51 protein-coding genes and 1 pseudogene (1 of these 52 only partly in view) are annotated in these 56,913 nt (G+C 72.1%); 26 read left to right on the top strand and 26 right to left on the bottom strand.

Features of this window, described 5'->3' with window-relative positions:
- From IO24_RS0111040 to IO24_RS0111025, 4 genes are all read right to left on the bottom strand, one after another.
- On the bottom strand, positions 1–484 hold the beginning of the coding sequence (locus tag IO24_RS0111040; protein WP_031134494.1) for a 3-hydroxyacyl-CoA dehydrogenase NAD-binding domain-containing protein. It extends 1,646 nt beyond the left edge of the window; the window shows 484 of its 2,130 coding nt (coding positions 1–484); the start codon lies at positions 482–484; its stop codon lies beyond the left edge, outside the window.
- Entirely contained in the window at positions 481–1,698 is a 1,218-nt protein-coding gene (locus IO24_RS0111035) for a thiolase family protein (RefSeq protein WP_031134492.1), read from the bottom strand. The genes IO24_RS0111040 and IO24_RS0111035 overlap by 4 nt, the downstream gene beginning before the upstream one ends.
- Before the next feature lie 209 nt (positions 1,699–1,907).
- Positions 1,908–2,942: a LacI family DNA-binding transcriptional regulator gene (locus IO24_RS0111030; RefSeq protein ID WP_031134490.1), complete on the bottom strand. Its 1,035-nt coding sequence runs from the start codon at positions 2,940–2,942 to the stop codon at positions 1,908–1,910.
- Entirely contained in the window at positions 2,939–5,308 is a 2,370-nt protein-coding gene (locus tag IO24_RS0111025) for a glycoside hydrolase family 2 protein (RefSeq protein ID WP_031134488.1), read from the bottom strand. The genes IO24_RS0111030 and IO24_RS0111025 overlap by 4 nt, the downstream gene beginning before the upstream one ends.
- A 164-nt stretch (positions 5,309–5,472) precedes the next feature.
- Here IO24_RS0111025 and IO24_RS0111020 point away from each other — a divergent pair, with 164 nt between their 5' ends.
- The 3 genes from IO24_RS0111020 to IO24_RS0111010 are packed head-to-tail and all read left to right on the top strand — an operon-like array spanning position 5,473 to position 8,560.
- Complete coding sequence (locus IO24_RS0111020) at positions 5,473–6,786, top strand: ABC transporter substrate-binding protein (RefSeq protein ID WP_031134486.1); 1,314 nt, start codon at positions 5,473–5,475, stop codon at positions 6,784–6,786.
- On the top strand, positions 6,786–7,733 hold the full coding sequence (locus IO24_RS0111015; protein ID WP_031134484.1) for a carbohydrate ABC transporter permease: 948 nt from the start codon (positions 6,786–6,788) through the stop codon (positions 7,731–7,733). The genes IO24_RS0111020 and IO24_RS0111015 overlap by 1 nt, the downstream gene beginning before the upstream one ends.
- A complete protein-coding gene (locus tag IO24_RS0111010) occupies positions 7,730–8,560 on the top strand; it encodes a carbohydrate ABC transporter permease (protein ID WP_031134483.1) in 831 nt (276 codons plus the stop codon). The genes IO24_RS0111015 and IO24_RS0111010 overlap by 4 nt, the downstream gene beginning before the upstream one ends.
- Before the next feature lie 77 nt (positions 8,561–8,637).
- Here the strand turns inward: IO24_RS0111010 and IO24_RS0111005 are convergent, their stop codons facing one another.
- The 3 genes from IO24_RS0111005 to IO24_RS0110995 all read right to left on the bottom strand — a co-directional run bounded on the left by IO24_RS0111005 (position 8,638) and on the right by IO24_RS0110995 (position 11,797).
- Positions 8,638–9,927 carry a ribonuclease D gene (locus IO24_RS0111005; RefSeq protein ID WP_031134481.1) on the bottom strand — a complete coding sequence of 430 codons (1,290 nt, stop codon included), beginning with the start codon at positions 9,925–9,927 and terminating at the stop codon, positions 8,638–8,640.
- Between the two features lie 187 nt (positions 9,928–10,114).
- Positions 10,115–10,777, bottom strand: a complete 663-nt coding sequence (locus IO24_RS0111000; RefSeq protein ID WP_031134479.1) for a response regulator transcription factor — start codon at positions 10,775–10,777, stop codon at positions 10,115–10,117.
- A 345-nt stretch (positions 10,778–11,122) separates the two neighbouring features.
- Positions 11,123–11,797: a DUF3000 domain-containing protein gene (locus IO24_RS0110995; protein WP_078899169.1), complete on the bottom strand. Its 675-nt coding sequence runs from the start codon at positions 11,795–11,797 to the stop codon at positions 11,123–11,125.
- A 102-nt stretch (positions 11,798–11,899) separates the two neighbouring features.
- Between IO24_RS0110995 and hemE the strand changes: the two genes are divergently transcribed.
- Positions 11,900–12,967, top strand: a complete 1,068-nt coding sequence (gene hemE, locus IO24_RS0110990; RefSeq protein WP_031134475.1) for a uroporphyrinogen decarboxylase — start codon at positions 11,900–11,902, stop codon at positions 12,965–12,967.
- Positions 12,968–13,082: 115 nt separating this feature from the next.
- The gene (locus tag IO24_RS0110985; RefSeq protein WP_031134473.1) at positions 13,083–13,412 is read left to right on the top strand and encodes a hypothetical protein; all 330 of its coding nucleotides are present in this window, start codon (positions 13,083–13,085) and stop codon (positions 13,410–13,412) included.
- Between the two features lie 124 nt (positions 13,413–13,536).
- Here IO24_RS0110985 and IO24_RS0110980 read toward each other — a convergent pair whose 3' ends face one another.
- Both IO24_RS0110980 and IO24_RS0110975 read right to left on the bottom strand, forming a co-directional pair.
- Positions 13,537–14,925: an FAD-dependent oxidoreductase gene (locus tag IO24_RS0110980; RefSeq protein WP_031134472.1), complete on the bottom strand. Its 1,389-nt coding sequence runs from the start codon at positions 14,923–14,925 to the stop codon at positions 13,537–13,539.
- 27 nt (positions 14,926–14,952) lie between these two features.
- Entirely contained in the window at positions 14,953–15,945 is a 993-nt protein-coding gene (locus IO24_RS0110975; protein WP_031134471.1) for a DUF4349 domain-containing protein, read from the bottom strand.
- Between the two features lie 158 nt (positions 15,946–16,103).
- Between IO24_RS0110975 and hemG the strand changes: the two genes are divergently transcribed.
- Entirely contained in the window at positions 16,104–17,549 is a 1,446-nt protein-coding gene (gene hemG / locus IO24_RS0110970; RefSeq protein ID WP_031134470.1) for a protoporphyrinogen oxidase, read from the top strand.
- Positions 17,550–17,553: 4 nt separating this feature from the next.
- Positions 17,554–18,285: a hydrogen peroxide-dependent heme synthase gene (gene hemQ, locus IO24_RS0110965; protein ID WP_031134468.1), complete on the top strand. Its 732-nt coding sequence runs from the start codon at positions 17,554–17,556 to the stop codon at positions 18,283–18,285.
- Here the strand turns inward: hemQ and IO24_RS0110960 are convergent, their stop codons facing one another.
- Positions 18,286–19,890, bottom strand: a complete 1,605-nt coding sequence (locus IO24_RS0110960; RefSeq protein WP_031134466.1) for an alpha/beta hydrolase — start codon at positions 19,888–19,890, stop codon at positions 18,286–18,288.
- Between the two features lie 114 nt (positions 19,891–20,004).
- Entirely contained in the window at positions 20,005–20,775 is a 771-nt protein-coding gene (locus IO24_RS0110955) for a TIGR04222 domain-containing membrane protein (RefSeq protein ID WP_031134464.1), read from the bottom strand.
- 278 nt (positions 20,776–21,053) lie between these two features.
- Here IO24_RS0110955 and IO24_RS0110950 point away from each other — a divergent pair, with 278 nt between their 5' ends.
- The 3 genes from IO24_RS0110950 to IO24_RS0110940 are packed head-to-tail and all read left to right on the top strand — an operon-like array spanning position 21,054 to position 25,629.
- Positions 21,054–22,520 (top strand): aldehyde dehydrogenase family protein, encoded by a 1,467-nt coding sequence (locus IO24_RS0110950; RefSeq protein ID WP_031134462.1) that lies wholly within the window; start codon positions 21,054–21,056, stop codon positions 22,518–22,520.
- 38 nt (positions 22,521–22,558) lie between these two features.
- The gene (locus IO24_RS0110945; RefSeq protein WP_031134461.1) at positions 22,559–24,130 is read left to right on the top strand and encodes a GMC family oxidoreductase; all 1,572 of its coding nucleotides are present in this window, start codon (positions 22,559–22,561) and stop codon (positions 24,128–24,130) included.
- Positions 24,127–25,629, top strand: a complete 1,503-nt coding sequence (locus tag IO24_RS0110940) for an APC family permease (RefSeq protein ID WP_045296077.1) — start codon at positions 24,127–24,129, stop codon at positions 25,627–25,629. The genes IO24_RS0110945 and IO24_RS0110940 overlap by 4 nt, the downstream gene beginning before the upstream one ends.
- 14 nt (positions 25,630–25,643) lie before the next feature.
- Here IO24_RS0110940 and IO24_RS0110935 read toward each other — a convergent pair whose 3' ends face one another.
- Positions 25,644–27,206 (bottom strand): MbnB/TglH/ChrH family RiPP precursor modification enzyme, encoded by a 1,563-nt coding sequence (locus IO24_RS0110935; protein WP_031134457.1) that lies wholly within the window; start codon positions 27,204–27,206, stop codon positions 25,644–25,646.
- A 181-nt stretch (positions 27,207–27,387) separates the two neighbouring features.
- Between IO24_RS0110935 and IO24_RS0110930 the strand changes: the two genes are divergently transcribed.
- Positions 27,388–27,960: a potassium channel family protein gene (locus IO24_RS0110930; protein ID WP_031134455.1), complete on the top strand. Its 573-nt coding sequence runs from the start codon at positions 27,388–27,390 to the stop codon at positions 27,958–27,960.
- Between the two features lie 11 nt (positions 27,961–27,971).
- Here the strand turns inward: IO24_RS0110930 and IO24_RS0110925 are convergent, their stop codons facing one another.
- A complete protein-coding gene (locus IO24_RS0110925; protein ID WP_031134453.1) occupies positions 27,972–28,433 on the bottom strand; it encodes a DUF7144 family membrane protein in 462 nt (153 codons plus the stop codon).
- A gap of 69 nt (positions 28,434–28,502) precedes the next feature.
- On the bottom strand, positions 28,503–29,264 hold the full coding sequence (locus tag IO24_RS0110920; RefSeq protein WP_045296075.1) for a peptidyl-tRNA hydrolase: 762 nt from the start codon (positions 29,262–29,264) through the stop codon (positions 28,503–28,505).
- 42 nt (positions 29,265–29,306) lie between these two features.
- On the opposite strand from IO24_RS0110920, the gene IO24_RS0110915 reads away from it, so the two are divergent.
- Positions 29,307–30,173: an ABC transporter ATP-binding protein gene (locus IO24_RS0110915; RefSeq protein ID WP_031134450.1), complete on the top strand. Its 867-nt coding sequence runs from the start codon at positions 29,307–29,309 to the stop codon at positions 30,171–30,173.
- On the top strand, positions 30,170–30,841 hold the full coding sequence (locus IO24_RS0110910) for a hypothetical protein (RefSeq protein ID WP_031134449.1): 672 nt from the start codon (positions 30,170–30,172) through the stop codon (positions 30,839–30,841). The genes IO24_RS0110915 and IO24_RS0110910 overlap by 4 nt, the downstream gene beginning before the upstream one ends.
- On the opposite strand, the gene IO24_RS0110905 is transcribed toward IO24_RS0110910, so the two are convergent.
- Positions 30,833–31,012 (bottom strand): hypothetical protein, encoded by a 180-nt coding sequence (locus IO24_RS0110905; RefSeq protein ID WP_010034064.1) that lies wholly within the window; start codon positions 31,010–31,012, stop codon positions 30,833–30,835. The genes IO24_RS0110910 and IO24_RS0110905 overlap by 9 nt on opposite strands.
- A gap of 28 nt (positions 31,013–31,040) precedes the next feature.
- Positions 31,041–32,558, bottom strand: a complete 1,518-nt coding sequence (locus IO24_RS0110900; RefSeq protein ID WP_031134445.1) for an FAD-dependent oxidoreductase — start codon at positions 32,556–32,558, stop codon at positions 31,041–31,043.
- An 85-nt stretch (positions 32,559–32,643) separates the two neighbouring features.
- Between IO24_RS0110900 and IO24_RS0110895 the strand changes: the two genes are divergently transcribed.
- Positions 32,644–33,018, top strand: a complete 375-nt coding sequence (locus IO24_RS0110895) for an ArsR/SmtB family transcription factor (protein ID WP_031134443.1) — start codon at positions 32,644–32,646, stop codon at positions 33,016–33,018.
- Complete coding sequence (locus IO24_RS0110890; RefSeq protein ID WP_031134441.1) at positions 33,015–33,500, top strand: SRPBCC family protein; 486 nt, start codon at positions 33,015–33,017, stop codon at positions 33,498–33,500. Before IO24_RS0110895 ends, IO24_RS0110890 begins: the two co-directional genes overlap by 4 nt.
- Positions 33,501–33,509: 9 nt before the next feature.
- On the opposite strand, the gene IO24_RS0110885 is transcribed toward IO24_RS0110890, so the two are convergent.
- The 6 genes from IO24_RS0110885 to zapE form a co-directional block, all read right to left on the bottom strand.
- Entirely contained in the window at positions 33,510–34,367 is an 858-nt protein-coding gene (locus IO24_RS0110885) for a PPK2 family polyphosphate kinase (RefSeq protein ID WP_031134439.1), read from the bottom strand.
- An 85-nt stretch (positions 34,368–34,452) separates the two neighbouring features.
- Positions 34,453–35,835 carry a PhoX family protein gene (locus tag IO24_RS0110880; RefSeq protein WP_031134437.1) on the bottom strand — a complete coding sequence of 461 codons (1,383 nt, stop codon included), beginning with the start codon at positions 35,833–35,835 and terminating at the stop codon, positions 34,453–34,455.
- Between the two features lie 90 nt (positions 35,836–35,925).
- Entirely contained in the window at positions 35,926–36,888 is a 963-nt protein-coding gene (locus IO24_RS0110875) for a slipin family protein (protein WP_031134435.1), read from the bottom strand.
- Positions 36,889–37,059: 171 nt separating this feature from the next.
- On the bottom strand, positions 37,060–38,544 hold the full coding sequence (locus tag IO24_RS0110870) for a SulP family inorganic anion transporter (RefSeq protein WP_031134434.1): 1,485 nt from the start codon (positions 38,542–38,544) through the stop codon (positions 37,060–37,062).
- An 8-nt stretch (positions 38,545–38,552) separates the two neighbouring features.
- Positions 38,553–39,134: a carbonic anhydrase gene (locus IO24_RS0110865; RefSeq protein ID WP_031134432.1), complete on the bottom strand. Its 582-nt coding sequence runs from the start codon at positions 39,132–39,134 to the stop codon at positions 38,553–38,555.
- A gap of 708 nt (positions 39,135–39,842) precedes the next feature.
- Positions 39,843–40,910 carry a cell division protein ZapE gene (gene zapE, locus IO24_RS0110860; RefSeq protein WP_199808829.1) on the bottom strand — a complete coding sequence of 356 codons (1,068 nt, stop codon included), beginning with the start codon at positions 40,908–40,910 and terminating at the stop codon, positions 39,843–39,845.
- Between the two features lie 73 nt (positions 40,911–40,983).
- Here zapE and IO24_RS0110855 point away from each other — a divergent pair, with 73 nt between their 5' ends.
- From IO24_RS0110855 to msrB, 4 genes are all read left to right on the top strand, one after another.
- Positions 40,984–41,799 carry a pyrimidine reductase family protein gene (locus tag IO24_RS0110855; protein WP_031134427.1) on the top strand — a complete coding sequence of 272 codons (816 nt, stop codon included), beginning with the start codon at positions 40,984–40,986 and terminating at the stop codon, positions 41,797–41,799.
- Between the two features lie 243 nt (positions 41,800–42,042).
- Entirely contained in the window at positions 42,043–42,516 is a 474-nt protein-coding gene (locus IO24_RS0110850; protein WP_031134424.1) for a beta/alpha barrel domain-containing protein, read from the top strand.
- 143 nt (positions 42,517–42,659) lie between these two features.
- A complete protein-coding gene (murC, locus tag IO24_RS0110845) occupies positions 42,660–44,051 on the top strand; it encodes a UDP-N-acetylmuramate--L-alanine ligase (protein ID WP_031134422.1) in 1,392 nt (463 codons plus the stop codon).
- Positions 44,052–44,065: 14 nt separating this feature from the next.
- On the top strand, positions 44,066–44,473 hold the full coding sequence (msrB, locus tag IO24_RS0110840) for a peptide-methionine (R)-S-oxide reductase MsrB (protein WP_031134420.1): 408 nt from the start codon (positions 44,066–44,068) through the stop codon (positions 44,471–44,473).
- 8 nt (positions 44,474–44,481) lie between these two features.
- Here the strand turns inward: msrB and IO24_RS0110835 are convergent, their stop codons facing one another.
- A complete protein-coding gene (locus IO24_RS0110835) occupies positions 44,482–47,391 on the bottom strand; it encodes an ABC transporter substrate-binding protein (RefSeq protein WP_031134418.1) in 2,910 nt (969 codons plus the stop codon).
- 456 nt (positions 47,392–47,847) lie between these two features.
- Between IO24_RS0110835 and IO24_RS0110830 the strand changes: the two are divergent.
- A pseudogene (locus IO24_RS0110830) lies at positions 47,848–48,375 on the top strand (Dyp-type peroxidase); the annotation flags it as partial.
- Here the strand turns inward: IO24_RS0110830 and IO24_RS0110825 are convergent.
- Genes IO24_RS0110825 through IO24_RS0110815 form a run of 3 tightly spaced genes read right to left on the bottom strand, consistent with a single transcriptional unit; the run spans position 48,300 to position 50,866 of the window.
- On the bottom strand, positions 48,300–49,091 hold the full coding sequence (locus tag IO24_RS0110825; protein ID WP_045296067.1) for an FAD:protein FMN transferase: 792 nt from the start codon (positions 49,089–49,091) through the stop codon (positions 48,300–48,302). The pseudogene IO24_RS0110830 and the gene IO24_RS0110825 sit on opposite strands and share 76 nt — an antisense overlap.
- Before the next feature lie 4 nt (positions 49,092–49,095).
- Positions 49,096–49,512, bottom strand: coding sequence for an FMN-binding protein (locus IO24_RS0110820; RefSeq protein WP_031134413.1), 417 nt, complete (start codon positions 49,510–49,512; stop codon positions 49,096–49,098).
- 13 nt (positions 49,513–49,525) lie between these two features.
- Positions 49,526–50,866 carry a ferredoxin reductase family protein gene (locus IO24_RS0110815; protein WP_031134412.1) on the bottom strand — a complete coding sequence of 447 codons (1,341 nt, stop codon included), beginning with the start codon at positions 50,864–50,866 and terminating at the stop codon, positions 49,526–49,528.
- Positions 50,867–51,018: 152 nt separating this feature from the next.
- Here IO24_RS0110815 and IO24_RS0110810 point away from each other — a divergent pair, with 152 nt between their 5' ends.
- From IO24_RS0110810 to IO24_RS0110785, 6 genes are all read left to right on the top strand, one after another.
- Positions 51,019–51,717 (top strand): response regulator transcription factor, encoded by a 699-nt coding sequence (locus IO24_RS0110810; RefSeq protein WP_031134410.1) that lies wholly within the window; start codon positions 51,019–51,021, stop codon positions 51,715–51,717.
- Positions 51,714–53,171 (top strand): sensor histidine kinase, encoded by a 1,458-nt coding sequence (locus tag IO24_RS0110805; RefSeq protein ID WP_037667744.1) that lies wholly within the window; start codon positions 51,714–51,716, stop codon positions 53,169–53,171. The genes IO24_RS0110810 and IO24_RS0110805 overlap by 4 nt, the downstream gene beginning before the upstream one ends.
- Before the next feature lie 80 nt (positions 53,172–53,251).
- Positions 53,252–54,376 (top strand): ABC transporter ATP-binding protein, encoded by a 1,125-nt coding sequence (locus IO24_RS0110800; protein ID WP_031134405.1) that lies wholly within the window; start codon positions 53,252–53,254, stop codon positions 54,374–54,376.
- Positions 54,373–55,077: an ABC transporter permease gene (locus IO24_RS0110795; protein ID WP_031134403.1), complete on the top strand. Its 705-nt coding sequence runs from the start codon at positions 54,373–54,375 to the stop codon at positions 55,075–55,077. Before IO24_RS0110800 ends, IO24_RS0110795 begins: the two co-directional genes overlap by 4 nt.
- Positions 55,074–55,739 carry an ABC transporter permease gene (locus tag IO24_RS0110790; RefSeq protein WP_031134401.1) on the top strand — a complete coding sequence of 222 codons (666 nt, stop codon included), beginning with the start codon at positions 55,074–55,076 and terminating at the stop codon, positions 55,737–55,739. The genes IO24_RS0110795 and IO24_RS0110790 overlap by 4 nt, the downstream gene beginning before the upstream one ends.
- Before the next feature lie 77 nt (positions 55,740–55,816).
- Positions 55,817–56,773, top strand: coding sequence for an ABC transporter substrate-binding protein (locus IO24_RS0110785; protein ID WP_031134398.1), 957 nt, complete (start codon positions 55,817–55,819; stop codon positions 56,771–56,773).
- Positions 56,774–56,913 lie beyond the last annotated feature (140 nt).

Raw genomic sequence — 56,913 nt, 5'->3', positions numbered from 1 at the left:
GCGAGAACGCCGGCACGGCTGCGGAGACGGTCCGGTAGGTGCAGTGCAGACCGACCTCGACACCGCCGCCCATCGCGGCGCCGTTGTAGTACGCGAAGGTCGGCACGGCCAGCTTGGACAGCCGCTTGAAGACCTCGTGGCCGCCCTTGCCGATGGCGAGTGCGTGCTCGTACTCCTTGAGGATCTCCACGCCCTTGAGGTCGGCGCCGACCGCGAAGATGAACGGCTTGCCGGTGATGCCGACGCCGATGATCTCGCCGTCCGCCGCCTCCTTCTCGACCTGGTCGATCGCGGCGTTCAGGTTCGCCAGCGAGGCCGGGCCGAAGGTGGTCGGCTTGGTGTGGTCGTGGCCGTTGTCCAGGGTGATCAGGGCGAAGCGCCCGGCACCCAGGGGGAGGTCGAAGTGGCGTACGTGCGCACTCGTGACGACCTCGTCCGGGAACAGCTCGGAAGCCTGCTTCAGAAGCTCGGCGGTGGTGCTCACTTGTCCCCCTCGAAGTGCGGGTTCTCCCAGATGACCGTCGCGCCCATGCCGAAGCCGACGCACATGGTCGTCAGGCCGTAGCGGACGTGCGGCTGCTCCTCGAACTGGCGGGCCAGCTGCGTCATCAGACGGACGCCCGAGGAGGCCAGCGGGTGACCGAAGGCGATGGCGCCGCCGTACTGGTTGACGCGCTCGTCGTCGTCGGCGATGCCGTAGTGGTCGAGGAAGGCCAGGACCTGCACGGCGAAGGCCTCGTTGATCTCGAACAGGCCGATGTCGGAGATGGACAGGCCGGCCTGGGCCAGCGCCTTTTCCGTGGCCGGGATCGGGCCGTAGCCCATGACCTCCGGCTCGACGCCCACGAAGGAGTAGGAGACCAGGCGCATCTTGACGGGAAGGTCGTGCTCCCGCGCGAAGTCCTCGGAGGCGATGAGCGAGGCGGTGGCGCCGTCGTTCAGACCGGCCGCGTTACCGGCGGTGACCCGGCCGTGCACACGGAACGGGGTCTTCAGGCCGGAGAGGTTCTCCAGGGTCGTGCCCGGGCGCATCGGCTCGTCGGCGGTGACCAGGCCCCAGCCCGTCTCACCGGCCTCGGGGGAGGTGCGGCGTACCGAGACCGGCACCAGGTCGGCCTGGATCTTGCCGTTGGCGTACGCCTTGGCGGCCTTCTCCTGGGAGCGCACGGCGTACTCGTCGGCGCGCAGCTTGGTGATCTGCGGGTAACGGTCGTGCAGGTTCTCCGCGGTCATGCCCATGAACAGGGCCGACTCGTCGACCAGCTTCTCGGAGACGAACCGCGGGTTCGGGTCCACGCCCTCGCCCATCGGGTGGCGGCCCATGTGCTCGACACCGCCCGCGATGGCGACGTCGTAGGCGCCGAAGGCGACGGAACCGGCGACCGAGGTGACGGCCGTCAGGGCGCCGGCGCACATGCGGTCGATGGAGTAGCCCGGCACGGACTGCGGCAGACCGGCGAGGATCCCCGCGGTGCGGCCGATGGTCAGGCCCTGGTCGCCGATCTGCGTGGTCGCGGCGATGGCGACCTCGTCGATCTTCTTGGGGTCGAGTCCGGGGTTGCGGCGCAGCAGCTCCCGGATCGCCTTCACGACGAGGTCGTCGGCACGGGTCTCGTGGTAGATGCCCTTCGGGCCCGCCTTGCCGAACGGGGTGCGGACGCCGTCGACGAAGACGACGTCCCTGACGGTACGAGGCACGATGGCTCTCCTCCAGGGTCAGGAACTGCATTGCTGCTGCGATGCGCTGAGCGCGCGCTCAGGCCCATGCTACTTATGAGTAACGTGGCTGCACACCCCTGACAGGCGGAGCGGTGAAGGTCACATCCGATGAGGGCGGCGCCCTGCCTTTCAGGGGCGCGGGGAACCGCGCGAGCAACCCATGACTGCCCGCACTCCGGGTACGGCGCTCACCGAGGCGGCGCAGTGGACCCCCTGGGCGTCAGCACAGGGGTCGGCACGGGGTGCGACCCACCCTCACCCCCGGTGATCACCGAGAACAACGTCCGGGCCACGTCCGCCCCGAACCCGTGCACGTCATGACTCATCGCCGACAGGGTCGGGTGCGTCAGCCGGCACAGCTGCGAGTCGTCCCAGGCCAGCAGCGACACGTCCGCCGGCACCCGCAGCCCCATCTCCGCCGCCACCGACAGCCCCGCCACCGCCATGATGTCGTTGTCGTACACGATCGCGGTCGGCCGGTCGACCGGCGACGCGGTCAGCAGCGAGCGCGTCGCCCGCGCCCCCGCGTCTCCCGAGAAGTCCGTCGCGACCTGCCAGGCCCCGGCCAGCGCCAGCGCCCCGGCCGCCTCGTCGAACGCCGCCGTCCGGATCGCCGTGTGACCGAGGTCCGCCGCCCCGCCCACCCGGGCGATCCGCCGGTGTCCCAGCGCGGCCAGATACCGCACCGCCTCCGCCACGGCCGTGGCGTCGTCCGTCCACACCGACGTCAGCCCCCCGGTCAGCGAGGGATGCCCGACGGCGACCACCGGCATCCCGAGCCGCTCCGTCATGGCCACGCGCGGATCGTCCGCGCGGAAGTCGACCAGGATCGACCCGCCGATCTGCCGCCCCCGCCACCATGTCTCCTGGACGCCCACCTCCTCGTCCATGTTCCGTACGAGCCGCAGCAGCAGCGAGCTGGACTGCTCGGCCAGCACGCTCTGCACGCCGGAGACGAACTCCATGTACCAGGGCTCGAGCCCCAGCGCCCGCGCCGGCCGGCACACGGCCAGCCCCACCACGTCCACCCGCGACCCGGCCAGCGTCCGCGCCGTGAGGCTCGGCGACCAGCCCAGCTCCCGCGCCGCGAGGAAGATCCGGTCCCGGGTGGCCTCCGACAGCCCCGGCTTGTGGTTGAACGCGAGGGACACGGCACCCTTGGACACACCGGCGCGCGCGGCGACGTCCTTGATGGTGACGCGAGGGGTCGGCGTTGCCGTCATCGGGTGGGCTCCACGCAGTACAGGGCCGAACGGGCGGTCTTCGCGTCCGGAGTCTTCCAGCCGCGCACCCCGATGGTCACCTCTTCGCCCGGCAGCAGGGTGACCAGCCCCTTGTCGGCCCGCGCCCCCGGCTCGAGCCGGTCGGCCTGGAGCAGCAGATCCCGGACCAGGGTGCGGGCGGTCACCGTGATGCCGCCCGGGGCGAGCGCGACCTCGAACCGCGGCCGGGGGTAGGGGACTTCGCGGTCCGGCACCGGGAAGTGCACCGCCCGCAACCCGTCCACGTCGGCGACCAGGAACTCCTTCGGCCCGACGGGCGTCAGCGCGCGCGGCACGTCCACCCGGGCCACGGCCCGCGCCCCGGCCGCCAGCCCGACCCGGCTCTCCCCGATCGCCTCACCCTCGACGGACATCCGCCGCAGGGTCAGGACCCCCGTCCAGTCGCCGGCCGCCTGGTTGACGGCGGCCAGCACCAGCCGGCCGTCCTGTTCCCGCAGCGTCAGCAGCCGGTCCGCGTACAGCCGCTTCAGCTCGTGGTACAGCGGCTTCTCCCGGCCGCCCCCGTCGATCGCCGCCCAGGAGGTCACCGGCCAGCAGTCGTTGAGCTGCCAGACGATCGTGCCCGCGCACACCGGCCAGTGCGCCCGCCAGTGCTCGATCCCGGCCGCGACCGCCCGTGCCTGGTTGAGCTGCGTGAGGTAGTGCCACCGGTCGAAGTCCCCGTCCGGCACGGCGAAATGCCGCTCGAGCCCCCGCTCCAGCTTGCCGTTGCCGTCGTCGGCCTTCTGGTGGTGCAGCATGCCGGGGGAGTCCGGCGCGAGCTCCTCCCCGGGCAGGGCCCGGCGCAGCGTGGTGTACGCGGGCGGTGCCTGCCAGCCGAACTCGGCGACGAACCGCGGCACACTCAGCCGGTAGTCCGCGTAGTCCTCCCGGTTCCACACCTCCCACGAGTGGTGGGTGCCGTGCGCCGGGTCGTTCGGGTGGTGCCGCCACGACCCGGACCAGGGACTCCCCGCCGTGTACGGCCGGGTCGGGTCCAACTCGGCCACCACACGCGGCAGGACGCCCAGGTAGTAGCCCTCACCCCAGGAGTCCCCGGCCAGCCGCGGCTCCCACTCCCAGTCCCGGAAGCCCCACAGGTTCTCGTTGTTGCCGTTCCACAGCGCGAGCGACGGATGCGGCATCAGCCGTACGACGTTCTCCCGCGCCTCGGCCTCCACCTCACCGCGCAGCGGCTGCTCCTCCGGGTAGGCCGCGCAGGCGAACGGGAAGTCCTGCCAGACCAGCAGGCCGAGTTCGTCGCAGGCGTCGTAGAAGTCCTCGCTCTCGTAGATCCCGCCGCCCCAGATCCGTACGAGGTCCACGCCCGCGCCGGCCGCCTGCTCCAGCCGCTCCCGGTAGCGCTCGCGGGTGATCCGGGACGGGAAGACGTCGTCGGGGATCCAGTTGACGCCCCGGGCGAAGAGCCGCTCGCCGTTGACGACGAGGGTGAAGCCGGTGCCGTGCGCGTCGGGCCGCCGGTCCAGCTCCACGGTCCGGAAGCCGATCCGCCGCCGCCACACGTCCAGGGCGTCGTCGCCGTGCAGCAGCTTCAACTCGACCTCGTACAACGGCTGTTCCCCGTACCCGCGCGGCCACCACAGCCGCGCGTCCGGCACCCGCAGCCGTACGACCCCGTCGGCCCCGTCGATCTCGGCCCGCGCCCGCACCCCCGCGACGGTCGCCTCCACGGCGAGCGGTGCCTCGACCCGGGTCCGCTCGACCTCGACGGCCAGCTCGACGACGCCCGTGCCCTCCTCGACCGTGACCAGCGGGCGCACCCGGGCGATCCGGGCCGTCGACCAGTGCTCCAGGCGCACCGGCCGCCAGATCCCGGCCGTCACCAGGGTCGGCCCCCAGTCCCAGCCGAAGGAGCAGGCCATCTTGCGCAGGTACTGGTACGGCTCGGCGTAGGCGGCGGGCCGCTCGCCCACCCGGCCCCGCACGGCCTCCGCCTCGGCGTAGGCGGAGACGAACCGCACGGACAGCCGCCCGGACAGGCCCGTCACGTCGAACCGGTACGAGCGGTGCATGTTGCGCACCTTCCCCAGCGGCCGGCCGTCCAGGGAGATCTCGGCGACGGTGTCGAGCCCGTCGAAGACCAGGTCGGTCTGCTCCTGCCCCCACGAGCCGCCGATCTCCCGCTCGTACGTCCAGTCCCGGCGCCCCACCCACGCCACCTCGGTCTCGTTCCGGCCGAGGAACGGGTCCGGGATGACCCCGGCCGCCATCAGGTCGGTGTGCACGCACCCGGGCACGGCGGCCGGCAGCGTGTCCGAGTCGTGCCGCAGGATCCATCCCTCGCCGAGCGGTGTCGCCTCCAGCATGCGCACTCCCTTAACCGGTTCAGTGAAGAGTCGTGTGACGGTTTCGCATCGTTGGCGGGATTGGGACTTTACCGGTTGAGCGCGCCCCTGTCAGAGTTCCGAACCAGCCATACCGCACGTGCTCGTCCGTCCCGAGTTCCCCTCCGCGAACGGAGCTGATGCACATGAACCGCCGTACCCTCCTCGCCCTCGCCGTGGGCGCCGCCCTGCTGGCCTCCGGCTGCACCGGCACCGGAGGCTCGTCGAAGGGCGCCGACGCCGAGGCGCCCGACGATCCCGCCAAGGTCGACGGGACCATCACCGTCCTCACCCACCGGACCGACCTCGTGCAGGACGGGACGATGAAGAAGTACGCCGCCGAGTTCAACAAGACGTACCCGAAGGTGAAGGTCGAGTTCGACGGCATCACCGACTACGAGGGCGAAGTCAAGATCCGTATGAACACGGAGAACTACGGCGACGTCCTCATGATCCCCGCGGTGATCGAGAAGAAGGACTACCCCCGGTTCTTCGCCTCGCTGGGCAGCCAGGAGGAGCGGAGCAAGAAGTACCGCTTCACCGACTTCACCGCCGTCGGCGGCAAGGCCTACGGCCAGAGCCCGCTCGGCGCGCTCCCCGGATTCATCTACAACAAGAAGGTGTGGAGCGAGGCCGGGATCACCGAGTGGCCCACGACACCGGCCGAGTTCCTCGCCGGCCTCAAGGCGATCAAGTCGAAGACCGACGCGATCCCCTACTACACCAACTTCAAGGACAAGTGGCCGCTCAGCCAGTGGACGGGGGTCAACGGCTCGGTCAGCTGCGACGAGCAGGCCACCACCAGACTGGCCGAAGGCAACCCGTGGGCCGAGGGCGCCGATCTGCGGGTGGCGGACAGGCTGCTGTACGACATCGTGCACGAGGGGCTCATCGAGAAGGACCCGACGACCACCAACTGGGAGGCGTCCAAGCCCAGGCTGGCCAAGGGCGAGATCGCCACCATGTGGCTCGGCTCCTGGGCGGTCATCCAGATGCGGGGCGCGGCGAAGCAGGCCGGGACCGACCCCGGCGACATCGGGTTCATGCCCTTCCCCGCCCAGAAGGACGGCAGCTTCTGCGCGGTCACGTCGCCCGACTACAACCAGGCCGTCAACATCCACTCCGACCACAAGGAAGCCGCCCGGGCCTGGATCGACTGGTTCACCGAGAAGTCCGGCTACGCCCAGGACAACCTGGCGCTGTCCCCGCTCAAGGACGCCCCGCTGCCCGACCTTCTGAAGCCGTACGAGGAGGCGGGCGTCAAGCTCCTCGAACTCGACGACCGCAAGGGCGCCGAGGTGAAGACCATCGAGAACCAGTCCGAGGTAGGTATCAACAAGCCCGACTACCGCCAGGAACTCGTCGACATGGCCCGCGGCGCCAGAAAGGGCGACCCGGACGACTACCTGGACGGCCTCGGTGAGAAGTGGACCGAGACCCAGAAGTCGCTGGGGTCCTGATGACGGGCACGACCGACACGGCGGCCGTCAAGGCCGCCGCCGGGGCGGCCGCCCCCGCCCCGGCCCCCGCCCCGCGCCCGGCACGACTGTGGCGCGGGGCCACCCCCTGGCTCTTCCTGCTCGCCCCGCTCGCCCTCCTGATCGTGTTCACCTACGCGCCGATTGCCAACATGGTCGCGTACAGCTTCACCGACTGGGACGGAGTGAGCCCCGACCTGCGCTACACGGGTGCCGAGAACTACGCCGAACTCTTCACCCGCTCCGAGCTGTTCGAGGTCTTCTGGGTCAGCGGCTACTACCTGGCGGCGTCGGTGTTCCAGATCGTGGCCGCGCTCTACTTCGCCACGATCCTCAGCTTCGACGTCCGCTTCCGCAACTTCTTCAAGGGCGTGCTGTTCTTCCCGTACCTGATCAACGGCGTGGCGATCGGCTTCGTCTTCCTCTACTTCTTCCAGGACGGCGGCACCCTCGACTCGGTGCTGAGCCTGCTGGGCGTGGAGACGGACCGCGCATGGCTCGGCACCCCGGCGTCGGCGAACACCTCCCTCGCCGCCGTCTCGGTCTGGCGTTACCTCGGCCTGAACTTCGTCCTGTTCCTGGGGGCGATCCAGTCGATCCCGGGGGAGCTGTACGAGGCGGCCGAACTGGACGGTGCGAACCGCTGGCACCAGTTCCGCTACATCATCGCGCCGGGCATCAAGCCGGTCCTGTCCCTCACCGTGATCCTGTCGATCTCGGGCTCCCTGTCGGTCTTCGAGATCCCGTACATCATGACCGGCGGCGCGACCGGCACCGAGACGTTCGTCATCCAGACCGTCAAGCTGGCGTTCCAGTTCAACAAGACGGGGCTCGCCTCGGCGGCCGCGGTCGTGCTGCTGCTGATCGTCCTGGCGGTGACCTGGGTGCAGCGGCGCCTCGCCCCCGACGACAAGGTGGACCTCGTATGACGCGCCGCGCGGTGACCCGCTTCCTCATGTACCTGTCGCTGATCGCCGCGACGGCGGTGGTCCTGCTCCCGCTGGCCGCCGTGCTGCTGACATCCCTCAAGTCCGAGCAGGAGATGGCGGACGGCAGCGGAGCGCTCGCGCTCCCCGGCGACCCGTTCCACTTCGACAACTATGTGACGGCGTTCCAGGACGGGCGGATGCTCTCGGCGTTCGCCAACACGGCGGTCATCCTGGTCGTCGCCATCACAGGCACGGTCCTCATCGGCTCGATGACGGCCTACGCCATCGACCGCTTCCGGTTCCGCTTCCGCACGTCGGTGCTGGCCCTGTTCCTGATCGCCGCGCTGGTCCCCGGCGTGACCACCCAGGTGGCCACCTTCCAGATCGTCAACAGCTTCGGCATGTTCGACAGTCTCTGGGCGCCGATCGCCCTCTACATGGGCACGGACATCGTCTCGATCTACATCTTCCTGCAGTTCGTCCGCTCGATCCCGGTCTCCCTGGACGAGTCGGCCCGCATCGACGGCGCCAACGCCTTCACGGTCTACCGCAAGGTCATCTTCCCGCTGCTGAAACCGGCGATCGCGACGGTCGTGATCGTGAAGGGGATCAACGTCTACAACGACTTCTACATCCCCTTCCTCTACATGCCCTCCGAAGATCTTGGCGTGATCTCGACGTCGCTGTTCCGCTTCAAGGGCCCCTTCGGCGCCCACTGGGAGACGATCTCGGCGGGAGCGATCCTGGTCATCGTCCCCACTCTGGCCGTCTTCCTGTTCCTCCAGCGGTTCATCTACAACGGTTTCACTCGAGGTGCGACGAAGTAGACGCCCGTTCCCGGGGGCGCGGCGCGACAAGCCGAAGACCACGCGCAGCCGCCGTACGACGTGACGCTCGACGGCGGCTAGGCCTCCTTCGCGGACAGCGCCTCCACCAGCACCGGCGTCACCTGCTCCACCTGCCACGGCCGCGCGCCATGACCTGCCAGCGCGGCCGCCACCGACTCGGTGTCCACCACCGCCGGCGGCTCCCAGCACACCCGCCGCACCGTGTCCGGCGTGATCAGATTCTCCTGCGGCATGCCGAGCTGCTCGGCCAGCGCCGAGATCCCCGCCCGGGCCGCGGACAACCGCGCCGCGGCCGCAGGGTCCTTGTCGGCCCAGGCACGCGGCGGCGGAGGCCCGGTCACGGCCTGCCCCGGCTGCGGCAACTGCGCCTCGCTCAGCCCCTTCGCCCGGTCCACCGCCGCCTGCCACTGCTCCAGCTGCCGCTTGCCCGCGCGATGTCCAAAACCGTTCAGCGCGGCCAGCGCGTGCACATTGGCCGGAAGCGCCAGCGCGGCCTCCACGATCGCCGCGTCCCCGAGCACCTTGCCCGGCGACACGTCCCGCCGCTGCGCGATCCGGTCCCGGGTCTGCCACAGCTCCCGTACGACGGCCAGCTGCCGCCGCCGGCGCACCTTGTGCATGCCGGACGTACGCCGCCACGGGTCCTTGCGGGGCTCGGGCGGGGGAGCCGAGGCGATCGCGTCGAACTCCTGGCGGGCCCACTCCAGCTTGCCCTGCCGGTCCAGCTCTTTCTCCAGCGCGTCGCGCAGGTCGACGAGCAGCTCGACGTCCAGCGCCGCGTAGCGCAGCCAGGGCTCGGGCAGCGGCCGGGTCGACCAGTCGACGGCGGAGTGCCCCTTCTCCAGGACGAAGCCCAGCACGCTCTCGACCATCGCGCCGAGGCCGACCCGGGGGAACCCGGCGAGCCGTCCGGCCAGCTCCGTGTCGAACAGCCGCGTCGGCACCATGCCTATCTCGCGCAGGCAGGGCAGGTCCTGGGTGGCGGCGTGCAGCACCCACTCGACGCCGGACAGGGCATCGCCGAGGGCGGACAGGTCGGGGCAGGCCACGGGGTCGACCAGGGCCGTTCCGGCGCCCTCGCGGCGCAGCTGCACGAGGTAGGCGCGCTGCCCGTAGCGGTAGCCGGACGCGCGCTCGGCGTCGACGGCGACGGGCCCGGACCCCGCCTCGAAGGCGGCGATCACCCGGGCCAGGGCGGTCTCGTCCGCGATGACGGGCGGAATGCCCTCACGGGGTTCCAGCAAAGGGATCGGCGCCTCCATAGCAGAAGATCCGCCGTCGTCCGGAGGGCCGCCTCCGGTGGTTCGCAGTGAGCTGTCTGCTGCGGTTTCGTGGGCGTCGGTCACCTGTCAAGGGTATCCATGTATGGACAGCGCCCGCCGACGGAACGTTCCGTCGGCGGGCGCCCGAGGGTCGCAAACCAGTCATGTCGGGGAAGCGGCGGGTTCACGAACCGTGAGGGATGTGAAACGGGAGCGGGGTCCCATCCCGTTCACGTGAATGAATGATCACTGAGGGTCGTGTCGGAGCGGGTCAGTGGATGATCCCGGTCCGCAGCGCCACCGCGACCATGCCGGCCCGGTCGCCCGTGCCGAGCTTGCGGGCGATACGGGCGAGGTGGCTCTTGACGGTCAGGGCGGACAGGCCCATCGAGACGCCGATCGCCTTGTTCGACTGGCCTTCCGCGACGAGCCGCAGCACCTCGACCTCGCGGCCGGACAGTTCGCGGTAGCCGCCCGGGTGGCTCGGGGCGCCCGGGGGGCGGCGGTGCAGTCGCGCGGCGGCGGAGCCGATGGGGGCGGCTCCCGGCCGGGTGGGGAGCCCGAGGTTGGTACGGGTGCCGGTGACGACATAACCCTTCACCCCGCCGGCGAGTGCGTTGCGCACGGCGCCGATGTCGTCGGCGGCGGAGAGGGCGAGCCCGTTGGGCCAGCCCGCGGCGCGGGTCTCCGACAGCAGGGTGAGGCCGGAGCCATCCGGCAGGTGGACGTCGGCGACACAGATGTCGCGGGGGTTGCCGATGCGGGGACGAGCCTCCGCGATGGACGAGGCCTCGATGACGTCGCGCACACCGAGCGCCCACAGGTGGCGGGTGACGGTGGAGCGGACGCGCGGGTCGGCCACGACCACCATGGCGGTCGGCTTGTTCGGGCGGTAGGCGACCAGGCTTGCGGGCTGCTCGAGGAGAACGGACACCAGGCCTCCTGGGGTGCGGGACGGGGCCGGCTCGTGGGGGGTGAAGCCGGGACGAACCGTGCTTTCAAGGTCACAGTCGTCTTCGGCAACGAACCCGTCCGCCTTTAGAGAATGATCACGATTCAGTGATAACAATCCGTGCAATTCGGACACGCGGTCGATCATTCGAAGGTCGAACGGTTTCGGTCTGCGTCGGTACGCGGTCGAAAGTGGCCGTATCGACAAAGTGATTCGGCCAAGAGGGGGACTCAGGTGTGATCGTCGACCGCACATGGTTGACCGCCCCGCACAAGGTCGATCAGTGCGGGGCGGTCAGGGGTGGATCAAGGGTCGATCAGAGGTCGATCAGCGGGACTGCGGCCCTCGCCGCTGAGGCAGCGTCACGATCGACGCGTCCCCGGGCCCGGCCGGGGGCAGCCCCGCGATCTGCGCGAGCAGATCGCACCACGACGCCAGATGGGCGGCCGTGTCCGGTACTCCGCCCAGGCCTTCGCGCGGCGTCCACGACGCGCGGATCTCGATCTGCGAGGCGGCCGGGCGCGCGGACAGCCCGCCGAAGTAGTGGGAGCTCGCGCGCGTGACGGTGCCGCTCGGTTCCCCGTACGTCAGCCCACGCGTCTGGAGCGCGCCGGTCAGCCAGGACCAGCACACCTCCGGCAGCAGCGGGTCCGCCGCCATCTCCGGCTCCAGCTCCGCGCGCACCAGTGTCACCAGCCGGAACGTGCCCCGCCAGGCGTCGTGCCCGGCCGGGTCGTGCAGCAGCACCAGCCGTCCGTCGGCCAGGTCCTGGTCGCCGTCGACGACCGCGGCCTCCAGCGCGTAGCTGTACGGGGCGAGCCGCTTCGGCGGGGGCGTCGGCTCGACCTCGATCTGGGGTCGCAGCCGCGCCGCCCTCAGCGCGTCGACGGCGGCCCGGAAGGGCAGCGGGGCGGAGTCCGCCTCCCGCCGGTCGTTCTCGGTGTCCTTCGCTTCGTCCATTCCGCCAGCGCCGTCCGACAGTCGTCCCTGAGCCGCAGCCATGCGGGAAGATTACGGGGACCGGAGCCCGGGTGCGGGGCTAGACACCCCGCGCCTCTCCAGGGGCTGAATCACACCGTCCGGCGCCGTGCGAAACTTGGCCCCGTGAGTGCCAACGACGCCCCTCGGGCCCAGCAGCCGTCCGCCCCGTACGAATCCGCCTTCCTCAAGGCCTGCCGGCGCGAGCCCGTGCCGCACACGCCGGTGTGGTTCATGCGGCAGGCCGGGCGCTCACTGCCGGAGTACCGCAAGGTGCGCGAGGGCATCGGGATGCTCGAGTCCTGCATGCGGCCCGAACTGGTCACCGAGATCACGCTGCAGCCGGTGCGCCGGCACGGCGTGGACGCGGCGATCTACTTCAGCGACATCGTCGTCCCGCTCAAGGCCATCGGCGTCGACCTCGACATCAAGCCCGGCATCGGCCCCGTCGTCGAGAGTCCGATCCGCGCCCGCGCGGACCTCGCGCAGCTGCGGGACCTGACTCCCGAGGACGTCTCCTACGTCACCGAGGCCATCGGGCTGCTCACCCGTGAGCTCGGCGCCACGCCCCTCATCGGTTTCGCCGGCGCACCCTTCACCCTCGCCAGCTACCTCGTCGAGGGCGGCCCGTCCCGCACGTACGAGAACGCCAAGGCGATGATGTATGGCGACCCCGGGCTGTGGGCCGACCTGCTCGACCGCCTCGCGGACATCACCGCCGCGTTCCTGAAGGTGCAGATCGAGGCGGGCGCCTCGGCGGTCCAGCTGTTCGACTCCTGGGCGGGTGCGCTGGCCCCCGTCGACTACCGGCGCTCGGTGCTGCCCGCGTCGGCGAAGGTCTTCGAGGCCGTGGCCGGCTACGGCGTCCCGCGCATCCACTTCGGGGTCGGCACCGGCGAGCTGCTCCCGCTCATGAGCGAGGCCGGCGCGGACGTCGTCGGCGTCGACTGGCGCGTCCCGATGGACGAGGCCGCCCGCCGGGTCGGCCCCGGCAAGGCGCTCCAGGGCAACCTCGACCCGACCGTGCTGTTCGCCCCCACGGAGGCCGTCGAGGCCAAGACCCTCGAGGTCCTGGACTCGGCGAAGGACCTCGAGGGCCACATCTTCAACCTCGGTCACGGCGTCATGCCGTCCACGGACCCGGACGCGCTGACCCGGCTCGTGGAGCACGTGCACACACAGACCGCCCGCTGACGCGGAAGCCGGATCGGCCGGTGCGGTGAACGCGGCCGTACGGTCGTGCGTATGTCTCGGCAACCGCCCGCGGCGCGGGGAAGGCGGGTCGCGGGGCCGACGTGAGGAACAGGCGATGAACGACCGAGTGACCCCCGCGATGCACGCGCTGCCCGACGGCGAGGCGGAGCTGACGCTGGTGGTGCGGCTGCCCTGGGAGGACGTGGCCCGCCTGGGCCAGGACGCGGGACGGCTGGCGACCCAGTTGCGGCGGCCCGTGACGCTGGAGGAGGCGGTGAGCCACCGGTTGCGGTCGACCCGGGTGGCTTCGCACGCGAAGCCGGCGGGGGAGCAGCCGCCCGCGGTGACGGCTTCGGCGTCGGTGTCCTCCTTGCCGTCGCGGCCGCCGGCGGAGCAGGCCCGGCAGGCCATCGACCGGATCAACGGCACGGCCGGGACCGCGTAGGGGCTTCGCCGCAGGGGGGTGGGTGCGCTGCCGGGTGCGGGTCCGTCGTGGCCGTTCGCGCCCACACGGCGGAGCCGCACATCGATACAGCCCCGCGCCCCTGACGGCGATCGTCCAACTGCCCTTACAACGAACCGCGGACCTTTGCCGCCGCCTTGCGGGCCGCTACCAGGACCGGGTCCCACACCGGGGAGAACGGCGGGGCGTAGCCCAGGTCCAGGGTCGTCATCTGCTCCGCCGTCATGCCCGCGGTCAGGGCGACCGCCGCGATGTCGACCCGCTTGCCCGCGCCCTCTCTGCCGACGATCTGCACGCCGAGCAGGCGGCCCGTGCGGTGCTCGGCGAGCATCTTGACCGTCATGGGGGAGGAGTTCGGGTAGTAGCCCGCGCGGCTGGTCGACTCGATGGTGACCGACTCGAAGCGGAGCCCGACGCGGCGGGCGTCCTTCTCGCGCAGGCCCGTACGGGCGATCTCCAGGTCGCAGACCTTGCTGACCGCCGTGCCGACCACGCCCGGGAAAGTGGCGTAACCGCCGCCGACGTTGGTGCCGATGACCTGGCCGTGCTTGTTGGCGTGGGTGCCGAGCGGGATGTGCCGGTCCTGGCCGGAGACCAGGTCCAGAACCTCGACGCAGTCGCCGCCGGACCAGATGTTCTCGTGGCCGCGCACCCGCATCGAGCGGTCCGTGAGGAGACCGCCGTGCGGGCCCAGGGGGAGTCCGGCGGCCTCTGCGAGGGTCGTCTCGGGTCGGACGCCGATGCCGAGCACGACGACGTCCGCCGGGAACTCGCCGTCCTGCGTGACCACCGCCCGCACGGCCCCCTTGTCGCCGGTCAGGATCTTCGTGACCTCGGCTTCGTTCACCATCGTGATGCCCAGGCCCTCCATGGCCTCGTGCACCAGGCAGCCCATGTCCGGGTCGAGGGTCGACATGGGTTCGCTGCCGCGGTTGACGACCGTCACCTCGTAGCCGCGGTTGATGAGCGCCTCGGCCATCTCCACGCCGATGTAGCCGGCCCCGACGACCACCGCGCGCCGGCCACGCGTGCGTTCCAGCGTGTCGAGAAGGGCCTGGCCGTCGTCCAGCGTCTGCACGCCGTGCACCCCGGCCGCGTCGGCCCCGGGCATGTCGGGCCGGATCGGCCGGGCGCCGGTCGCGATCACGAGCTTGTCGTACGACGTCCAGGACTCCTCGCCGGAGTCGACGTCACGCGCGCGTACCCGCCGCCCGTCGACGTCGAGTTCCGTGACCTCCGTGCGCAGCCGCACGTCGATGTCCCGGGCGCGGTGCTCCTCCGGGGTGCGGGCGATGAGCTGGTCCCGGTCGGTGACGTCGCCGCCGACCCAGTAGGGGATGCCGCACGCCGAGTACGACGTGAAGTGGCCCCGTTCGAACGCCACGATCTCCAGCTCGTCGGGGCCCTTCAGACGGCGCGCCTGCGACGCCGCGGACATGCCCGCGGCGTCGCCGCCGATGACGACCAGTCGCTCCCGTGTGCGGCTCATGTTCATGCGGACACGCTACGGGAGCAGGGCAGTTCAGTCCCGCTCGCCCGGGGTTCGCGGCTGCGTGGACTCCGGCGCCGGGCGGGCCGTCGGCAGCGGGCCCAGCGCGGTCGTCATGGGTGCGGGCTCGGGGCGGCGCCGCAGCCGGGGGCGTACGACACGCAGCCACAGCAGCACGATCAGGGCCGCCACCGCCGCGAACGGCAGCACCGCGCCGAAGGCCACCGCGAGCCAGCGCAGCATCGTCACGAAGGCGTTCCAGCCGCCCGCGAGCGCGTCCACGAACCCAGGGTCGTCGTCCTTGGCCTCCTTCTTCACCGGGGTCTCGGACAGCGACAGGGCGATGGTGGCCAGGCTGGTGCGGTCCTTCAGGGACTCCTGCCTTGCGAGCAGCGCCTCCAGGTCGGCCTGGCGGGTGCTCAGCTCGCCCTCCAGCGTCACCACGTCACTGAGCTTGGTGGCCTGGTCCATCAGTTCGCGGATCCGGGCCACACTCGCGCGCTGGGACTTGATCCGGCTCTCCACGTCCACGACCTGGTCGGTGACGTCCTCGGCCTTCGCGCTGCGGTCGAGGAGCTTGCCGGCGCCCTCCAGCCCGGTGAGGACCTCGTCGTACTTCTCGACGGGCACGCGCAGCACGACGCGGGTGCGCTCGCGGCCCTCGGAGTCCCGGGTGGTGGTCTCGTTGCCGACGTAACCACCCGCGTTCTCGGTGCCGGTGCGGGCCTCCTCCAGGGCCTTCGGGACGTCCTTGACCTGCACGGTCAGCGAGGCCGTGCGGATGATGTGGCTCGTGGGGAGCTTCGGCGGCGCGGTCGCCCTGGCTCCGCTTCCGGCGCCGCCGGGGGCGGCCTCTTTCGCGCCGCCCTTGTCGTCCCCTTGCGGGGCGGCGACTCCCCGGTCGGCGGCGCTGCTGCCGGCGGAGTCCTCTCCCGCGCCGCTGCATCCCGTGAGCGCGAGGGCCGCGGCCAGCAGGAGCGCGGCGAGAGCCGGAGCGGGGTGGCGGGCGGGTCGTCGTGTGCGCATGTGGGCTTCCCCCGGGGTTCGGTTCGGCTGACGCTTCTTCGACGCCCGGGAGACGCCGGACGTTTGGCCCGGGACGGTTCCGATGCGGTCACGGTCGGGACTCGTGCAGGACACCGGGGCGCGGCGGCGCTGTCCGCGGGGTCTGAGAGGCTGGGGGCATGCGCGAAGTTCAAGGGCAGATCGTCGTCATCGGGGCGGGCATCGCGGGACTGGCCGCCGCGCACCGGCTGCTGGAGCGCGGGGCGCGGGTGACCGTGCTGGAGGCCTCCGGCCGGGTCGGCGGCAAGCTGCTGCCCGGGGAGATCGCGGGCGCCCGCGTGGACCTCGGCGCCGAGTCGATGCTGGCCCGCCGCCCTGAGGCGGTGGCGCTCGCGCGCGAGGTGGGTCTCGCCGACCGCCTCCAGCCTCCGGCCACGGCGACGGCCTCGCTCTGGACCCGCGGCACGCTGCGCCCCTTCCCCAAGGGGCATGTGATGGGCGTGCCCGGCACCGCGTCCGCCCTGGCCGGCGTGGTGTCCGAGGAGGGCCTCGCCCGCATCGAGCGGGACGCCGAGCTGCCCCGCACCGAGGTCGGCGACGACGTGGCGGTGGGGGAGTACGTGGCGGAGCGCCTCGGCCGCGAGGTCGTCGACCGCCTGCTGGAGCCCATGCTGGGCGGGGTGTACGCGGGCGACGCCTACCGTCTCTCCATGCGCTCGGCCGTCCCGCAGCTCTTCCAGGTGGCGCGGAGTCACACGTCCCTGACGGCAGGGGTGCGCGAGTTCCAGGCCAAGGCGGCCGCGGCCCGGCAGACCGGCCCGGTGTTCACGGGCATCCGGGGCGGCATCGGCACCCTGCCCCTCGCGGTGGCCGACTCGGTCCGGGCGCGCGGGGGCCGGATCCTCACCCGGACGCCGGTGACGGAGCTGCGCCGCACCCCCGAGGGCGGCTGGCGGGTCCGCTCCGGTGAGCGGGAGTTGCTCGCGGACGCCGTGGTCGTCGCCGCCCCCGCCCCCGTCGCCGCCCGGCTGCTGCGCGCCGAGACCCCCGGGGCCGCCGCCGAGCTCGACGGCGTCGAGTACGCCTCCATGGCCCTGGTCACCCTCGCCTACCGCCGCGCCGAGACGGACCTCCCGCAAGGCAGCGGCTTTCTCGTGCCGCCGGTCGACGGGCGCACCATCAAGGCGTCCACGTTCGCCTCGCAGAAGTGGGGCTGGATCGCCGACGAGAACCCGGACCTGGCCGTCCTGCGCACCTCCGTCGGGCGGTACGGCGAGACGGAGATCCTCCAGCGCGACGACAGCGAACTGGTCGAGGTGTCCCGGCAGGACCTGAAGGCGGCGACGGGCCTCGACGCCACGCCCGTCGCGACTCTCGTCACCCGCTGGGACGACGGCCTGCCCCAGTACCCCGTCGGCCACCACGCGCGCGTGGCCCGCATCCGCGAGCACATCGCCGTGCTGCCCGGCCTCGCCGTCTGCGGCGCCCCGTACGACGGCGTCGGCATCCCCGCCTGCATCGCGAGCGCGTACGCGGCCGCGGACCAGATCCAGGGGGACCTGCGCGGTGTGCAGCAGCTCACCGCCAACCCGGTGCAAAGCCTGCACGGCGGAGCAGGAGAATAAGGCCATGAGCAACGACGCCCCTACCCCCGAGTCCGGCAGGATCCCGAACAAGGGCAAGCTGGCCAAGGACCTGAACGAGGTCATCCGCTACACGCTCTGGTCCGTCTTCAAGCTGAAGGACGTCCTTCCCGAGGACCGCGCCGGGTACGCCGACGAGGTCCAGGAGCTGTTCGACCAGCTCGCCGCCAAGGACGTGACGATCCGCGGCACCTACGACGTCTCGGGCCTGCGCGCCGACGCCGACCTCATGATCTGGTGGCACGCGGAGACCAGCGACGCGCTGCAGGAGGCGTACAACCTCTTCCGGCGGACGAAGCTGGGCCGCGCCCTGGAACCCGTCTGGTCGAACATGGCGCTGCACCGCCCCGCCGAGTTCAACCGCGCGCACATCCCGGCGTTCCTCGCCGACGAGACGCCCCGCGACTACGTGAGCGTCTACCCCTTCGTGCGCTCCTACGACTGGTACCTGCTGCCCGACGAGGACCGCCGCCGCATGCTCGCCGACCACGGCAAGATGGCCCGCGGCTTCCCCGACGTGCGCGCCAACACCGTCGCCTCGTTCTCCCTGGGCGACTACGAGTGGATCCTCGCCTTCGAGGCCGACGAGCTGTACCGCATCGTCGACCTCATGCGTCACCTGCGTGCCTCGGAGGCCCGCCGGCACGTCCGCGAGGAAGTGCCGTTCTACACGGGCCGACGCAAGGACATCGCCGAGCTGGTCGCCGGCCTGGCCTGATCAGCGGATGCGCTCCGCGGCCCCGGCCCGGCCCGGGGCCGCCGGCTTCGGCTCGGCGTGCGGGGCGCACCGCGCGCTCCGTCCCGGCAGCCGGCCCTGAAGCAGATACGCCTCCATGTGCCCGTTGACGCAGGCGTTCGCCCCGCCCGCAAGACCGTGGGCCCCGGCGTCCCGCTCCGTCACCAGGACCGAGCCCGCGAGGCGGTCGCGGAGTTCGAGGGCGCCGTCGTACGGCGTGGCGGCGTCGCGCTCGGCGGCCAGGATCAGCGTCGGCGGCAGCTCGCCCGGCCCGGCGGCCACGTCGAGCGGCCGCTGCCGGGGCGCCTTCCAGTAGGCACATGGCAGGTTCATCCACACGTTGTCCCAGGTCTCGAAGGGCGCCACCCGCGCGAGGCGGGTGTTGTCCCGGTCCCACACCTTCCAGTCCGTGGGCCAGGGGGCGTCGTTGCACTCGACGGCCAGGTAGACCGCGCGTGAGTTCTCCGCCTCGGCCGCCGCTTCCGGGTGCTGCTCCGCCTGCTCGACCAGCGGACCGGGATCGCCCTTGAGGTACTTCGACAGCGCGTGCGCGCGGTGCGGCCACTGGTCGTCGTAGTACCCGGCCTGCAGGAACGCCCCCTGCAACTGCCCCGGCCCGACCTTCCCGCCCGCCGGCTCGGCGGCCAGCTTCGTACTCGCCCGCTCGTAGCTGCGCAGCACCTCCCGCGCGGTTCTGCCCAGCCCGTACACGTCGTCGTGCCGGGCGATCCACGCCCGGAAGTCCGCCCAGCGGCCCTCGAACGCCGCCGACTGGGCGAGGTTGTTGCGGTACCAGATCCGCGCGGGGTCGGGGTGGACCACCGAGTCGAACACCATCCGCCGTACGTGCGCGGGGAACAGCGTCGCGTACAGGGCCCCGAAGTACGTGCCGTACGACGACCCCATGAAGGTCAGCCGTTCCTCGCCGAGCGCGGCGCGCAGCACGTCGAGGTCGCGGGCGTTGTTCAGCGAGTGGTAGTGCCGCAGCGCGTCGCCCGACCGCTCGGCGCAGCCGCGCGCGTACGCCTTCGCCTGTGCGATGCGTTCCCGCTTGTACGCCTCCGAGGGGTGGGCCGGCGCCTGCGAGGGCCCCTTGAGGAACTGCTTCGGGTCCCTGCACGACAGCGGCGCCGAACGGCCGACTCCGCGCGGCGCGTAGCCGACGAGGTCGTAGGCGGCCGCGATCCGCTTCCACTCGGGAAGCAGGCCGACGAGGGGGAAGTACAGACCGGTGGCGCCCGGCCCGCCCGGGTTGTAGAGGAGGGCGCCCTGCCGGCGGACCGAGTCCTTGCCGTTCTGCGGGTTCTTCCGCGTGGCCCGGGCCCTGCTGACGGAGAGTTCGATCCGCTTGCCGTCCGGGTCGGCGTAGTCCAGCGGGACGCTCACCGTGCCGCACCGCATGCTGCCGGGCAGGTCCTGCGTGTCGGGGCACGGGCCGAAGTCGACACCGGCCGCTTTCGCGCGCGCGGCGGCCACGGCGGTGCCGCGCATCTCGGCCGACCCCGTCCGGTCCTCGGTGTCCGGCCCCCCGGTGAGGGTGCTCAGCAGCAAGGACCCGGCGGCCGAGTAGAGCAGGGCGGCTCTCATCGTGTGTCCCTTCGATGCACGGTGGCGACGAAAGGGATGTTTCGTTCGGCGACGGGGGAAGGCAAGCACCGACGGCCGGTGTCGGGCCCCGTGCCTCCTGTGCGCCCCCTACCGTCAGTCGTGCGACTCGCGGTGCGTGAACGCGGCGCGCAGCTCCGGTTCGCCGATCGCGCGGACGCCCCGCACGGCCACCGAGGTGAGGTACGTACGGTCGTCGGCGGCGCCGTCCGCGGTCCGGGTCAGCGCGCCGAGCAGCCGCTGGCCGGCCGGGGAGGCCCAGCGCGAGTACGGGTGGATCTCGACCCGCGCGACGGCCAGGCAGCTCAACGCCAGGGCGAGCGGCAGCGCGAACCACAGGGCGACCAGGTGCCGCGGCATGTCCGGCGGAACGGGCGTCAGCAGCGCGGTCACGCCCAGCCCGAGGACGGCGACGGCCGCCCCGCGCACCTGCCGGACAGCCGTCGCGACCGTCGTACGGGCGCTGTCCGGCACCGCGAGCCCCGCGCGCACCAGCCCCTCCGCGATCCCGCGCACCGCGTCCGCCGTCGCTGCCGTGGCCCGCACCGGCGCGATACGGGACTGCCCCTCGGGACCGATGGCCCCTATCACCGAGCGCTCCATCTCGTCCCGCCCGCGCGGGTCGACGACCGTCGCCCAGCCGGTGTGGGCCAGGAGCAGACGGCGCTGGCGGGCCATGGCGACCAGGGTCACGTCGGCGACCCGCCGGGGACCGCCGGAGAGGAACGCGGCCTCGTACAGCGTGAGTTCACGACCCCGGCCGGTGTCCGTGTGTACGGCTGCGGCGCGTACGGCGGCCAGGCACAGACGTGTGCACGCCGTGCCGGCCACGGCCCACGCCGCCAGCAGGAAAAGAACCCAGAGCATATGTTGTTTGTATGTGACACGGTCGCGGAAACACCATGCCTCGTTCACCATCCGGACGGAGTGTTGTCGGTATGTGACGTTCCGCTTCAGTCCGGGCCGGTCGCATGGTCCCTCCTGCTACGGCTCCGCCCGCCGGCCGGGCGACTAGCCCACCCGGGTCCTCTGGGCTGCCCGGACGCCGTCGCGGCGGTGTGCCCCGTGGCCGCCGCACGCCTGATGGGCCATGTTGCTGACCGTCGAGCCGATCGGGCTCCGGCGGACGCGAAGGAGGCCCCGCGGTGGGTGAGCTGTACATCGACGGTGAGTGGACGCAGGCGGCTGCCGGGGGCCGGCGCGAGGTCGTCAACCCCTACGACGCCTCGGTCGTCACCACCGTCGACGAGGCCGACGCCACCGACGTCGAACGCGCGGTGCGCGCCGCCCGGCGCGCCTTCGCCGAGGAGGACTGGGCAAACGCCCCCTCCCGCCGCCGGGCCGACCTCCTGCTGCGCGTCCACGACCTGCTGTTGCGCGACCGGGAGGACATCGCCCGCACCGAGACGCTCGACACCGGCAAGACGCTCACCGAGGCCCGGATCGACGTGGAGGACGTGGCGAACGCCTTCCGCTACTACGCCGAACTCGCCGGCAAGGACGGCGGCCGGGTCGTCGACGTCGGCCCGGACGTCCTCAGCCGCGTCGTCTACCAGCCGATCGGCGTGTGCGCGCTCATCGCCCCCTGGAACTACCCGCTGCTCCAGGCCTCCTGGAAGGTCGCCCCCGCCCTGGCCGCCGGCAACACCTTCGTCCTCAAGCCCAGCGAGACCACCCCGCTCACCACCATCGCCATGATCCGGCTCATCGAGGAGGCCGGCGCACCGCCCGGCGTCGCCAACCTGGTGCTGGGCTCCGGCGCGACCGTCGGCGCGGCTCTGACCGGCCACCCCGACGTCGACCTGGTCTCCTTCACCGGCGGTCTGAACACCGGACGGGCCATCATGGCCAGCGCCGCCGAGGGGCCGCGGAACATCGCCCTCGAACTGGGTGGCAAGAACCCCAACATCGTCTTCGCGGACGCCGACTTCGACGCCGCCGTCGACTACGCCCTCGACGCCGCGTTCCTGCACTCCGGGCAGGTCTGCTCGGCCGGTTCGCGCCTGCTCGTCGAGGACTCACTGCACGACCGTTTCGTCGAGGCCTACGCCGAGCGGGCCCGGGCGATCAGGCTCGGCAACGGCCTGGAGGAGGGCACCGAAAGCGGCCCGCTCAGCTCCGCCGAGCACCGCGAGAAGGTCGAGGGCTACATCGCCCTCGGCAAGGAGGAGGGCGCCCGGCTCGTCACCGGAGGCACCCGCCCCGACGACGACGCCCTGAGCCGCGGCTTCTTCCTGCTGCCGACGATCTTCGCCGACTGCGACCGGTCCATGCGCATCGTCCAGGAGGAGGTCTTCGGCCCGGTCGTCACCGTCGAGCGCTTCCGCGGCGAGGACGAGGCGGTGGAACTGGCCAACGACACCCGCTACGGCCTCGCCGGCGGTGTGTGGACCTCCGACGCGAGCCGCGCCCAGCGCGTCGCCCAGCGGCTGCGGCACGGCACCGTGTGGATCAACGACTTCCACCCCTACGTACCGCAGGCCGAGTGGGGCGGCTTCGGCCGCTCCGGCGTCGGACGCGAGCTCGGCCCGACGGGACTGCGCGAGTACCAGGAGGCCAAGCACATCTACCAGAACCTGGCCCCCGCCCCCTCTGGCTGGTTCAAGGGCTGACCCGCACGCCGCATCGCACCACCCATGAAAGGCACGGCATGGCCACCACTCCCGCGCACGGCGCCGAGTCCGCCTACGACTACGTCATCGTCGGCGGCGGCACCGCCGGCTGCGTGCTCGCCGCCCGGCTGAGCGAGGACCCCGACTGCCGCGTCTGCGTGATCGAGGGCGGCCCCAGCGACGTCGGCGACGAGCGCATCCTGCGCCTGCGCAACTGGATCAACCTGCTCGGCTCGGAGTTCGACTACGGCTACACCACCGTCGAGCAGCCGCGCGGCAACTCCCACATCCTGCACTCACGGGCCCGCGTCCTCGGCGGCTGCTCCTCGCACAACACGCTGATCAGCTTCCTGCCGCTGCCGCAGGACCTCGACGACTGGGTGGGCCACGGCTGCTCCGGCTGGGACCCGGCGACGATCCTGCCCTACCGCGACCGGCTGCTCACGCGGATCGTCCCGGTGGCCGAGGCCGACCGCAATCCCATCGCCCAGGACTTCGTCACCGCGGCCTCCCACGCCCTCGGCGTCCCCGTCGTCGACGACTTCAACGCCGAACCCTTCGCCGACGGCACCGGCTTCTTCTCGCTGGCCTACCAGCCGGAGGGCAACCTGCGCTCCTCCGCGTCCGTCGCCTACCTCCACCCGGTGCTGGACCGGCCCAACCTCACGCTGCTGCTGGAGACCTGGGCCCACCGGCTGCTCACCGACGAGTCGGGACGGCTGACCCGGGTCGTCGTCCGGGGTGCCGACGGCGGACCCGCCACGGTCCGTGCCGAGCGCGAACTCCTGCTGTGTGCCGGAGCCATCGACACCCCGCGGCTGCTGATGCTCTCCGGCATCGGCCCGGCCTACGACCTGCGCAAGCTGGGCATCGACGCACGGGCCGACCTGCCCGGCGTGGGCGAGAACCTGCTGGACCACCCCGAGTCCGTGATCGTCTGGGAGACCGACGGCCCGCTGCCGCCCAACTCCGCGATGGACTCCGACGCCGGACTGTTCCTGCGCCGAGACCAGGGCCAGCCGCGCCCCGACCTGATGTTCCACTTCTACCAGGTGCCGTTCACCGTCAACACCGAACGCCTGGGCTACCCCGTGCCGCAGCACGGGGTGTGCATGACGCCGAACGTGCCGCGTGCCCGGTCCACCGGCCGCATGTGGCTGCGCAGCGCCGACCCCGCCGAGCACCCCGCCCTGGACTTCCGGTATTTCACCGACCCGGAGGGGCACGACGAGCGCACCATCGTGGACGGTCTGAGGATCGCCCGCGAGGTCGCCGCCACCGCCCCGTTGCGCGACTGGCTCGTCCGCGAGGTCGCGCCCGGCCCGGACGTCGTCTCCGACGCCGACCTGTCGGAGTACGGCCGCCGCGTGGCGCACACCGTCTACCACCCCGCGGGCACCTGCCGCATGGGAGCCCCGGACGATCCGCTGGCCGTCTGCGACCCCGAGTTGAGACTGCGCGGCTTCGAGGGCGTGCGGATCGTCGACGCGTCGGTGTTCCCGACGATGCCCACGATCAACCCCATGGTGACCGTCCTGCTCACGGCCGAGCGCGCCGCCGACCTGATCAGCGGCCGCACGCCGGCCGCGGAACGCAGGGCCGGACAGTGACCGCCGCACAGCCTCCCGCACCGGCCGCCGGCACCCCGGGAGGGGAGCCCGGCTCGGAGTTCCGCAAGGACATGGGCCCCTGGGCCAACTTCGCCCTCGGCTTCACCTACCTCTCCCCGGTGGTGGGCACCTACACCCTCTTCGGCATCGCGATCGCCGACGGCGGACCGCCGATGATCTGGGCGTTCCTGGTCGCCGGCTGCGGCCAGTTCCTCGTCGCGCTGATCTTCGGCGAGATCGTCGCCCAGTACCCGATCGCGGGCGGTGTCTACCCCTGGGCCCGGCGGCTGTGGGGCAAGCGCTGGGCGTGGATGACCGGCTGGGTGTACATGTGGGCGCTGCTGGTGACCATCACCTCCGTCGCCTACGGCGCCGGCCCCTACATCGCCATCCTCTTCGGCTTCAGAGCCACCGTGCACACCACCGTGCTGTGCACCGCCGTGCTCATCGTGGTCGCCATCCTCATCAACTACCTGGGCACCAAGGCGTTGTCGGTGGCGGCGCTCATCGGTTTCGCCGGCGAGCTCATCGGCGCCCTCGTCGTCGGCGTCTACCTGCTGGCCACCCACCGTCACCAGGGCCTCGGCGTCATCTTCGACACCTACGGCACCGGGGGAGGCGGCTCCTACCTGCCGGCGTTCCTGGCAGCCGCCATCATCGGCCTCTACCAGTACTACGGCTTCGAGGCGTGCGGCGACACCGCCGAGGAGGTCGCCCACCCGGGCCGGGTCATCCCCCGCGCGATGCGCCGCACCATCTACATCGGCGGCGCGGCGGCCACGTTCACCTGTATGTCGCTGCTGCTGTCGGTCACGGACTTCAACGCGATCATCTCGGGCGAGCAGGCCGACCCGGTGGTGGACGTGCTGTACGACGCCATGGGCGAGACCGGGGCCAGGCTGGTGATGGCCGTGGTGCTGATCTCCTTCCTGTCCTGCACGATCAGCCTCCAGGCCGCGGCCGGGCGGCTCATCTACTCCTACGCCCGGGACGAGATGATCGTCGGACACCGGCTGCTGCGGCGGTTCGCCCACGCCCGTGCGGTGCCGAGCTGGGCGCTGTTCGTGTCCGCGGCGGTGCCGCTGCTCATCGCCTTCGCCTCACTGCTCTCCGAGGACGCCCTCACCAACATCGTCTCGTTCGCCATCCTCGGCATCTACGGCTCGTTCCAGATGGTGGTCCTGGCCGCGCTGCGCGCCCGGCTCAAGGGCTGGAAACCAGCGGGGGAGTTCACCCTGGGCCGCTGGGGCCTCACGGTGAACATCGCCGCACTGGCCTACGGCATCCTCGCCATCATCAACATCTGCTGGGCCCGCACTCCGGAGAAGTCCTGGTGGGAGAACTGGATCGTCCTGCTGTGCGGCGCCGTGGTGGTGGGGACGGGCCTGATCTACATGTTCACGACGCACCACTACGGCCGGGGCGAGGCTCTGGCGGGCGACGCGGTACCGGAGAAGCGGGCCGCTGCCTCCGGCGGGCCGGGCTCGCGGCGCGAGTGAGATGCGGGGGCCCCTCAACGCCGCAGCAGGACCTTGCGCGTGGCGCGAGCGAGTCGGTGGACCGGGCGCCGGGAGCGCGGGGAGGGCCCCGACCGCTCCAGCCACCACTCCCGTAGTTCCCGCCGCGCCTGCGCGTCCCCGGGGCGCCCGGCGGACAGCAGGTGCTCGGCGAAGGTGAGGGCGTCGCGCCGGTAGCCGGCGGTCATCGGCTGGGTCTGGGCGTAGCCGAGGAACGCGGGGCGGTAGTCCTCTCCGAGGATCACCGGCAGCTCGGGCGCGACCTTCGCCACGACGTCCGCCCGCTTCGCGGCGAGTGCCCGCGCCTGTACACCGACCCGCGCCCGGTCGAACCCCTCGGGCACGGGTGTCCCCGCGACCAGCGCCGACAGCAGCGCGGCCTGCGCCAGCCCGAGCCGCTGCCGGGCGCCGTCGACGCCCGATGGGTGGGGCAGGCCGAAGGCGCCCCGTGTCGCCTCGACCGCCCCGGTCTCATCCCCTGCCCCGGCGCCCGCCTCCGCGAGCGGCTCGCCCGCGATGCGCCGGGTCTCTTCCTGCCGTCCGGTGCCGTCCGGTTGGGCGCCCCGGGGCTCGGCCGGCCGCTCGGTGGCGGCTCGCGCCGGTGGCTTGGCGCGCCGCTCTGTCCCGGGCCCGCCGTCGGGTACGTCACGGGCCGCTCGTTCGGCCGGCCCGGCCTCCGCCCGTCGTGTGGCCGCGCCCAGCGTCGAGCGGAACTCCGCCTTCACACGTTCGACGGCCCCCGCCTCCAGCGCCCGGCGGATCGCGGTGAGCTCGCTCTCCAGTTCCGCCGGTTCCGGGAAGTTCTCGTCCCGTTCCAGGAGCACACCCGGGGGGCGGACGCGGGAGGCGAGGTCCGTGAGGATGTCGATGACCGGCCGGGAGACGGGGTGGGCGTGGCTGTCGTGCCACACGCCGTCGCGTTCGAAGCCGCCGGCGACGTGGACGTAGGCGATGGCCTCCAGGGGCAGCTCGGCGAGCGCCTTGGCCGGGTCCTCGCCGCGGTTGACGTGGTTGGTGTGCAGGTTGGCCACGTCGATGAGGAGGCGGACGCCCGTGCGGTCGGCGAGGTCGTACAGGAACTGGCCCTCCGTCATGTCCTCGCCGGGCCAGCAGATCAGCGCGGCGATGTTCTCGACGGCCAGCGGCACCGGCAGGGAATCCTGCGCGATGCGCACGTTCTCGCACAGGACGTCCAGGGCGTCCCGGGTGCGGGGGACGGGCAGCAGGTGGCCCGCCTCCAGGCGCGGGGACGCGGTCAGCGACCCGCCGGCCCGTACGAACGCGATGTGTTCGGTGACCAGCGGGGAGCCGAGCGTCTGCACGCGCTCGGCCAGTGCGGCCAGCCGGCCCGCGTCGGGCCGGTCCGCGCCCCCGAGGCCGAGCGAGACGCCGTGCGGCACCACGGTGATGCCGCGTTCGCGCAGCCGCCGCAGCGAGTCGGGCAGGTGCCCGGGGCAGATGTTCTCGGCCACCGCCTCGACCCAGTCGATCCCCGGCATCCGCTCCACGGCGTCCGCGATCTCAGGTCGCCACCCGATGCCCGTCCCCAGTCGCTCCATCGTCCCCTCCTCCACCCGGCCCGTTCCTCGAACGTGAGGGGGGTATGGCCCAGCCATCGGCCCCCGAACCCCGCACCGCCCGCCTTCAGAGCAACATTTGAGGTTCGGCGCCCCGCTCCTCCGCGCCACCGACGGAGGCGCAAGGATCGCGCCGCCCCCCGATACGCCGTAGACCGGAGCTATGCCCGAAGGCAGCGAGCAGCCGCAGCGCCCCGCGCGCAAGCGGGAACCGGAGTCCGGGGAGGCCGCCGTCCGACGGCTGCGGATCGGGGCCGGAGCCTTGCTCCTGGCAGTCGGCACGGCCTACTTCCTGCTGCCGCTGGAGGGGCTCGGCGCCGACCGTCCCTGGCTGGGCTGGCCGCTGTTCGTGCTGTGCCTGGCACTCGTCGCCGCGCTGCTGCTGCGCCACGTGCGCGACATCGTGCTGGAGAAGCCCCGGGCCCGGTCGGGCATCATGATCTCGCTGCTGATGTGCCTGGCCGTGCTGGTCTTCTCGTCCGGCTACTACGCGCTCGCCCAGCAGCCGGGCCAGTTCACCGGCCTGCGCACCCGGATCGACGCGCTGTACTTCACCGTCGTCACGCTCGCGACCGTCGGCTACGGCGACATCACTCCGCGCGGGCAGGAGGCCCGGCTGGTGGCCGTCGCTCAGATCCTGTACACGTTCGTCTTCCTCACGGCGGCGGCCACCGCGCTGTCGCGGCGGATGCACGCGGTGGTCGCGGAGCGCGAGCGGCGCCCCCCGCCGTCCTGACCGGGGCCGCCCTACACCGGGCGGGAGGAGCGGTAGTTGAACACCGACCAGAGGACGAACAGACCGGTCACGATCATGATGATCGACCAGAACGGCTGGTACGGCAGCCAGAGGAAGTTCGCGATCAGCGCCAGGCCGACCACGACCGCGCTCACGACCCGCGCCCAGGCGGCTCCGACGAACAGACCGAGCCCGGCCGCCACCACGAGCACACCGACGATCACGTGGATCCAGCCCCACGCGGTCAGGTCGAACTCGAAGGAGTACTGGCCGAAGCTCGTGTACACCTCGTCCCCGGCGATCGCCGCGATGCCCTGGAGCACCGCGAAGAGACCGTAGACGACCATCAGGATGCCGCCGAGAGCGAGACCCCCGGCCGCCCACGGGTCACCGGAGCCGCCCGGGCCGGGGCCGCCGGGTGTCCGGTCGTCGGAGGCGGGCGGGGCGGGCGGAGGGGGCGCGGCGCTGGTCATGGCTGCCTCCTGGATCGGGTCGACTGGTAACCCCACTGGAGCACTCGTCCGCGACCGGCGCGCCTGCGGCTACTCCGAACGGGTGGACGCCGGCCCGCCCGCCCCGTGCGGCTCACGGCGCAGCGCCGGGTGGTCCGCGACCACCGTGCACGAGCCGGGCGCGATCTCCGTGAACCCCGCGTCGCGGACCAACGGCAGCCCGATGCTCGTCAGTTCGGACCAGCGGGCCGGGTCGGCCGTCCGGACGGCCAGCGGGAAGCCCGCGTCGTGCCAGGCGGTCCGCTCCTCGTCGGACAGCTCCCACCAGGCCAGTTGGGCGGCGTGTCCCGCCTGGGCCATCGCCTTGCCGGCCGACATGCCGAGGTCCGGGTTCAGCCACAGCACGGGAGCGGCCGGGTCCGCGTCCACCGGCGGCTCCGGGTCGTCCAGGTCGGTGCCGGACACCTGGAGCCTGGCCAGGTCCTTGGGCCAGCCGTTCAGCGGGACGGGCGGGAAGACCCGCACCTCGGCCGACTTGCCGGTGATCGTGATGCCGTCCAGCGCCTCGGCCCGCCGCCACTCGGCGCCGCGTGCCCGCCGCACCACCTTGCGGATCCGGGCGTCCTGCCAGTCCCGCACCGCCTCGGCCCACTCGCCCTCGCCGGCCGACCGCTCGTCGGCCAGGACCGTCAGCACGGCCCGCGCGGCCGTCTCCAGCGCGTCCGTGCGCGCCGGCGGCTCCGCCTTCTCGATCCGCACGACGAGCGGCAGCACGAACTGCGGTGCCTCGTCGCGCGCCGAGGGCTCGGACCGGAAGGGACTGTCACTCACGGGCGTCGGGTCTTCGCTCACGAATCCCAGTGTGCCAGCCGGAAGATCGTGCAGGATGGCCGCATGCGACCCGACCTGTGCCTCCGGAACGCGGGCCGCCGCTACGGTCTGCGCGGCCCCTGGGTGCTGCGCGGTGTCGACCTGGCGGTGGCCCCGGGCCGGCTCGTCCGCGTCGAGGGCGCCAACGGCAGCGGCAAGTCCACGCTGCTGCGGCTGCTCGCCGGCATCGACGCGCCGAGCGAGGGCCGTGTCACCGGCCGGCCGCGCACGGCGTACGTCCCCGAGCGGTTCCCGCCGGCCCTGCCCTTCACCGCTGCCGGATACCTCACCCATCTCGGCACCGTGCACGGCCTGCCCCGGGCGGCGGCCGCCCGGGCCGCCGGGGAGTGGCTGGAGCGACTCGGTGCCGCCGCGTACGCCGAGACGCCGATGGCCCGGCTGTCGAAGGGCAGCAGCCAGAAGGTCGCGGTCGCCCAGGCCCTGCTGGCGGAGCCCGAACTCCTGGTGCTGGACGAGGCGTGGACCGGCCTGGACACCGAGGCGCGCGCCGAGTTGGAGCGCGCGGTCGCCGAACGCACGGCGGCGGGCGGATCCGTGGTCTTCGTCGACCACGACCCGAGCCGCCTCGCGGGCCTGCCCGACGCGACGTACGCGGTGCGCGGCACAGGCCTCGTCGAGAGCGCGTCGCCCGAGCCGGGCCCGTCCGGCCCCCAGGTCACCGCCGACGTACAGGGCCCGCCGGACGGACGGCTCCCCGACGACGTGCGACGGATGGTCACCACGGCCGACGAGACCGCCCCGGGCAGCTACCGCCTCACCGTCCCCGCCCCGCACTCCGACATCCTGCTGCGCACCCTGCTGACGGCCCGTCCGCCCTGGCACGTGGTGAGCGTGTCCCCGCAGGCGACGGCTTCGGGGAGGCAGGGATGACCGCCCTGATGCGCTACCACGCCGCCCTGTTGCTGCGTTCGCAGCGCTGGCTGCCGCCGTTCCTGCTGTACGCGGCCTTCCTCGCCATCAGCATCCAGGCCGGGCAGCCCGTGCTCGACTCGCTCGGCTACACGGCCGCCGCGCTGCTGCCCGTCGCCGCCTGGCTGGCGCGGATCTGCGTCACAGGCGAACCCGACGCGGCACGCGGCTGCGTGGCGGCGGCCGCCGGGCCCGCGCGGGCTCATACGGCCTGTCTGCTGGTGGCCCTGGCCGGCGCGGCGGCGCTCGGCACACTCGCGACCCTCGCCGTGACGCTGCTCAGCGACCCCGTCGCCTCCGACCACCGCACCCGCGTGCCGCTCGCCCCGGCCTGCGGGGCCGGGCTGCTCGCCGCGCTGGCCTGCGCCCTGCTCGGCACGGCCGTCGGCGCGCTCACCAGCCGGCCCCTGCTGCGGTCGCCGGGCCGTGCCGTCCTGGCCCTGCTGCTCGCGGCGCTGCTGTCCCTGGTGGCCACCGGCTCACCGGCGCAGGCGGCCGTGCAGGGCCTGGTCACCGGCTCGCAGAAGGGCACCGTCCCGCTGCCGCTGCTGCCCCTGGCCGCGGCGGCCCTGATCGCTGCCGCGGCGCTGGCCCTGGCCGGTGCGCTGGCCTCCCGCAGATCACCCTGAGCAGGCGGTGCGCTGCGCCTCCTGCCACTCGCAGACGGGGCAGAGCGTGATGCCCTTGTACGACTCGGGATACTCCGTCGGCTCCCGGCACAGCACGCACTCCGCGTACGGCGGCCCGTCCGCCCGGGGCGGCCTGGTCGCGTCGATCAGGCAGTAGTCGTCCTCGCTCATACGTCCAGCGTAGGTCCGGGGCGAGTACTCAGAGGTCCCGCTGCTCCAGCGGCTTGGTCGCCGGGCCCTGGATCACCTTGCCGTCCGTGTCGAAACGGGAGCCGTGGCAGGGGCACTCCCAGGCGCGCTCGGCGGCGTTGAAGTCGACCAGGCAGCCCAGGTGGGTGCAGCGGGCGGAGACGGCGTGGAGCCCGCCGTCGTCGTCCCGGTAGACCGCGAGGCGGTTGCCGTCGGCCCGGACCACGGCGCCCTCGCCGGGCGGCAGGGACTCCACGGGCGGCGAAGGCCGCAGCCGGTCGCCCACGAAGTGGCCGGCGACCTTGGCCTGGGTCTTGAGGAACGTCGGCGCCTCACGCAGCGCGGGCTTCAGCCGGCGCGGGTCGTACAGCCCGCTCCACTCGCACTCCTCGCCCGTGATCTGCGCGGTCAGCAGCCGGCCCGCCATGATGCCGCCGGTCATGCCCCAGCCGCCGAAGCCGGTGGCCACATAGGCGTGCCGGGCACCGTGGTGCAGCGGGCCGACCATCGGCACGGTGTCCGTGGGTTCGGTGTCCTGGGTGGCCCAGCGGTGGGTGACCTCCAGGTCCGGGAAGTGGCCGGTGGCCCAGGCGGTGAGGCGTTCGAAACGGGCCCGCGGGTCGCCCGTGCCCGGCGTGAAGTGCTCACCGGTGACGATGAGCAGCCGCCGATCGCCCTCGTAGGGCGCGGTGCGCACCGAGCGGGTGTCCTCTTCGGGCGTGATGAACATGCCGTCCGGGTCCTGGTCAGCGGGGATCGTCCCGGCGACGACCAACTCGCGGCGCGTGGACAGGCGGGCGAACAGCAGGGCCCGGTCGAAGATCGGGTAGTGCGTCGCGACGACGACGTCCCGCGCCCGGACCGTCGCCCCGGTCGTGGTCGACAGCCTGCACGGCTCGCCCTCGTCCAGGCCGAGGACGGTGGTGTCCTCGTAGATCCGCCCGCCGCGTTCGACCAGGTCGGCGGCGAGGGCCAGCAGGTACTTGCGCGGATGGAACTGGGCCTGCCCGGTGACCTGGACCGCGCCCGCCACCGGGAACGGCAGCCCGGTCTCCGTCACGAACGAGGCGGGCAGCCCGGCCTCGGCCGCGGCCCGTGCCTCGGCGCGCAGTTCCTCCACGCGGCCCGTGTCGCGGGCGTAGGTGTAGGCGCTCCTCGTCTCCCACTCGCAGTCGACGCCCAGCTCCCCGGCGATCCGGGCCGCGTGCTCGATCGCCTCGGACTGGGAACGCGCGTACAGGCGCGCGCCCTCGGGGCCGCGGGTGCGCCGCAGCCGGTCGTAGACGAGCGTGTGCAGGGCGGTGACCTTGGCCGTGGTGTGCCCGGTGACGCCGGCCGCGACCCGCCCGGCCTCCAGCACGGCCACGCTCCGCCCGGCCCGCGTCAGCTCCCACGCCGTGCACAGCCCGGCGATCCCGGCACCGATCACCGCCACGTCGACGGCCAGGTCCTCCGTGAGCGCCGGGTGGCGGCCGTCCGGTGCCGTCTCGAGCCAGTACGAGCTGCTGACCTGCTGCTTCTCGCTCATAGCCCGCCGAGTACCCCCGTCCGTCCGCTTCAGTGTCGGGCGGGTCGCTTTACAGAAGAGGCGGGCAGGGCTAACGTACAACCAAATGGTTGTAGATGAGCTGGACGACGAGACGGTGGACCGGCTGTTCCACGCACTGGCCGACACCACGCGCCGGGACATACTGCGCCGCTGCGTGCGCCGGGAGCTGTCCGTGTCCCGGCTCGCCGAGGCCTACCCGATGAGCTTCGCCGCGGTGCAGAAGCACGTCGCGGTGCTGGAGCGGGCGGGTCTGGTCACCAAGCAGCGCAGCGGACGGGAGCAGCTCGTGCGCACCGACCCCGACGCGGTGGGCCGCGCTCGCCAGGCCCTGGACGAACTCGAGTCGGCGTGGCGCGGGCGGGTGGACCGGATGGCCCGGCTGCTCGCCGAGGACCCCGGAACCGAAGAGAACGACACGACGGAAGGACCCGAGCGATGAGTGTCACCAGTGTCGACAAAGACCTCGACAACCTCACCCTCACCCTGGTCGCCGACTTCGCCGCCCCGGTCGAGCGGGTGTGGCGGCTGTGGGCCGACCCCCGGCAGCTGGAGCGCTGGTGGGGCCCGCCGACCTACCCGGCGACCGTGGAGGAGCACGACCTGACGCCCGGGGGAGAGGTCACCTACTTCATGACCGGTCCGGAGGGCGACCGGCACCGCGGCTGGTGGCGGATCACCTCGGTCAGCGAACCGACGGCCCTGGAGTTCACCGACGGCTTCGCCGACGACGACGGCAAGCCCAAGGACGACATGCCGACCATGTCCGTGACGGTGCGGCTCAGCGAGCACGGCGGCGGCACCCGGATGGAGATGCGCTCGCTGTTCGACTCCCGTGAGCAGATGGAGCAGCTGGTCACCATGGGCATGGAGGAGGGCCTGAAGGAGGCCGTCGGCCAGATCGACGCCCTGCTCGCGGCCTGAGCGGACGGATCAGGGCTGCTCCAGCAGCCGCTTCCGGAACTCCTCCACATCGAAGTCCGCCTCCGGATACCGCGGTTCCAGCTCCTCGAAGTGCTCCAGGAGCAGCGTGCTGACCGCCCAGTTGCGATACCACTTGTGGTCGGCAGGGATCAGGTACCAGGGCGCGTGCGAGGTGCCGCAGCGCTCCAGGGCGATCTCGTAGGCCTCCTGGAACGCGGGCCACAGGGCGCGATCGGCGATGTCGGATGCCGCGAGCTTCCAGTGCTTCTCCGGCTTGTCGATGCGCTTGAGGAGCCGACGGCGCTGCTCGTCGTAGGAGAGGTGCAGAAAGCACTTGATCAAGGTCACGCCGTCGTCGGCGAGGGACCGCTCGAAGCGGTTGATCTGCTCGTAGCGCCGGGCGATCTCGGTGGCGGGCGCGAGTTCCCGGACGCGGGCGATCAGCACGTCCTCGTAGTGGGAGCGGTCGAAGATGCCCAGTTCACCGCGGACGGGGAGCGCCTGCTCCACTCGCCACAGGAAGGGGTGCGCGCGCTCCTCGGCGGTGGGCGCCTTGAACGCGGTGATGCGGCAGCCGGACGGGTTGAGCAGGCCGATGACGTGTTTGACCGTGCCGCCCTTGCCGCTGGTGTCCATGCCTTGCAGGACCAGCAGCAGGCGACGCCGGTCGCCCTTGGTGCTCGCCGCCCAGAGCTGTTCCTGGAGGACGGCCAGCCGCTCGCCGAGCAGGGCCGTGGCGGCCTTTCCCGCGGCCTTGCCGTCCGGGCCGGCGGGGGTGGCGGCCGCGTCGTACCGGGTCAGGTCGACCGGCTCACCGGTGGGGAGGCGCAGCCGCTCCCGCAGCGAGGTGCTGTCCTTGTGAGTCACCGGGCCCCCTTGCGGTCCTGTGCCTCCATGGTCCGGCGGGGCGCCGGGCTTCGCACCCGGCGCCCCGGTCGGGAGCTGAGCGCTGCTACCGGCGCCAGGGGCCCGTCACCGCGAACGTGGTGCCGGGCGCGTAGCAGTTGACGTACATCGTGTCGCCGTCCGGGGAGAAGGTCACCCCGGCGAACTCACCCCACTCGGGCTCCTCCGGGGTGCCGATGTTCTGCCCGTTGCGGGCCATCGCGTAGACCTGGCCGCGCCTGGTGACACCGTAGACGTGCTGGGCGCCGTTGCCGTCCTCGCAGACCATGAGGCCGCCGCTGGGCGCCAGGCAGATGTTGTCCGGCGACTCGCCCGGCAGCTGCACATCGGTGTCGGGGCCGAAGACGATCACCAGGGTGAGCCGGCGGCGCTCCGGGTCGTAGCGCCAGACCTGCCCGAAGTGGTCGGCGGCCGAACCGTCCGACCGGTGCGCGAAGGACGACACGAAGTACACCGAACGGCCGCCCCAGTAGCAGCCCTCCAGCTTCTGCGCGTGCGTGATGCCCTTGCGGCCGAAGTCCTGGAACCGGATCGGCGTCTGCGCGGCCTGCGGGTCCGGTACGTCCACCCACTCGATGTGGTCGAACTCGGCGCCGATGTCCTGGATGGAGGACAGGTCGGGGACACCGGGAACGCGCATGGCCTGGAGCCGGCCGCCCGCGCGCAGCGAACCCCTGCCGCCCAGCGGCCGGTCCGGCAGGAAGCGGTAGAAGAGGCCGAAGGGCTTCTCGAAGGCGTCCTCCGTCTCGTACACCACGCCCCGCCGGGGGTCGACGGCGATCGCCTCGTGCGCGAAGCGGCCCATCGCGGTCAGCGGCACGGCCCCGGTGCGGTGCGGGTCGGCCGGGTCGACCTCGAAGATGAAGCCGTGGTCTTTGGTGTAGCCGTTGGTGCCGGCCTTGTCCTCGGTCTCCTCGCAGGTCAGCCAGGTGTCCCAAGGGGTGGGGCCGCCCGCGCAGTTCACGGCCGTGCCGGCGATCGCGACGCGTTCCGACTGGACCCGGTTGCGGGAGTCCAGCGTCAGCGCCGTACAACCGCCCTTGCCGGTTGGGTCGTAGGTGAGGCCCTCGACGGTCGGGACCGGCACCTTGCCGTTGGCGCGGTTCTCGTGGTTGCGGACCAGGTGGACACGGCCGCCTCTGCCCGGGAAGGCCGACATGCCGTCGTGGTTGGAGGGGACCTTGCCCTCGCCGGAGCGGAGTTCGTCTCCCTCGCGGGAGAGGATCCGGTAGTGGAACCCTTCCGGCAGGTCGAGGATGCCCTTCGGGTCGGGGAGGAGCGGGCCGTAGCCGGTGCGGCCGAGGCCCTGTGCGGCGGCGGTGCCGGCGAAGAGTTCGGACAGGGCACCGGAGAACGCGATCCCGACGCCCAGGGCGCCCGTTCCGGCGAGCACCTGACGTCGTGTGGCGGAGCGACCGGATTCGGTCATGGGGAAACCTTCCTGCTGGCGGACAGGAACTGTGATCCCGCTGTGTCTATCACCTGGTGCGGGCAGCGGGAACCACGCGCGTAGCGCGGGTCACTGCTCGACGGCGCGCCGCAGCTCCGCCAAGGCCTCTTCGGCCTGCTCCGTGCGGTCGACGGCGCCCTCCGCGATCTCCGCGGGATCCGTGGTCTGCGCGTGTCCCGCGATCTCCGCGGCGTCCGCGCTCGGCGCCTGTTCCGCGACCGCGATCTCCGCGGCGTCCGTGGTCTCCGCCTGTCCCGCGCTCCTCGCGGGGGGCTGCGCGCCCCGCTCCAGGAATCGCAGGAGTTCCACCGGAATGGGCAGGACGAGCGTGGAGTTCTTCTCCGCCGCCACCGCCATGACGGTCTGCAGCAGCCGGAGCTGGAGGGCCGAGGGCGTGTCGGCCATCTGCTGGGCGGCCTGGGACAGCTTCTTGGAGGCCTGGTACTCGGCGTCGGCGTTGATCAGCCGGGCCCGCCGCTCCCGGTCGGCCTCGGCCTGGCGGGCCATGGAGCGCTTCATGGTGTCCGGCAGGGAGACGTCCTTGATCTCCACGCGGTCGATCGTCACACCCCACTCCACGGCCGGGCTGTCGATCATCAGCTCCAGGCCCTGGTTGAGCTTCTCCCGGTTGGACAGCAGGTCGTCCAGCTCGCTCTTGCCGATGATCGAGCGCAGCGAGGTCTGGGCCATCTGCGAGACGGCGAAGCGGTAGTCCTCGACGTTCACGATCGCGGCCGCCGGGTCCACCACCTTGAAGTACACCACCGCGTCGACCCGCACGGTCACGTTGTCGCGGGTGATGCCCTCCTGGGCGGGGATCGGCATGGTCACGATCTGCAGGTTGACCTTGCGCATCCGGTCCACCGCGGGGACGACGAGGTTGAACCCGGGTCGCCGCACGTCCCCGTGCAGGCGCCCGAGCCGGAAGACGACCCCGCGCTCGTACTGCTTGACGACCCGTGCCGCGGAGGCCACGTACACCAGCGCACCGGCCCCGACCGCGGCCACCACACCGACCAGCTCTTCGACCATGCCGACCTCCCCGTGCAGAGGTCCGAATCCGTCTGTTTATGTAACGATATGCCCGAACCGGGGCAGGGGGCCATGCCCTGGGATCCGGGACGGCGCCAGGGCGGACACGCGTGGTCCGGGGCGCGCTGGGTGCGCGCCCCGGACCAGGGCTCGGGTGAACCGGTCAGGCGGCTATGCGGCGGTGACCTTCTCCGCCTCGGCCTTCTCGGGCTCCGTGACCTTCACCGGCTCCGTGCCGGTCGCGCTGTGGCGTGCGGCCCAGTTCTCCAGGGCCGTGCGGCAGGCGTGGTCGAGGTGGTGCAGGCCTGAGAGGTCCAGCACGACCGGGCGGTCCTGCGGCAGGCTCTCCAGGCTGTCGAGGATCTTCGGCAGCCGCAGGAAGGTGGCGTTGCCGGACAGGTACGCCTGGATCGGGCCGGCGCCCTTGTCTATGATCTCCAGCTTGATGTGCGAGGCCTCCCAGGCGGTCTTGACGACCGACAGGGCCAGACCGATGAGCACGCCTTCGAACATGTTCACCGCGACGATCGACACGGCGGTGACGACGAGGATGAGCGCCTCGCCCCGGTGCTCCTTCCACAGCGGCACGATCTTGGCGAACGGGATCAGCTTCCAGCCCGCGTGGACCAGGATGCCGGCGAGGGCGGGCAGCGGGATCAGCGCCAGCGTGGCCGGCAGCAGCGCGGCGAACAGCAGCAGCCACACGCCGTGCATCACCCGGGACGCCTTGGTCTTGGCGCCAGCGCTGACGTTGGCGGAGCTGCGGACGATGACCGCGGTCATCGGCAGCGCGCCGAGCACACCGCAGATCGTGTTGCCCGCGCCCTGCGCCATCAGCTCCTTGTCGTACTGGGTGCGGGGGCCGTCGTGCAGCCGGTCCACGGCGGCGGCGCTGAACAGGCTCTCGGCGGAGGCGATCAGGGTGAAGGCGATGATCGTGCCGATGATGCCGACGCCCACGCCGCCGAAGGTGTCCAGGCCGGGCGGCTGGATGGAGCCCAGCAGGCCCTTCACCTCGACGGTGGCGACCGGCAGGTCGAACACGGCGGTGGCCGCGATCGCGAGGATCACCGCGGCGAGCGCGCCGGGCACGGCCTGCGCCTTCTTCGGCAGCTTCTTCCACAGCACCATCACCGCGATGGTGGCCGCGCCGAGCGCGAGGGACGTGAGCGCCGCCGTGCTGCCGGCCGCGTCGACGGCGGCGCCGGGCAGGCCCAGGATCTTGTCGATGCCGGAGGCGGGTGCCTTCAGCCCGGCCGTCGCGTACAGCTGGCCGGCTATGAGCACCAGACCGATTCCGGCCAGCATGCCCTCGACGACCGAGACCGATATCGCGCGGAACCAGCGGCCGAGCTTCAACGCGCCCATGACCAGCTGGAGCAGACCGGCGGCCAGCACGATGATGCCGAGCGCGGGCAGTCCGTACTCCTGGACCGCCTCGAAGACGAGCACGGTCAGACCGGCGGCCGGCCCGGACACCTGCAGGCTGCTGCCCGGCAGGAGTCCGGTGACGAGGCCGCCCACGATGCCGGTGATCAGGCCGAGTTCGGCCGGGACACCGGAGGCGACGGCCACACCCACGCACAGCGGGAGCGCGACCAGGAACACGACGAGTGAGGCGGTGAAGTCCTGCCTGAGGTAAGGGAACTTGGTCATGTGTTCCCTCACAGCTTCTCGAAGAAGTCGGTGTCCGCGCGGTGTTCGAGCACGGTTCCGGTGTGCACCTCGTAGAACCAGGCGCGCAGGCCGAGCCGGCCCTCGGCCAGCCGGCGTTCGACGCAGGGGTACGACCGCAGTCGCAGCACCTGGGTGAGGGCGTGGTTCTGGACGGCCTCGGTGACCGTAGGGTCGGCCGGGTCCGAGCACTCGGGCTGGTCGGCGGCGCGCGCGAGCCAGTCGCGCACGGCCGGTACGGCGGCGAGGTCGTCGCCGCGTACCACCGCGCCCACGGCGCCGCAGTGCGAGTGGCCGCAGACCACGATCTCCTTGACGCCGAGGACCTCCACGGCGTACTCGATCGTGGCCGCCTCCGATGTGGGGTGCTCGAAGGAGTGCGGGGGAACGACGTTGCCCGCGGTGCGCAGCTCGAAGAGCTCGCCGGGACGGGCGCCCGTGATCAGGGCCGGTACGACCCTGGAGTCGGAGCAGGTGATGAACAGGACGTCGGGGGACTGGCCCTCGGCGAGGTGAGCGAACTCCTCAGGGCGCTGTCCGAAGCTGCGGGCGTTGTCGATGAGGGGTTGCATGAGTGTGGTGACTCCTCCTGGCGCGCGTGGGGGCGCGTCGGACGGGCATGACAGGGGGTGGGGGGGGAACCGCACTGCTGCTCAGCAGCGAAAGACCTGCAGTGCTGCCGGGGTGTGCGACGCCGAGGATCTCGACGTGCGCTGATGTGCGGCGCCGGGTCTGACCGGTTCGGGTGCCGTCGGCTGGGTGTGCCGCTGCAGCGGCCGCTCGGGCGCCGATGGCGCCGAGTCGGCGGTGTGGGAACGGTCGCGGGTCCGCAGGGGACCGGTCGGGTCCCCGTGGTGTCCGGCGCGGCAGGTGGCCGTCTCGTCGCGCAGAGCCTTCCCGGGGGACTTGTGTCCGGGGCGCGAGGACTTTCCGGAGGGCTTGGTTCCGGGCTGAGCGTTGGCCTTGACTTGACCATGTGTATACGCGGATGCGAAGGACGCGGTCGGTGCGAAGAACTGGAGGGCGAGCAGGGCGGCCGCGAGGATCGAAACCACGGTCCGTGCCGTCGTGCCTCGGTACATGCGCCCCCCTTCAGATGCCTCGCCCGTCTAGCGCGGGCCAATACTTGGTCAATGGCTGGTCAAGAAACACGTTAACCCTGCAAGGTCGTTTGCAGGGTTAACTTAACGTTTCAAGCTGAAGAGAGCCTGAAAACCGTGCGTGGGATGGCTTGAACGAGCCCTTACCCACGGGCGGTTGGTGCGGTATTGGGGTTGTGGTTAGCGGGCGTCCACCAGTTTGCCCGCGTCGCGGGCGAGGGCCGTGAGCCGGGAGATGGCCCGGAAGTACTTCTTGCGGTAGCCGCCGTTCAGCATCTCGTCGCTGAACAGCTGGTCGAAGGGCAGGCCCGAGGCCAGCACGGGCACCTCGCGGTCGTAGAGACGGTCCGCGAGGACCACGAGCCTGAGGGCCGTCGACTGGTCGGGAACCGGCCGCACACCGGTGAGGCACACGGCCCTGATCCCGTCGGTCAGAGCGCCGTACCGGCTGGGGTGGACCCGGGCCAGATGCTCCAGGAGGGGCGAGAACGCGTCGAGTGAGGCGCCCTCGGTGGCGTGCGCCGCGCCGGTCACCTGTTCGTCGGAATACGGGGGCGGCGCCTCCGGCAGACCGCGGTGGCGGTAGTCCTCGCCGTCGATGCGCAGGGCCCGGAAGCGGGCCGACAGGCCCTGGATCTCGCGCAGGAAGTCGGCCGCGGCGAACCGGCCCTCGCCGAGCTTGCCGGGCAGCGTGTTGGAGGTGGCGGCGAGCGCCACGCCCGCGTCGACCAGCTTGCCGAGCAGGGTGGAGACGAGGACGGTGTCGCCCGGGTCGTCGAGCTCGAACTCGTCGATGCACAGCAGGCGGTGGCCGGACAGTGTCCGGACGGTCTGCTGGAATCCGAGGGCGCCGACCAGGTTGGTCAGCTCCACGAACGTGCCGAACGCCTTCAGCGCGGGCTCGGCCGGGGTGGCATGCCACAGGGACGCCAGCAGGTGGGTCTTGCCGACGCCGTAGCCGCCGTCGAGGTAGACGCCGCGCGGGCCGGCCGGGGCCTTCTTCGGCGCCTTGCCGAAACCGAACAGCCGCCGTTTGCCGGACCCTGCGGCCGCTCCCGAGTCGAGGCCCGCCGCGAAACCCTCCAGGACCCGGACGGCCTCCGTCTGGCTGGGCTGGTTCGGGTCGGGGATGTACGTGCTGAAGCGGACGGAGTCGAACCGCGGCGGCGGCACCATCTCGGCGACCAGGCGATCCGCGGGCACGTGCGGCTCACGGGCGCACAGGGACAGCGGGGCCGGGTCGGTCATGGGGCCGTTTCCGGAGGGGGCCAGGGGAGAGGACACGGTTCACCATGCTACGGCGCGTGGAACACTGCACGGCATGCGACGTCTGTTCCCTGTGACCGATGAAACAGCAGCTCCGGCGCCGGGTGGCGCGTCCGGTGACGGCGGCGGCCGGGAGTGGAGCCTGGACGAACTGGCCGCCGCGTACGCCTATCCCGAGCCTGGGCCAGGAGGTCCGGTCCCGTGGCTGCGCGCCAACATGGTGTCCACGCTGGACGGGGCCGCCCAGCACGACGGCCGTTCGCAGCCCATCTCCAGCGCCACCGACATGCGGATCTTCGGCACGCTGCGGGCGCTGGCCGACGTCGTGGTCGTCGGCGCGGAAACCGTACGCAAGGAGGGGTACCGCCCGGCCCGCGCGCGTGAGGACTTCGCGGCGATGCGGCAGGCGGCCGGGCAGCGGCCCGCACCGGCGATCGCCGTGGTCACCGCCGGCCTCGACCTGGACTTCTCGCTCCCGCTGTTCACCTCGCCCCTGGTGCCCACCCTGATCCTCACGGGCGCCGCGGCCCCGCCGGACCGCGTCGCCGCCGCCGAGAAGGCGGGCGCCCGGGTGGTGACCGCCGGGGACGGCATCGGCGTGGACCCCGCCCGCGCCGTCCGGGCCCTCGCCGACCTCGGCCACACCCGGCTGCTCACCGAGGGCGGCCCGCGGCTGCTCGGGCAGCTGGTCGCGGCCGGCGTGCTCGACGAGCTGTGCCTGACGGTCTCCCCGATGCTCACGGCGGGCGAGGCGCAGCGCATCGCCGGAGGGCCGGCGGTCACGGTCCCGCACCGTTTCGGGCTGGTGTCGATGCTGGAGGAGGACGGCTTCCTGTTCACGCGGTACGGGCGGACCCGGCCGGCGTACTGAAACTCCGGACCCGGGGTACAAGGTGTCGGCGGCCGGGACGGCCGGCCGGTACGTCCGGAAGCGGGGGCAAAGGTCGCCGCTGGTCCGTTCATCGACGAAATATGCCGTTCCGTTTGGTTTTCGGAGGGCACACTGGATCCCGGCAGTACCCGTGCGAACACGGGGCAGGATGGTTTCCGCAGGGCCCCGCACGGCCCGCGGAGGAGTGGGGGCCACGGGCCCCCGAGGCAGAAGGGGCGCCTGGTGTTCACAAGCGTATTGATGATCGAGAAGGCGCTGACGTCCGCCGACGTGGAGTTCGTCACCACCTTGCACGGAGAGGAGCAGGTCTCCTTCCAGGTGTTGCTGCAGCCGCGCGGCGAGCAGGCGGACCGCCTGCTGCGGGCCATCGACGACGTGGCGCTCGGCGAGCTCGACGAGGCCGTCCGCGAGGGGGAGACGCCGGAGGGGGAGGAGGCGCTGAGCGTGGGGCAGCGGGCGCTGGAGGTGTCACTCGCCGCGTTGCGTGCCTCGGGCAGTCCGGCCGAGGGGCGGCTGATCGAGGACCATCCGCTGGACGCGCTGAAGTGCCTGGTGGAGGAGGCCGGGGCGGACGAGGTCATCGTGCTGACCGACCCCCACTACGTGGAGGAGTTCTTCCACCGGGACTGGGCGTCGAGGGCTCGGCACAAGGTGGGGGTGCCGGTGCTGAAGCTGTTCTCGCACAGCAAGGCGTAGGGGCGGGTTGCTCTGGTTTGCCGGGTGCGGGTCGGTGGTGGTTGCTCGCGCGGTTCCCCGCGCCACCGGGTCGGCCACAGCACTCCGCGTTCCTGAAATAGGCTGGGGGCGCTCACCGTCGTCGCTCGCTCTTGGAGATCTGCATGGCAGCCGGCCTTCCTCCCGCCATGGACCGACCGCACTTCATCGGGATCGGTGGGGCCGGGATGTCGGGGATCGCGAAGATCCTCGCGCAGCGCGGGGCCGTCGTGGCCGGCAGCGACGCCAAGGAGTCGGCGACGGCCGGGGCACTGCGAGCGCTGGGTGTGACGGTGCACATCGGACACGCCGCCGGGCATCTCGCCGATGACGCCAGCTGTGTGGTCGTCTCGTCGGCGATCCGGCGGGACAACCCCGAGCTGGCCCGCGCGGCCGAGCTCGGCATCCCCGTCGTGCACCGGTCCGACGCGCTCGCCGCGCTGATGGACGGGCTGCGGCCGATCGCCGTCGCCGGTACGCACGGCAAGACGACCACGACGTCGATGCTGGCCGTGTCGCTGAGCGAGCTGGGCCTGAAGCCCTCGTACGCCATCGGCGGCGACCTGGACGCGCCCGGCTCCAACGCGCTGCACGGCGAGGGCGACATCTTCGTCGCCGAGGCGGACGAGTCGGACCGCAGCTTCCACAAGTACACGCCCGACGTCGCGATCATCCTGAACGTCGAGCTCGACCACCACGCCAACTACGCGTCGATGGACGAGATCTACGAGTCGTTCGAGACGTTCGTGGACCGGATCGCCGAGGGCGGCACGCTGGTGATCGCGGCCGACCACGAGGGCGCCCGGGAGCTGACGCGCCGGGTCGCCGGGCGTGGCGTGCGCGTGGTGACGTACGGCGAGTCCGAGGACGCCGGCGTGCGCATCCTGTCGGTCGTGCCGCAGGGGCTCAAGAGCGAGGTCACCGTGGTGCTGGAGGGCGAGGAGCTGACCTTCACGGTCTCCGTGCCCGGCCGGCACTACGCGCACAACGCGGTCGCCGCGCTGGCGGCGGGCGTGGCCCTCGGCGTCCCGGCGGCCGGGCTGGCCTCCGCGATCGCCGCGTACACGGGTGTGAAGCGGCGCCTCCAGCTGAAGGGCGAGGCCGCGGGCGTGCAGGTCATCGACTCCTACGCGCACCACCCCACCGAGATGACCGCCGACCTGGAGGCCATGCGCGCGGCGGCCGGTGACGCCCGCATCCTGGTCGTCTTCCAGCCGCACCTCTTCTCGCGGACGCAGGAGCTCGGCAAGGAGATGGGTCAGGCCCTCGCCCTCGCGGACGCCTCGATCGTGCTGGACATCTACCCGGCCCGTGAGGACCCGATCCCGGGCGTGACGAGCGGACTGATCATCGAGGCGGCCCGGGCCGCGGGCGCGGACGTGACGCCGGTGCACGACAAGGCGGACGTCCCGTCGGTCGTCGCGGGAATGGCGAAGCCCGGTGATCTCGTTCTCACCATGGGAGCGGGCGACGTCACCGACCTCGGCCCGCACATCCTGGACCGTCTGTCGAACTGAGGGGCTGGAAGCTCATGGCGTACGACGTCGAGAAGCCGGACGAGCAGTGGCGCGCGGAGCTGTCCCCGGGCGAGTACGCGGTCCTGCGGCAGGCGGCCACCGAGCCCGCCTTCACCGGTGAGTACACCGACACCAAGACCCGGGGCGTCTACTCCTGCCGTGCCTGCGGTGCGGACCTGTTCACCTCGGACACGAAGTTCGAGTCCCACTGCGGCTGGCCGTCCTTCTTCGACCCCAAGGACACCGACGCGGTGGAGCTGATCGAGGACCGGTCGCACGGCATGGAGCGGACCGAGGTGCGGTGCGCCCGGTGCGGCTCGCACCTGGGGCACGTGTTCGCGGGCGAGGGGTATCCGACGCCCACGGACCAGCGGTACTGCATCAACTCGATCGCGCTGCGGCTGGCCCCCGAGGAGGGCTGAGGCGGCGCTCAGCGGATCGGGCACTCCTTCCGCGTGAGGGGCTCGGTGTTCCCCGCGGTGCGGCTGCACACGACGCGGGGCTCGGAGGTGCCGTCGCCGGTGCGGCGGACCTCCTTGAGGACGATGCTGTGCCCGGTGCGGTCCCCGTACAGCGGGGCGCTGGTGAAGTCGATGGTGCCGGTGGCCATCCCCTCGAGCTTGACGTTGCGCAGGTTCACCCAGGTCGAGGCGCGGCTCTGCGGCCGGTCGTCGCGGGTGGCCGCCCAGAACAGGGCGTGGGTCGCGTCGTGGGACAGGGCGGTCTGGCCGCTGGCCAGGGCGGGGCTGCCGGGGCGCAGGCGGTGGCCCCGCATGCCCGGCAGGTGCCTGGCGGCGTCCAGGTAGAAGGACGTCCTGTCTGCGGCCGTCAGTTCGGCCAGGGCCGCGTGGTAGAGGGTGACCTCCGGCGCGACGGACTGGCCGCCGTCGGTGAAATCCGCCTTGGACAGGTCGTCGCCGGTGAGCACGGCCAGGGGCTTGCCGGCGCAGCCCGGCTGGGTGCCCAGCTGGGTCATCAGGGGATCGATGTCCTCCACCCGGCCCGCGAAGTAGATCACCGACGGGACCTTGCCGACCCGGCAGATCTCCTGCGCGTGCGAGCGCAGTTCCGGTTTGCCGCCGCTGAGGGTGTAGCGGCGCTGGTCCAGCGGCGTGAAGCCCTGCCGCCGCAGCATCCCCTGGCCGTAGCGCGCCTGTTCGTCGGTGTACAGGTCGTCCGTTCTCGCCGTGTCGCGGGCGAGGACGAGGGCGTACTGCCGTCGGCCCGGTGTGCGCAGCTGGGCGGCTATCAGGCCGAGTTGGCGGGTCTGCCACTCGTCCGTGGCGGCCAGGCTGAACCAGTTGGCGAACTCACGGGGCAGATAGGTGGCGGAGTTCGTGCCGGAGACGACCGGCAGCCCGGCCTCCATCAGGGTGCGGGTCGTCGCCCGGCTCGACTTCAGGTCACGGCCGGTGCCGACGACCCCCACCACGGTCGGGTCGTGGGCCGCGTACGCGGCGATCGCCTCGGCCATCTCCTCCTGGTGGCCCAGGTCCACACCGCCGTTGGCGAGCAGCACACGCAGCTTCACACTGGAGTCCTCGTTGATGACGGCCTGCGCCAGATACACGCCCGCCAGTTCCTCGGCGCCCTTCACCAGCGAGGAGCCTGCCGCGGGGTCGGCGCTGAGCGGCCCGGCGTAGACGACCGTGACGTACCTCCCGGCGTGGTCCGCGAGGACGTCCTCGTTCTGCCGGGCGATCCGGTCCTCCAGGTCGGCCACCGTCCAGGGCGGGTCGTCGTCGGCCGTGAAGGTCTCGACCTCCTTGCCGGGCCCGGGCGTGCGCAGCCAGCCGGAGAAGCGGACGCCGTCCGTCGCTATGCCGATGCACTCGGTGCCGCCGCCGGGCGCCTCCTCCCACCGGGTGTCCCGGTTGGCGGTCAGCAGCGACGCCGAGCAGTACCGGTCGTTCAGGGCGTCGGCCCGCATGACGGTGCCGGCGGTCAGCAGGGCGATGACCAGGACCAGGGTGTGCAGGGCCCACACCAGCCGGACGAACGTCGGCCGTGCAGAGGCCCGCCGGTGGGGGTGGCCCTCCTCGACCGGGCCGAGCTGGTCGTGCGGCAGCGGGATCTTCATCACCCACGGCAGCACGGACCGCTCCCGGCTGGGCGACTGCTCGGCGCGCAGGTTGTGCGCCCACTCCCGGTACCAGGTGCGCAGCCGGTCGCCGAACTTCGGCGGCTCCGCGACCGGCACGGGCGCCGTCCGCACGACGCTGCGCTCCAGACGCGGCACGTCCTGCGCGCGTACGGCCGCGACCACGAGCAGCGGGTCGAGCTCGCTGCGCCGGCTGCGGACGTCGCTGATCGCGCGGATCAGCTCGATGCCGCCGTTGCGGTCGTCCGCGTGCGGCAGGAACAGCACCGGCGGGCGCGGCCGCTTGAAGCCGCGCAGGTCCCAGCTCCAGCGGCGGTGGTTGTCGCGCAGGTCCTCCCGCAGCGCCAGCACGCACAGCTGGAGGTGGAAGTCACCGCCCGCCTTGAGCGCCTCGGCCACGCCGTACGCCCGGGTCGCGATCGCCTTCCAGGACCGCACGGGCCGCAGCAGCGAGACCTCGGTGGGCTGGGCCTGGTCCGCCGCCCTGAGGAAGGTCGTCGTCATGAACCAGCGGCTCTCGCGCCGCAACCAGAGGAAGATCGGCGCCCGCCCGGGCAGGACGTAGTTCAGCACGGTCAGCAGCAGCAGGAAGACGAGACCGGCCGACACGGCCACATACCAGTCGCTGCGCGCCAGGAGCGCGGCGAGCACGGTGATCAGGCTCGCCGGGAGGATGTGCGCCATGTCGAACAACGGCAGGCCCGAGCGCCAGCGTGCGGTGTTCTCCGGCCGCCAGCGCTGCTCGGCCAGCTGGTTCAGCAGCAGCTGCCGCTGGTTCTCACCGGCCTCGGCCCTGCCTTGGGTGGGCGCCGGCCAGGTGTCGCCCAGGGCGGTGACCGCGTCGTCTATGGCGTGCACCAGGCGCAGCCGCGGGAAGGCGTAGCGCCGGTAGACCGCCTTCGGGCCGCCCCACTTCTTCGGGTCGCTCAGCGCCCGCACCATGGCCGCGGCCCGACGCACCTCCGTGGCTCCCTCGTGGGCGTCGTCCTGTGCCATCGCGCAGCGTGTGCCGTGCGCTCCCTGCCCCGCGTGCAGCTGCCGGACCAGCCCGGCGACCGCGGCGTCGTCCTCGCTCTGCTCCGCGTGCACGACGAACACCGGCATCGGCGGTTCGGTGCTCGTACGGAAGTCCTGGATGAGGACTTCCAGCTGGTTCTGGAGGTGGACGCCGGCGCCGGTGTCCGGCGTGCCGTCGTGTCCCCCGGGGCAGTTCGGCGGCATGCGATCGGTGCTCACCATGGGCAACCCCCGTTCACCTTCGGTGACTTACGAGGTTAACCGGTGTGGGTGTTGTGGGAGTGGGTGACGGACGAACTCCTGTTTCACCCAGGTCGTTGACGTCACCTGCCCGGATCGCACCTCTCCCCGCCGCTGACCACCGTCCGGCCGCCGTCGCCGACCGCGCCGTCGACGTGCTGATCGCCCTGATCGAGGGCCGCCCCGCCCCGGCCGGACCGGCCGACCGGGCGGTCGAGGACCGTACGGGCCTCGACCGGGCCGGTACGCGAACCGGGCCCCGCGCACTCCCGCCCGTAGCCGCCCCACGCGAGGAGTCACGTGTCGTACCTCCCGGCAGCACCAGCCTCTCCGGCCCGCCGCGCCCTGCTGCGCGGTGCCCTCGGCCTCGGCACGGCCGCCGCGCTCTGCGCCTGCGGCGGCGCCGCGCCCCGCACCTCCGGCGACGTCATCCGGACGCAGGCCTTCTCCTACTTCGACTCGCGCAACCTGCTCGGTTTCGTCGACGGCACCGAGAACCCGGTCGGGCAGGCCGCGGCCGACGCGGCGCTGGTCGGCGAGGAGGATCCCGGCTTCAGGGGCGGCAGTTACGCGCTGGTGCAGAAGTACCTGCACGACGTGGACGCCTGGGACGCCCTGGCCGTCGAGGCGCAGGAGAAGGTGATAGGCCGCACCAAACTCACCAACCTGGAACTGGACGCGCCCGGCTCCCACAAGGACGTCAACACCGTCCTCGGCCCGGACGGTGCGGAGCAGCGGATCCTGCGCTCGGCGATGCCGTTCGGCAGGCCCGGGCACGGGGAGTTCGGCACGTACTTCGTGGCGTACGCGCGCACGCCCGGGATACCGGAGACGATGCTGCGCAAGATGTTCCTGGGCGGGCCGGGCTCGGGACCCGACCCGCTGCTGGACTACTCGCGGGCCGTCACCGGCAGCCTGTTCTTCGTACCCCCGGTGGGCTTCCTGGAAGCCGTGTCCGGCAGTTGACCCCCCGCCACCGGGAACCCCGCACTCCGCAGTACGCGCCTGCCCGCGTCCACGGCGAACACCTCGCAGTCGTCGCGGGCCGCTGCCCACGCGACGCCGTCCACGCCGAGCGCGAAGGCCGCTGTCGCGACCGTGTCCGCCTCCGTCAGGGTCGGGGCCACCACCGTCATGCTGAGCAGTCCCGTCGCCGGGCGGCCGGTGCGGCCGTCGAGGATGTGGTCGCCGCGTTCGTAGCGGGCGGAGGTCGCCACGGCCCGGTCCGTGAGGTCCAGGACCGCGCACAGCCGGTCGGGGTGCTCGGGATGCCGTACGCCGACGCGCCAGGGCCCGCCGGAGGCGATCACGTCGCCGCCCGCGTTGAGGCAGAAGCGGCGCGCCCCGGCCGCCCTCAGCAGCTCCGCTCCCCGCTGCACCGACCAGCCCTTCACCACGGCGCAGGGGTCGAGGCCGCGGCCGGGCAGGCGCACGTCGAAGGCGCCGTCCGTCGCGATCCGGTACTCCTCGCACAGGGCCAGGACCTCCCGGAGGTCCCGGCCGGGCTGCGCCACCTCGCCCCGGTCCAGCCGGGAGACCTCGCTGTCCGCCCGGAACGGGCTGAACCGCGCGTCGACCTCGCGCAGCCACGCGAACAGGGCGTCCACCGGTGCCCCGGGGAAGTCAGCGTCGTCGATCCGCACCGACACCGGGAACCCCATGACGTGCTCGACGCGCCGCATCCCGTCAGCCCTTAGCGTCGAGGGCGGCCTGGAGGGACTCCCGGTAGCCGTCGCTGGTGATCGTGGCGCCGGACACCGTGTCGATGTCCGCGCTCTGCGCCCGCAGGGTCTCCTCGATCAGCTGCGGTACCGCGGCCCTGGTCTGCGGATGGTCCGGCTGCCGCAGCATCCGCACCGAGGCGATCTTGTCGCCCTCGAAGGTGACCTCGACCCGCACCGGTCCCTTCTCGGTGTCGATCGTGGACCCCGACACCACCGTGGACGTCGTGCCACCGGGCCCCGCCGACGACGAGACCGAGGGCGTCGACGCGGGCGCCGCGGCCTGCGCGGCGGACGACCCGGTGTCGGGTGAGGGTGCGTAGCGCCAGACCGGGATCAGGCCCGCCACACTGAGGACGAGGACGGGTATGGCTCGCTTCACGACAGTCTCCTCGTCATCCGGCCAGGCTGAAGCGTTCGAAGTGGGTCTGCGAGCCGGGCACGCCCAGCTCACGCAGGCCGGCGAGCACCGCGTTCATCATTGGCGGCGGACCGCACAGGTAGACGTCCCGCTCGGCGATGTCCGGCACCAGCCGGGCGAGCTCCCCGGGCGCCAGCCGGTCCGGCACGGGCGGCCCGGTCACCAGGTGCAGCTCGGCCCCCTTGGCCGACGCGAGGTCGCGCAGTTCGTCGTGGAGGACGGCGTCCCGGTCCGTGGCCACCCGGTAGATCACGACCGCGTGGCCGTGCAGTTCCTCCAGCAGGGCCCGGATCGGTGTGACACCGACGCCACCGGCGATGAGCACGGCGTCCGGGCGCGTGCGGTGCAGGGTGGTGAAGGCGCCGTAGGGGCCCTCGGCGAAGACGCGCGTGCCGACCTTCAGGTGCCGCAGGGCCGCACTGCCGTCACCGGCCCGCTTGACGGTCAGGCGCAGCGTGCGGCCGTCCGGGGCGGCCGACAGGGAGAACGGGTTCGCCTGCCACCAGCGGTCCTTCGTCAGGAACCGCCACAGGAAGAACTGCCCGGCCCGGGCGGGCAGCCGGTCCAGGTCGCGGCCGGTGATGTACACCGACACCACCTGGTCGTTCTCGGGCACGACAGCCGTCACGCGCAGCCGGTGACGCAGGTTGCGCCACAGCGGCAGCACCAGCCGGCCGGCGAACACCGAGGCCAGGGCCACGCCCCACACGGCGTACCAGTAGACCTTGGCCACCGGCGACGAGGAGAACGTCGTCCCCGCCGCGACCTGGTGCGTGAACGCCAGGACCACCGCCACGTAGGTGTACAGGTGGATGAAGTGCCAGGTCTCGTACGCTAGCCGGCGCCGGGCGTAGCGGGCCGAGACCGCCCCGACCACGAGGATGATCGCCAGGGCGACGATCGCCCGCAGCACGCCCTCGACCGTCTCGGCGAGGTCCACCAGCTGGTTCACCGGGTCCAGGGACGAGGACTCGGCGTAACCGAAGACGATGAACACCACGTGCGCCAGCAGCAGCCACAGCACCGAGAAGCCCGTCCAGCGGTGCCAGGACGTCAGCCGGTCCATGCCGATCCGCCGGTCGAACCACGGCAGCCGGGCCACCAGCAGCAGCTGGAACGCCATGAGCAGTGCCGCGTACAGCCCGGCCAGCCGGCCCAGCACGATCAGCGCGTTCGAGGCGAAACCGGCCTGCGCGAAGAACACGGCCACCGTGACCGCGTTCGCCAGCAGCACCGCGTACAGGCCGGTGCGGCCCACCACTCGGGGTCGCACGCCCGGGCGGGTCGCCGCGGGAGGTTGATGGAGGGTCGTCACGGCCGGCAGCTCCTTGATCGGATCCTGGGATACCGAGCTTGGCGCGGGGGAACTGTCGGAAAGCTGTCGCTCAACTTTCAAGTGTTTATCGATCCCGCCGCGGGAGGGCGGGCGGCTATGGCCGCACGGGACCCGTGCAGCACTATGAGGTCGTGGAAAAAGTACGACTTCTCGTCGTCGACGACGACCCGCCCATCGCCGATCTCGTCGCGACCGTCGCCCGCTACGAGGGCTGGGAGGCGGTCACGGCGTACACCGGCGAGGACGCGCTGCGGCGGGCCGCCGAGTTCCACCCGGACATCGTGGTGCTCGACCTGATGCTGCCCGGCGTGGACGGCTTCGGCGTCCTGGACCGGCTGCGCGCCTCCGGCACGATGGTGCCGGTGGTGTTCCTCACCGCGCGCGACGGCGTCGCCGACCGGGTCGCGGGCCTCACCCGGGGCGGTGACGACTACCTGGTCAAGCCGTTCGCCGTGGAGGAGCTGATGGCCCGGCTGCGCACCGTGCTGCGGCGCAGCGCCGGCCCTGCCTTCCAGCGGTCCGTGCTCCAGGTCGGCGACCTGATCATGGACGAGGACACCCGGGAGGTCCGGCGCGGTGAGAGGCTGCTGTCGCTGACCCCGACCGAGTACGAGGTGCTGCGCTACCTCATGCGCAAGTCGCCCACCGTGCTCACCAAGGCGCAGATCCTCGACCACGTGTGGGAGTACGGCTTCGGCGGCCGCTCCAACGTCGTCGAGCTGGTCGTCAGCCGGCTGCGCCGCAAGCTCGACGAGACCGACGACGGCGGCTCGCCGCTCATCCACACCGTGCGCGGGTTCGGGTACGTGCTGCGGCAGGCCGCCGAGTGATCGCCCGGCTGCGACGGGCCTACCGCAGAATGCGGCTGGGCACCCGGCTGGCCCTGGGCCTGGGGGCCCTGTCCCTGGTGGTGTTCGCCGTCGTCGGCACGGCCCTGACCACGTACATGCGGGACTACCTGTCGGCCCAGCTCGACACCCAGCTCGCGCAGGCCCAGATCGCCCAGTCCAAGAGCATCGCGGACTACGGCACCCTCTCGGGCAAGAAGTACTACAGCTGGTTCTACGCCGTGTACGACGTGTCGGACGGAAGGACCGAGCTCCGCAGGCCCGAGGACCCCGCCGACCTGCCGAAGGACGTCGACGACTTCACCGCGCTGGCCCGGGCGCAGACCGCCGCGCACACCGAACTCCTGCGCACCGAGCACCTGAAGGGCGCGGGCTCCTACCGGCTGCGCGCCTGCCGGGTGGAGCCCGGGGTGGTCCTGGTGAGCGCCGCGCCCATGGACGACATCGAGGACACGGTCGGGCAGCTCGTCACCCTCCAGGTCGTCACCTTCGGGCTCGCGCTGCTCGCGCTGGTGATCTTCGGCCGCCGGATGCTGCGCCGCGGCCTGAAGCCGCTCAGCGACATGGCGTCCACCGCGAACGGCATCGCCTCGCACGACCTGACCGAGTCCGCGGCCCGGCTGCCGCTGCGCGTCGACGGCCGGGACGGCGGGCCCGAGGTGGACGAACTGCGCACCGCCTTCAACACGATGCTGGAGCACATCGACGACTCCCTGGCGGTGCGCGCCGAGGCCGAGCAGCGGCTGCGCCGCTTCGTCGCCGACGCCTCGCACGAGCTGCGCACCCCGCTGATGTCGGTGCGCGGCTACGCCGACCTCTTCCAGTACGCCGCCGCCAACGCCCCCGAGGAACGCGACCGGCACCTGGCCCGGCTGCGCGCCGAGGCCGCCCGCATGGGCGTCCTCCTGGACGACCTGCTGCTGCTCGCCCGGCTGGACGCGGCGGAGGTGGAGGCGCCGCTGCGCTTGCAGGAGGCCGACCTGGTGGAGCTGGCGGGCCAGGCCGCGGACGCCTTCCGTGCGGGCCGCCCCGGCCATCCGCTGACCGTCCTGGCCGGTCCGGCGCCGGTGCGGCTGCTGATGGACCCGCAACGCATCCGGCAGGTCCTCGACAACCTGCTGACCAACGCGGCGGTGCACACCCCGGCGGGGACGAAGGTGTCGGTGGAGGTGGCCGTCGTGCCCGGCGCGGCCGAGGTGCGGGTCGCCGACGCGGGGCCGGGCATCCCGCCCGGTGACCGGGCCCGTGTCTTCGACCGCTTCTACCGCGTCGACAAGGCCCGCAGCCGCGACCGCGGCGGCAGCGGCCTCGGCCTGGCGGTCGCCCGGTCCCTGGTCCGCGCCCACGGCGGCCGCATCGAACTGGACAGCGCACCGGGGGCGACGGTGTTCACCGTGCGCCTGCCCGTACAGGGCGTACGCCCTGCGGACCGGTGAAAGGCGCCCTCTAGACTCGTCCGGAAACGGCCCGTACGGCCATGGCCAACGCTTCCGCCAACCCGAAGGGCTCCGGCGCCTTGATACGGATCGAATCAGTCACCAAGCGCTATCCGGACGGCACGGTGGCTGTCGACCGGCTCTCCCTGGAGATACCCGACCGCTCGATCACCGTCCTCGTCGGACCCTCGGGCTGCGGCAAGACGACCACCCTGCGGATGATCAACCGGATGGTCGAACCGAGTGAGGGAACGATCCTCCTCGACGGCGAGGACATCCAGCACCGGCCCGTCACCACGCTGCGCCGGTCCATGGGATACGTCATCCAGAACGCCGGGCTCTTCCAGCACCGCACGATCCTCGACAACATCGCCACGGTGCCCCGCGTGCTCGGCTGGGGCAAGCAGAAGGCCCGGGCCCGGGCTGCCGAGCTGATGGAGCGCGTGGGCCTCGACGCCGCGCTCGCCAAGCGGTACCCGTACCAGCTGTCCGGCGGCCAGCAGCAGCGCGTCGGCGTGGCCCGGGCGCTCGCCGCCGACCCGCCCGTGCTGCTCATGGACGAGCCGTTCTCGGCGGTCGACCCGGTCGTACGCAAGGGTCTCCAGGACGAACTGCTGCGCATCCAGGACGAGTTGGGCAAGACCATCGTCTTCGTCACCCACGACATCGACGAGGCGATCAAACTCGGCACGATGGTCGCCGTGATGCGCGAGGGCGGGCACCTCGCCCAGTACGCACCCCCGGCCGAGCTGCTGTCCCACCCCGCCGACGCCTTCGTCGAGGATTTCCTCGGCGCCGACCGCGGCATCCGGCGACTGTCGTTCTTCCCCTCCGCCGAACTCCCGCTGACCACCGCCCCGGTGATCCCGGCCGACGCCACCGCCGAACAGATCGCCGCCTCCGGCGAGCCCTGGCTCCTGGTCACCGACGCCGACGGCAGGCCCCTCGGCTGGGGCGAGCGGCGCGACCTGACGGCCGGTGACATCAAGGCCGGCCGGCTCGTCCCGCACGGGCGGCCCTTCGCCCCCGGCACCGACTCCCTGCGGGCCGCCCTCGACTGCGCGGTGCTCTCCCCGTCCGGCCACGCCGTCGCCGTGGACGGCACCGGCCGTGTGACCGGTGTGGTCTCGCAGGCGACCATCGGCGAGGCGATCCGCGACGCCCACGCAGCCGGTCACGCCGGCGAGGCCGAGGTCGCCTCGTGAACGGCTTCTTCGACATCCCGAGCGACCTCCAGCACAGCTACCTCGGCCTGATCGGGCTGCACCTGCGCGAGGCCCTGCTGCCCGTGCTGGCCGGGCTGCTGCTCGCGCTGCCGCTCGCCCAGCTCTGCGTGCGGTTCCGCTGGCTGTACCCGCCCGTGCTCGGCGCCACCACCATCCTCTACGCCGTCCCGTCGCTGGCCTTCTTCGTGGTCCTCATCGACTACACCGGCCAGACCGAGCTGACCGTGATGATCCCGCTGGCCGTGTACAGCCTCGTGGTGCTCGTGCCGGCCATCGTCGACGGGGTGCGGTCCGTCCCGCAGGAGACCCTGGCCGCGGCCACCGCCATGGGATTCGGCCCCGTACGCCGTTACCTCCAGGTGCAGTTGCCGATCGCCGTGCCCGCCATCATCGCGGGGCTCCGGGTCGCCACCGTCTCCAGCATCTCCCTGGTCAGCGTCGGTACCCTCATCGGCAACCAGGGCGCCCTCGGCAACCTGCTCGCCGACGCGCAGAAGTACGACCGGCCCGAGCTGGCCGTCAACTCCGTGATCACGACAGCCGTCCTGGCCATCCTGTGCGACGCCCTGCTGGTGCTGCTCCGCGTCGTGCTGACCCCGTGGATGCCGAAGGGCACCCGCAGGCGCCCGAAGACCGGCCTGCGGCAGCAACTGCCCGCCCCCCAGGACGTGACCCGGTGAACGTACTGAACTTCGTCAACGCCTTCTTCAGCGACAGCGCCCACTGGCACGGCTACGACGGCATCCCCCAACGCCTGCTCGAACACGTCCAGTACGCGGCCCTCGCCCTCGCCCTCGCCGCCGCGATCGGCCTGCCCGTCGGACTGCTGACCGGGCACACCGGGCGGGGCGGCAACGCCCTCGCGTTCATCGCCACCGCGGCCCGCGCGCTGCCCAGTTTCGGCCTGCTCGTGCTGATCGTCATCATGATGGGCTTCGGCCTGCTGCCCGTGATGATCCCCCTGGTCATCCTCGCCGTGCCGCCGATCCTGGTGACCACCTACGAGGCCGTCCGCACCGTCGACCCGTCCCCTGTGGACGCCGCCCGCGGCATGGGCATGCACGAGTCGCGCATCCTGTTCCAGGTCGAACTGCCGGTCGCGCTGCCGCTGATCCTGAGCGGCCTGCGCTCGGCGGCCATCCAGATCGTCTCGACGGCCACCATCGCCGCCTACGTCAGCCTGGGCGGCCTCGGCCGGTACATCGTCGACGGGCTCTACCAGCGCGACTACGAGAAGGTGGTCGGCGGCGCCACCCTCGTGGCCGTCCTGGCGCTCGTCACGCTGGCGGTGTTCTGGGCGGTGGGCCGCCTGGCCGTGTCGCCGGGGGTGCGCCGACGCTGACGTCCTGACGGTGTCTGTCATAAACCGTGACCAGGCTGTTCTTGACTGATCGTAAAGCGGCTGGATTGGATCGGTGGATGACTTCTACCGCGCAGAGCAGCTGGTCCAGGACGAGGCACACCGGTGCGGCGGCCGCCGCGCTCACCGCCGCTGCGGCACTGCTCGCGGGCTGTTCCTCCGGCGACACGTCCGACAACCCCCTGGCGGGCGAGAAGGCGAAGGCGGGCACCGTCGTCGTCGGCTCCAACAACTTCGCCGAGAGCACCCTGCTCGCCGACATCTACGGCGAGGCGCTCAAGGCCAAGGGCGTCAAGGTCACCTACAAGCACAACATAGGCAGTCGCGAGACGACGTACGGCCTCATGAAGAACGGCTCCGTCACCGTGCTGCCGGAGTACAACGGCTCGCTGCTCGCCTACCTGGACCCCAAGGCCGGGCAGAAGTCCACCGAGGCGGTGAACGAGGCCGTCAAGGCCAAGCTCGACAAGAAGCTGACGCTGCTGAAGTCCTCGCCCGCCGAGGACAAGGACTCGGTCACCGTCAACGCCGAGACCGCCAAGAAGTACAAGCTCACCTCCTCGTCCACCCTCGCGGACCTCAAGGACGCCGCCCCGGACCTGGTGATCGGCGGCTCGCCCGAGTTCCAGACCCGGCACCAGGGCCTGGAGGGCCTGAAGTCCGTGTACGGCCTGGAGTTCAAGTCCTTCAAAGCGCTCGACGCGGGCGGCCCCCTCACCAAGGCGGCGCTGACCAGGAACACCGTCCAGGCCGCCGACGTCTTCACGACGGACCCGGCCATCGTGAAGGAGAAGTTCGTGGTCCTGAAGGACCCCGAGAACCTCTTCGGGTTCGCGAACGTGACCCCGCTGGTCCACAAGGGCGGCCTCTCCCAGAAGGGCGTCGACGCGCTCGACGCGGTCTCGGCCGAGCTGGACACGAAGACGCTCCTGGAGCTGGACGCGCAGGTGCAGCTCGAGAAGAAGGACCCGCTGGACGTGGCGCGGGCCTGGCTGAAGTCGGCGGGGCTGATCTGACCCCAGGGCCTGCCGCTCGACGCCACCTTCGCAACAGGCCCTAGAAGGCTGATGAAGATCTTGGGTTCTGGCCCTGCCGCGTCAGCGGCAGGGCCAGACTCGTCATGTGGCGATGGGTGAGTGGGTCGGCGAGATGGTCG

The sequence above is a fragment of the Streptomyces flavovariabilis genome (assembly GCF_000725785.1).
Taxonomy (GTDB): Bacteria; Actinomycetota; Actinomycetes; order Streptomycetales; family Streptomycetaceae; genus Streptomyces; species Streptomyces hawaiiensis.
Note: the sequence above shows the minus strand (reverse complement) of the source record. Positions and strands in the feature narration are given on the sequence as shown.

Bases quoted from the DNA above. Each gene is read 5' to 3' on its own strand.
- IO24_RS0110955 (WP_031134464.1), bottom strand. From the start codon at position 20,775: ATGCTCTGGGTTCTTTTCCTGCTGGCGGCGTGGGCCGTGGCCGGCACG.
- IO24_RS0110900 (WP_031134445.1), bottom strand. From the start codon at position 32,558: ATGAGCGAGAAGCAGCAGGTCAGCAGCTCGTACTGGCTCGAGACGGCA.
- IO24_RS0110925 (WP_031134453.1), bottom strand. From the start codon at position 28,433: ATGACCAGCGCCGCGCCCCCTCCGCCCGCCCCGCCCGCCTCCGACGAC.
- IO24_RS0110880 (WP_031134437.1), bottom strand. From the start codon at position 35,835: ATGACCGAATCCGGTCGCTCCGCCACACGACGTCAGGTGCTCGCCGGA.
- IO24_RS0110785 (WP_031134398.1), top strand. From the start codon at position 55,817: ATGACTTCTACCGCGCAGAGCAGCTGGTCCAGGACGAGGCACACCGGT.
- IO24_RS0110875 (WP_031134435.1), bottom strand. From the start codon at position 36,888: ATGGTCGAAGAGCTGGTCGGTGTGGTGGCCGCGGTCGGGGCCGGTGCG.
- IO24_RS0110980 (WP_031134472.1), bottom strand. From the start codon at position 14,925: ATGAACATGAGCCGCACACGGGAGCGACTGGTCGTCATCGGCGGCGAC.
- IO24_RS0111015 (WP_031134484.1), top strand. From the start codon at position 6,786: ATGACGGGCACGACCGACACGGCGGCCGTCAAGGCCGCCGCCGGGGCG.
- IO24_RS0110905 (WP_010034064.1), bottom strand. From the start codon at position 31,012: ATGAGCGAGGACGACTACTGCCTGATCGACGCGACCAGGCCGCCCCGG.
- IO24_RS0110945 (WP_031134461.1), top strand. From the start codon at position 22,559: ATGGCCACCACTCCCGCGCACGGCGCCGAGTCCGCCTACGACTACGTC.
- IO24_RS0110865 (WP_031134432.1), bottom strand. From the start codon at position 39,134: ATGCAACCCCTCATCGACAACGCCCGCAGCTTCGGACAGCGCCCTGAG.
- IO24_RS0110985 (WP_031134473.1), top strand. From the start codon at position 13,083: ATGAACGACCGAGTGACCCCCGCGATGCACGCGCTGCCCGACGGCGAG.
- hemG (WP_031134470.1), top strand. From the start codon at position 16,104: ATGCGCGAAGTTCAAGGGCAGATCGTCGTCATCGGGGCGGGCATCGCG.
- IO24_RS0110870 (WP_031134434.1), bottom strand. From the start codon at position 38,544: ATGACCAAGTTCCCTTACCTCAGGCAGGACTTCACCGCCTCACTCGTC.
- IO24_RS0110895 (WP_031134443.1), top strand. From the start codon at position 32,644: ATGGTTGTAGATGAGCTGGACGACGAGACGGTGGACCGGCTGTTCCAC.
- IO24_RS0110855 (WP_031134427.1), top strand. From the start codon at position 40,984: ATGCGACGTCTGTTCCCTGTGACCGATGAAACAGCAGCTCCGGCGCCG.
- IO24_RS0110930 (WP_031134455.1), top strand. From the start codon at position 27,388: ATGCCCGAAGGCAGCGAGCAGCCGCAGCGCCCCGCGCGCAAGCGGGAA.
- murC (WP_031134422.1), top strand. From the start codon at position 42,660: ATGGCAGCCGGCCTTCCTCCCGCCATGGACCGACCGCACTTCATCGGG.
- IO24_RS0110960 (WP_031134466.1), bottom strand. From the start codon at position 19,890: ATGAGAGCCGCCCTGCTCTACTCGGCCGCCGGGTCCTTGCTGCTGAGC.
- zapE (WP_199808829.1), bottom strand. From the start codon at position 40,910: ATGACCGACCCGGCCCCGCTGTCCCTGTGCGCCCGTGAGCCGCACGTG.
- hemQ (WP_031134468.1), top strand. From the start codon at position 17,554: ATGAGCAACGACGCCCCTACCCCCGAGTCCGGCAGGATCCCGAACAAG.
- IO24_RS0110835 (WP_031134418.1), bottom strand. From the start codon at position 47,391: ATGGTGAGCACCGATCGCATGCCGCCGAACTGCCCCGGGGGACACGAC.
- IO24_RS0110915 (WP_031134450.1), top strand. From the start codon at position 29,307: ATGCGACCCGACCTGTGCCTCCGGAACGCGGGCCGCCGCTACGGTCTG.
- IO24_RS0111010 (WP_031134483.1), top strand. From the start codon at position 7,730: ATGACGCGCCGCGCGGTGACCCGCTTCCTCATGTACCTGTCGCTGATC.
- IO24_RS0110910 (WP_031134449.1), top strand. From the start codon at position 30,170: ATGACCGCCCTGATGCGCTACCACGCCGCCCTGTTGCTGCGTTCGCAG.
- IO24_RS0111030 (WP_031134490.1), bottom strand. From the start codon at position 2,942: ATGACGGCAACGCCGACCCCTCGCGTCACCATCAAGGACGTCGCCGCG.
- IO24_RS0110975 (WP_031134471.1), bottom strand. From the start codon at position 15,945: ATGCGCACACGACGACCCGCCCGCCACCCCGCTCCGGCTCTCGCCGCG.
- IO24_RS0111025 (WP_031134488.1), bottom strand. From the start codon at position 5,308: ATGCTGGAGGCGACACCGCTCGGCGAGGGATGGATCCTGCGGCACGAC.
- IO24_RS0110935 (WP_031134457.1), bottom strand. From the start codon at position 27,206: ATGGAGCGACTGGGGACGGGCATCGGGTGGCGACCTGAGATCGCGGAC.
- msrB (WP_031134420.1), top strand. From the start codon at position 44,066: ATGGCGTACGACGTCGAGAAGCCGGACGAGCAGTGGCGCGCGGAGCTG.
- IO24_RS0110890 (WP_031134441.1), top strand. From the start codon at position 33,015: ATGAGTGTCACCAGTGTCGACAAAGACCTCGACAACCTCACCCTCACC.
- IO24_RS0110995 (WP_078899169.1), bottom strand. From the start codon at position 11,797: ATGGCTGCGGCTCAGGGACGACTGTCGGACGGCGCTGGCGGAATGGAC.
- IO24_RS0111020 (WP_031134486.1), top strand. From the start codon at position 5,473: ATGAACCGCCGTACCCTCCTCGCCCTCGCCGTGGGCGCCGCCCTGCTG.
- IO24_RS0110825 (WP_045296067.1), bottom strand. From the start codon at position 49,091: ATGCGGCGCGTCGAGCACGTCATGGGGTTCCCGGTGTCGGTGCGGATC.